Origin of the sequence: Brachybacterium sp. GPGPB12 (assembly GCF_038396325.1) — a bacterium.
Taxonomy (GTDB): domain Bacteria; phylum Actinomycetota; class Actinomycetes; order Actinomycetales; family Dermabacteraceae; genus Brachybacterium; species Brachybacterium conglomeratum.
On sequence record NZ_CP149573.1, the window covers coordinates 3,138,605 to 3,195,895 of the forward strand.

40 protein-coding genes, 1 tRNA gene, 16 pseudogenes and 1 other annotated feature (2 of these 58 only partly in view) are annotated in these 57,291 nt (G+C 71.8%); of the genes and pseudogenes, 27 read left to right on the plus strand and 30 right to left on the minus strand.

The features are described 5' to 3' along the window. Positions 1 to 96: the beginning of a Ku protein gene (locus WKH84_RS18375; RefSeq protein WP_341854689.1), read on the minus strand. Its footprint begins 771 nt before the window's first position; the window shows 96 of its 867 coding nt (coding positions 1-96); it begins with the start codon at positions 94 to 96; its stop codon lies beyond the left edge, outside the window. 139 nt (positions 97 to 235) lie between these two features. Here WKH84_RS18375 and WKH84_RS18380 point away from each other — a divergent pair. Next, positions 236 to 2,739: pseudogene (locus tag WKH84_RS18380) on the plus strand (ATP-dependent DNA ligase). 494 nt (positions 2,740 to 3,233) lie between these two features. After that, positions 3,234 to 3,437, plus strand: a complete 204-nt coding sequence (locus WKH84_RS18385; protein WP_010550042.1) for a cold-shock protein — start codon at positions 3,234 to 3,236, stop codon at positions 3,435 to 3,437. Positions 3,438 to 3,701: 264 nt separating this feature from the next. Here the strand turns inward: WKH84_RS18385 and WKH84_RS18390 are convergent, their stop codons facing one another. Both WKH84_RS18390 and WKH84_RS18395 read right to left on the minus strand, forming a co-directional pair. After that, the gene (locus tag WKH84_RS18390) at positions 3,702 to 4,031 is read right to left on the minus strand and encodes a hypothetical protein (protein ID WP_341854690.1); all 330 of its coding nucleotides are present in this window, start codon (positions 4,029 to 4,031) and stop codon (positions 3,702 to 3,704) included. A gap of 159 nt (positions 4,032 to 4,190) precedes the next feature. Further along, complete coding sequence (locus WKH84_RS18395; RefSeq protein WP_341854691.1) at positions 4,191 to 5,858, minus strand: family 78 glycoside hydrolase catalytic domain; 1,668 nt, start codon at positions 5,856 to 5,858, stop codon at positions 4,191 to 4,193. A 94-nt stretch (positions 5,859 to 5,952) separates the two neighbouring features. On the opposite strand from WKH84_RS18395, the gene WKH84_RS18400 reads away from it, so the two are divergent. From WKH84_RS18400 to WKH84_RS18440, 9 genes are all read left to right on the plus strand, one after another. Further along, the gene (locus WKH84_RS18400; protein ID WP_341854692.1) at positions 5,953 to 6,663 is read left to right on the plus strand and encodes a M50 family metallopeptidase; all 711 of its coding nucleotides are present in this window, start codon (positions 5,953 to 5,955) and stop codon (positions 6,661 to 6,663) included. Positions 6,664 to 6,924: 261 nt separating this feature from the next. Then, positions 6,925 to 8,280 carry a lipase maturation factor family protein gene (locus WKH84_RS18405; protein WP_341854693.1) on the plus strand — a complete coding sequence of 452 codons (1,356 nt, stop codon included), beginning with the start codon at positions 6,925 to 6,927 and terminating at the stop codon, positions 8,278 to 8,280. A 23-nt stretch (positions 8,281 to 8,303) separates the two neighbouring features. Next, entirely contained in the window at positions 8,304 to 8,921 is a 618-nt protein-coding gene (locus tag WKH84_RS18410; RefSeq protein ID WP_341854694.1) for a biotin transporter BioY, read from the plus strand. Continuing rightward, entirely contained in the window at positions 8,885 to 9,418 is a 534-nt protein-coding gene (locus WKH84_RS18415) for a hypothetical protein (RefSeq protein ID WP_341854695.1), read from the plus strand. Before WKH84_RS18410 ends, WKH84_RS18415 begins: the two co-directional genes overlap by 37 nt. After that, positions 9,400 to 9,681, plus strand: a complete 282-nt coding sequence (locus WKH84_RS18420) for a DUF1801 domain-containing protein (protein WP_341854696.1) — start codon at positions 9,400 to 9,402, stop codon at positions 9,679 to 9,681. Before WKH84_RS18415 ends, WKH84_RS18420 begins: the two co-directional genes overlap by 19 nt. 256 nt (positions 9,682 to 9,937) lie before the next feature. Continuing rightward, positions 9,938 to 10,888 (plus strand): ion channel, encoded by a 951-nt coding sequence (locus WKH84_RS18425; protein WP_341854697.1) that lies wholly within the window; start codon positions 9,938 to 9,940, stop codon positions 10,886 to 10,888. Next, positions 10,885 to 11,673 (plus strand): NAD(P)-binding protein, encoded by a 789-nt coding sequence (locus WKH84_RS18430; protein WP_341854698.1) that lies wholly within the window; start codon positions 10,885 to 10,887, stop codon positions 11,671 to 11,673. Before WKH84_RS18425 ends, WKH84_RS18430 begins: the two co-directional genes overlap by 4 nt. Before the next feature lie 41 nt (positions 11,674 to 11,714). After that, entirely contained in the window at positions 11,715 to 12,191 is a 477-nt protein-coding gene (locus WKH84_RS18435) for a peroxiredoxin (protein ID WP_341854699.1), read from the plus strand. Between the two features lie 107 nt (positions 12,192 to 12,298). Continuing rightward, positions 12,299 to 12,387: transfer RNA gene (locus WKH84_RS18440), tRNA-Ser, on the plus strand. A gap of 13 nt (positions 12,388 to 12,400) precedes the next feature. Here WKH84_RS18440 and WKH84_RS18445 read toward each other — a convergent pair. Both WKH84_RS18445 and WKH84_RS18450 read right to left on the minus strand, forming a co-directional pair. Continuing rightward, a complete protein-coding gene (locus WKH84_RS18445) occupies positions 12,401 to 12,808 on the minus strand; it encodes an FCD domain-containing protein (RefSeq protein ID WP_341854700.1) in 408 nt (135 codons plus the stop codon). Beyond that, a complete protein-coding gene (locus tag WKH84_RS18450) occupies positions 12,805 to 13,218 on the minus strand; it encodes a GntR family transcriptional regulator (RefSeq protein WP_341854701.1) in 414 nt (137 codons plus the stop codon). The genes WKH84_RS18445 and WKH84_RS18450 overlap by 4 nt, the downstream gene beginning before the upstream one ends. Before the next feature lie 298 nt (positions 13,219 to 13,516). Here WKH84_RS18450 and WKH84_RS18455 point away from each other — a divergent pair, with 298 nt between their 5' ends. The 5 genes and pseudogenes from WKH84_RS18455 (at position 13,517) to ppc (ending at position 19,816) form a co-directional block, all read left to right on the plus strand. Continuing rightward, the gene (locus WKH84_RS18455; RefSeq protein ID WP_341854702.1) at positions 13,517 to 14,470 is read left to right on the plus strand and encodes a transporter substrate-binding domain-containing protein; all 954 of its coding nucleotides are present in this window, start codon (positions 13,517 to 13,519) and stop codon (positions 14,468 to 14,470) included. A 46-nt stretch (positions 14,471 to 14,516) separates the two neighbouring features. Then, positions 14,517 to 15,293, plus strand: coding sequence for an amino acid ABC transporter permease (locus WKH84_RS18460; RefSeq protein WP_341854703.1), 777 nt, complete (start codon positions 14,517 to 14,519; stop codon positions 15,291 to 15,293). Next, positions 15,290 to 15,949: an ectoine/hydroxyectoine ABC transporter permease subunit EhuD gene (gene ehuD, locus WKH84_RS18465; protein ID WP_133676640.1), complete on the plus strand. Its 660-nt coding sequence runs from the start codon at positions 15,290 to 15,292 to the stop codon at positions 15,947 to 15,949. Before WKH84_RS18460 ends, ehuD begins: the two co-directional genes overlap by 4 nt. 80 nt (positions 15,950 to 16,029) lie before the next feature. Beyond that, positions 16,030 to 16,740: an amino acid ABC transporter ATP-binding protein gene (locus tag WKH84_RS18470; protein WP_341854704.1), complete on the plus strand. Its 711-nt coding sequence runs from the start codon at positions 16,030 to 16,032 to the stop codon at positions 16,738 to 16,740. Positions 16,741 to 16,990: 250 nt separating this feature from the next. Next, positions 16,991 to 19,816, plus strand: a pseudogene (gene ppc, locus WKH84_RS18475) (phosphoenolpyruvate carboxylase). 176 nt (positions 19,817 to 19,992) lie between these two features. Here ppc and WKH84_RS18480 read toward each other — a convergent pair. From WKH84_RS18480 to WKH84_RS18490, 3 genes and pseudogenes are all read right to left on the minus strand, one after another. Continuing rightward, positions 19,993 to 20,238, minus strand: a pseudogene (locus tag WKH84_RS18480) (GNAT family N-acetyltransferase); the annotation flags it as partial. A gap of 351 nt (positions 20,239 to 20,589) precedes the next feature. Continuing rightward, the gene (locus WKH84_RS18485) at positions 20,590 to 21,429 is read right to left on the minus strand and encodes a phosphatase domain-containing protein (RefSeq protein ID WP_341854705.1); all 840 of its coding nucleotides are present in this window, start codon (positions 21,427 to 21,429) and stop codon (positions 20,590 to 20,592) included. Between the two features lie 271 nt (positions 21,430 to 21,700). Beyond that, on the minus strand, positions 21,701 to 22,186 hold the full coding sequence (locus WKH84_RS18490; RefSeq protein ID WP_341854706.1) for a GNAT family N-acetyltransferase: 486 nt from the start codon (positions 22,184 to 22,186) through the stop codon (positions 21,701 to 21,703). Positions 22,187 to 22,342: 156 nt separating this feature from the next. Between WKH84_RS18490 and WKH84_RS18495 the strand changes: the two genes are divergently transcribed. Beyond that, complete coding sequence (locus tag WKH84_RS18495) at positions 22,343 to 22,858, plus strand: protein tyrosine phosphatase (protein WP_341854707.1); 516 nt, start codon at positions 22,343 to 22,345, stop codon at positions 22,856 to 22,858. Between the two features lie 72 nt (positions 22,859 to 22,930). Here WKH84_RS18495 and WKH84_RS18500 read toward each other — a convergent pair whose 3' ends face one another. From WKH84_RS18500 to WKH84_RS18535, 8 genes and pseudogenes are all read right to left on the minus strand, one after another. Continuing rightward, entirely contained in the window at positions 22,931 to 23,083 is a 153-nt protein-coding gene (locus tag WKH84_RS18500) for a hypothetical protein (protein ID WP_341854708.1), read from the minus strand. A 539-nt stretch (positions 23,084 to 23,622) separates the two neighbouring features. Further along, complete coding sequence (locus WKH84_RS18505) at positions 23,623 to 24,294, minus strand: hypothetical protein (protein ID WP_341854709.1); 672 nt, start codon at positions 24,292 to 24,294, stop codon at positions 23,623 to 23,625. Positions 24,295 to 24,785: 491 nt separating this feature from the next. After that, positions 24,786 to 26,421: pseudogene (pgm, locus tag WKH84_RS18510) on the minus strand (phosphoglucomutase (alpha-D-glucose-1,6-bisphosphate-dependent)). A gap of 108 nt (positions 26,422 to 26,529) precedes the next feature. Then, a complete protein-coding gene (locus tag WKH84_RS18515; RefSeq protein WP_341854710.1) occupies positions 26,530 to 27,021 on the minus strand; it encodes a hypothetical protein in 492 nt (163 codons plus the stop codon). A 358-nt stretch (positions 27,022 to 27,379) separates the two neighbouring features. Then, positions 27,380 to 28,402, minus strand: coding sequence for an inorganic phosphate transporter (locus tag WKH84_RS18520; protein WP_341854711.1), 1,023 nt, complete (start codon positions 28,400 to 28,402; stop codon positions 27,380 to 27,382). Further along, positions 28,403 to 28,852, minus strand: a complete 450-nt coding sequence (locus tag WKH84_RS18525) for a hypothetical protein (RefSeq protein ID WP_341854712.1) — start codon at positions 28,850 to 28,852, stop codon at positions 28,403 to 28,405. It lies immediately after the preceding gene. Between the two features lie 492 nt (positions 28,853 to 29,344). Continuing rightward, positions 29,345 to 29,971, minus strand: a complete 627-nt coding sequence (locus WKH84_RS18530) for a hypothetical protein (RefSeq protein ID WP_341854713.1) — start codon at positions 29,969 to 29,971, stop codon at positions 29,345 to 29,347. Positions 29,972 to 30,051: 80 nt separating this feature from the next. Beyond that, entirely contained in the window at positions 30,052 to 30,231 is a 180-nt protein-coding gene (locus WKH84_RS18535) for a hypothetical protein (RefSeq protein WP_341857039.1), read from the minus strand. Here WKH84_RS18535 and WKH84_RS18540 point away from each other — a divergent pair. Then, complete coding sequence (locus tag WKH84_RS18540) at positions 30,230 to 30,646, plus strand: PH domain-containing protein (RefSeq protein ID WP_341856960.1); 417 nt, start codon at positions 30,230 to 30,232, stop codon at positions 30,644 to 30,646. The two genes, WKH84_RS18535 and WKH84_RS18540, sit on opposite strands and share 2 nt — an antisense overlap. 893 nt (positions 30,647 to 31,539) lie before the next feature. Next, positions 31,540 to 32,496, plus strand: a pseudogene (locus tag WKH84_RS18545) (ROK family transcriptional regulator); the annotation flags it as partial. Between the two features lie 185 nt (positions 32,497 to 32,681). Here the strand turns inward: WKH84_RS18545 and WKH84_RS18550 are convergent. The 7 genes and pseudogenes from WKH84_RS18550 to WKH84_RS18580 all read right to left on the minus strand — a co-directional run bounded on the left by WKH84_RS18550 (position 32,682) and on the right by WKH84_RS18580 (position 39,934). Further along, entirely contained in the window at positions 32,682 to 34,205 is a 1,524-nt protein-coding gene (locus WKH84_RS18550; protein ID WP_341854714.1) for a sugar ABC transporter substrate-binding protein, read from the minus strand. A 10-nt stretch (positions 34,206 to 34,215) separates the two neighbouring features. Beyond that, positions 34,216 to 35,164: pseudogene (locus tag WKH84_RS18555) on the minus strand (carbohydrate ABC transporter permease). Between the two features lie 12 nt (positions 35,165 to 35,176). Continuing rightward, positions 35,177 to 36,096, minus strand: a pseudogene (locus WKH84_RS18560) (sugar ABC transporter permease). A gap of 32 nt (positions 36,097 to 36,128) precedes the next feature. Next, positions 36,129 to 38,279 (minus strand): annotated as a pseudogene (locus WKH84_RS18565) (alpha-galactosidase). Between the two features lie 199 nt (positions 38,280 to 38,478). Beyond that, positions 38,479 to 39,081 (minus strand): cadmium resistance transporter, encoded by a 603-nt coding sequence (locus tag WKH84_RS18570; protein WP_341854715.1) that lies wholly within the window; start codon positions 39,079 to 39,081, stop codon positions 38,479 to 38,481. Between the two features lie 19 nt (positions 39,082 to 39,100). Further along, a pseudogene (locus WKH84_RS18575) lies at positions 39,101 to 39,436 on the minus strand (metalloregulator ArsR/SmtB family transcription factor); the annotation flags it as partial. Positions 39,437 to 39,715: 279 nt separating this feature from the next. Continuing rightward, the gene (locus WKH84_RS18580) at positions 39,716 to 39,934 is read right to left on the minus strand and encodes a hypothetical protein (RefSeq protein ID WP_341854716.1); all 219 of its coding nucleotides are present in this window, start codon (positions 39,932 to 39,934) and stop codon (positions 39,716 to 39,718) included. A 144-nt stretch (positions 39,935 to 40,078) separates the two neighbouring features. Between WKH84_RS18580 and WKH84_RS18585 the strand changes: the two genes are divergently transcribed. The 3 genes from WKH84_RS18585 to WKH84_RS18595 all read left to right on the plus strand — a co-directional run bounded on the left by WKH84_RS18585 (position 40,079) and on the right by WKH84_RS18595 (position 43,620). Then, the gene (locus tag WKH84_RS18585) at positions 40,079 to 41,407 is read left to right on the plus strand and encodes an IS21 family transposase (protein WP_341854717.1); all 1,329 of its coding nucleotides are present in this window, start codon (positions 40,079 to 40,081) and stop codon (positions 41,405 to 41,407) included. Continuing rightward, complete coding sequence (gene istB / locus WKH84_RS18590; RefSeq protein WP_341854561.1) at positions 41,404 to 42,216, plus strand: IS21-like element helper ATPase IstB; 813 nt, start codon at positions 41,404 to 41,406, stop codon at positions 42,214 to 42,216. The genes WKH84_RS18585 and istB overlap by 4 nt, the downstream gene beginning before the upstream one ends. A 158-nt stretch (positions 42,217 to 42,374) precedes the next feature. Then, positions 42,375 to 43,620 (plus strand): IS3 family transposase gene (locus WKH84_RS18595; RefSeq protein ID WP_341854718.1). Its coding sequence is split into 2 segments (ribosomal slippage): positions 42,375 to 42,661 and positions 42,660 to 43,620, totalling 1,248 coding nucleotides; the frame shifts between segments, so codons are not numbered across the junction. Further along, positions 42,652 to 42,780: a sequence feature (AL1L pseudoknot), on the plus strand. It overlaps the preceding gene by 129 nt. Before the next feature lie 192 nt (positions 43,621 to 43,812). Here WKH84_RS18595 and WKH84_RS18600 read toward each other — a convergent pair. Both WKH84_RS18600 and merA read right to left on the minus strand, forming a co-directional pair. Next, on the minus strand, positions 43,813 to 45,138 hold the full coding sequence (locus tag WKH84_RS18600) for an ISL3 family transposase (RefSeq protein WP_341856961.1): 1,326 nt from the start codon (positions 45,136 to 45,138) through the stop codon (positions 43,813 to 43,815). A gap of 459 nt (positions 45,139 to 45,597) precedes the next feature. Next, a pseudogene (gene merA / locus WKH84_RS18605) lies at positions 45,598 to 46,960 on the minus strand (mercury(II) reductase); the annotation flags it as partial. A 105-nt stretch (positions 46,961 to 47,065) separates the two neighbouring features. Here merA and WKH84_RS18610 point away from each other — a divergent pair. From WKH84_RS18610 to WKH84_RS18620, 3 genes and pseudogenes are all read left to right on the plus strand, one after another. Continuing rightward, entirely contained in the window at positions 47,066 to 47,455 is a 390-nt protein-coding gene (locus WKH84_RS18610; protein WP_341854719.1) for a heavy metal-responsive transcriptional regulator, read from the plus strand. 458 nt (positions 47,456 to 47,913) lie between these two features. After that, positions 47,914 to 49,374: pseudogene (locus WKH84_RS18615) on the plus strand (AbgT family transporter); the annotation flags it as partial. Between the two features lie 201 nt (positions 49,375 to 49,575). Further along, positions 49,576 to 50,788: pseudogene (locus tag WKH84_RS18620) on the plus strand (pyridoxal phosphate-dependent aminotransferase). Here WKH84_RS18620 and WKH84_RS18625 read toward each other — a convergent pair. After that, positions 50,683 to 51,213, minus strand: coding sequence for a DUF1304 family protein (locus WKH84_RS18625; RefSeq protein ID WP_341854720.1), 531 nt, complete (start codon positions 51,211 to 51,213; stop codon positions 50,683 to 50,685). The pseudogene WKH84_RS18620 and the gene WKH84_RS18625 sit on opposite strands and share 106 nt — an antisense overlap. Before the next feature lie 98 nt (positions 51,214 to 51,311). Here WKH84_RS18625 and WKH84_RS18630 point away from each other — a divergent pair, with 98 nt between their 5' ends. Both WKH84_RS18630 and WKH84_RS18635 read left to right on the plus strand, forming a co-directional pair. After that, positions 51,312 to 51,908: a TetR/AcrR family transcriptional regulator gene (locus tag WKH84_RS18630; RefSeq protein ID WP_341854721.1), complete on the plus strand. Its 597-nt coding sequence runs from the start codon at positions 51,312 to 51,314 to the stop codon at positions 51,906 to 51,908. After that, positions 51,905 to 52,328: pseudogene (locus WKH84_RS18635) on the plus strand (organic hydroperoxide resistance protein). The gene WKH84_RS18630 and the pseudogene WKH84_RS18635 overlap by 4 nt, the downstream one beginning before the upstream one ends. Positions 52,329 to 52,432: 104 nt before the next feature. On the opposite strand, the pseudogene WKH84_RS18640 reads toward WKH84_RS18635, so the two are convergent. The 4 genes and pseudogenes from WKH84_RS18640 to WKH84_RS18655 all read right to left on the minus strand — a co-directional run. Then, positions 52,433 to 53,408: pseudogene (locus tag WKH84_RS18640) on the minus strand (zinc-binding dehydrogenase); the annotation flags it as partial. Between the two features lie 224 nt (positions 53,409 to 53,632). Then, positions 53,633 to 55,076: pseudogene (locus WKH84_RS18645) on the minus strand (FAD-dependent oxidoreductase); the annotation flags it as partial. A gap of 55 nt (positions 55,077 to 55,131) precedes the next feature. After that, positions 55,132 to 55,779, minus strand: coding sequence for a formate/nitrite transporter family protein (locus WKH84_RS18650; RefSeq protein WP_341856962.1), 648 nt, complete (start codon positions 55,777 to 55,779; stop codon positions 55,132 to 55,134). Between the two features lie 52 nt (positions 55,780 to 55,831). Beyond that, positions 55,832 to 57,291: pseudogene (locus WKH84_RS18655) on the minus strand (transglutaminase N-terminal domain-containing protein) (its annotated part continues 64 nt past the right edge of the window); the annotation flags it as partial.

A 57,291-nucleotide genomic window follows, 5' to 3' on the forward strand; every position in this document is an offset into this window, starting at 1 on the left:
CTCGTAGCGGATCCGCCCGTGGTCGTCGTCGTGCACCTGGTGGAAGGAGATGTCGTGCGAACGTGTCGCCCCGTAGAGCTTCACCGGCACGTTCACGAGTCCGAAGGTGATCTCACCGCTCCATATCGCACGCATGCCCCATGACACCACGGGGCGCGGCGCGCCGCCAGGAACGATCGGTCGGCGCCGCGGCCCGGCGCGTGACGGATCCGGTGAGCGGGGGCACAGTGGGGACATGGCCACTCGAGAGCAGCAGGTGGAGATCGACGGGCGCCGGCTGAGGCTGTCGAACCTCGACAAGGTCCTCTACCCGGCCACGGGCACCACGAAGGGCGAGGTGATCGACTACTACCACCGCATCGCCCCGGTGATGGTCCCGCAGGCGACGCGTCGCCCGGCGACGCGCAAGCGCTGGGTGGACGGGGTGGGCACCGCCGAGTCGCCGGGCAAGGTGTTCTTCCGCAAGGACCTCGAGGACCACGCCCCGGACTGGATCCCCCGCGCCGACATCGAGCACAGCGACGGCGTCTCCACCTACCCGCTCGTGGACGAGGCGGCCGTCCTCGTCTGGCTCGCCCAGCTCGCCGCGCTCGAGGTCCACACGCCCCAGTGGCGCTTCGACGCGGACCTCGAGCCCGCACGTCCCGACCGGATGGTCCTGGACCTCGACCCCGGCGAGGGGACCGGGCTGGCGGAGTGCGCGCGTGTAGCGGCCTGGTGCCGTGAGATCCTCACCGACATGGGCCTCGAGAGCTTCCCGGTGACCTCCGGCTCCAAGGGCATCCACCTCTACGCGCCGCTGGACGGCGCGCGAGCTCCGAGGAGGTCGACCAGGTCGCCCACGAGCTCGCCCGAGCTCTCGAGACCGACCACCCCGAGGAGGTGATCAGCACCCAGTCCCGTTCGAAGCGCACCGGCAAGGTCCTCGTGGACTGGTCGCAGAACAACGGCAAGAAGACGACGGTCTGCCCCTACTCCCTGCGCGGACGCCTGCGGCCCACCGTCGCCGCCCCGCGCACTTGGGAGGAGATCGAGAACCCCGCGCTCGCACACCTCGAGATGGACGAGGTGCTCGAACGGGTCGAGGGAGGGATCGACCCCCTCGCGCCCCTCGGGCAGGACGAGGCGGGCGGCGCCGCGCCGGCCGGGCGAGCCCGAGACCGGCTCGAGGTGTACCGCTCGAAGCGCGACCCCGAGCGCACGCCCGAGCCCGTCCCCGCCCCCGACGTCGGCGCCGCCGCCGCGCAGGAGGCGCTCGAGGACGCGGAGCCGATGTTCGTCGTCCAGGAGCATCACGCCAGCCGTCTGCACTGGGACTTCCGCCTCCAGCACGAGGGCGTGCTGGTCTCCTGGGCGGTGCCCAAGGGGCCGCCGCTCGAGACGGGCGTCAACCGCCTGGCCGTGCAGACCGAGGACCACCCGCTCGAATACGGCACCTTCGAGGGCACCATCCCGAAGGACGAGTACGGCGGCGGCGACGTCACCCTCTGGGACACCGGCACGATCGAGATCGAGAAGTGGCGCGAGGGGCGCGAGGTGATCGTGGTCTGCCACGGACGGCCCGACGGCGGGCTCGGCGGCGTGCCCCGACGCTTCGCCCTCCTCCACACCGGCGGCATGGGCGGATCGCGCCGCTCCGAGGCGGCGCAGGAGAAGGCCGAGGCGAACTGGTTGCTGCACCTGATGAAGGACCAGCCCGAGGCCGACGGCGCAGAGGGACCCGGCCCCGCCCCCACGGTGACGTCGGAGGACGTCGAGATGGGCGAGCCGATCGCTCCGATGCTCGCCACCCTCGGGAGCCGGGAGGACATCCGCGAGCAGGACGAGTGGGCCTTCGAGATGAAGTGGGACGGGGTGCGTGTCATCGCGACCGTCGTGGGCGACCGGGTCCGTCTGACCAGCCGCGGCGGCAAGGACCTCACCGTCACGTTCCCCGAGCTGTCCGAGCTCGTCGACGCCGTGGCGCCGCACCTGCGGGAGGCGGGGGAGACCGTGCTCGACGGGGAGATCGTGGCCCTCGACGGCCGTGACCGGCCCTCCTTCTCCCGGCTCCAGCGGCGGCTCGGCCTCACCCGGGAGCGCGACGTCGAGCGGGCCCGGAAGGACGTCGAGGTCCACGTCATGCTCTTCGACCTGCTCGTGCGCGGCGGTGAATCGCTGCTGCGCACCCCCTACCAGCGACGGCGCGAGGGGCTGTTCGAGGCGGTGCACGCCACCGACCACGTCCAGCTTCCTCACGCCGACCACGGCGACGTGGACCAGGCGATCGCACTGTCGAAGGAGCTCCAGCTCGAAGGGGTGATGGCGAAGACGGAAGGCGGCGTGTACCGGCCGGGCAAGCGCACACGCGCCTGGATCAAGCTGAAGAACGCCCGTCACCAGGAGGTCGTGGTGATCGGGTGGCGCCACGGCAAGGGGGAGCGGTCCGGGACGATCGGCTCCCTCCTGGTCGCCGTGCCCGACCCGAGCGGGGATCTGCACTACGCCGGCCGTGTGGGCACCGGGTTCTCCGCCCGCGACCTCGAGGAGATCGCGGGCCGGCTCCGCTCCCGCGCCCGGAAGACCCCACCGGTCGACGACGTCCCCTCCGCGGACCGGCGCGATGCGGAATGGGTCCGCGCCGACCTGGTGGGGGAGGTGCAAGATGCCGAACGCACCGAGGACGGCCGGCCGCGCCATCCGGTGTGGCGCGGATGGCGCCCGGACAAGCGGGCCGAGCAGGTGCGGTGGGAGACATGAGGGCGGGGCCCCGGGCCGATGGCGGGGTCTCCTGGATCACACCCGGGCCCCCGCGGCCCCGCCGATGACGTAGTCTTGGCGTGCACGGCGCAGGATGCCTCCCTCGGGGGCGACCGACGACGGTCGCGCATCACCGACGAGACAGGGACTCCATCACCTCCTCCGCACTGCCCACGAACTCCTCTCCGCACCATCCCCGGTCGCTCGCAGTCCCCGCCGAGCGCTCCGCCCCCTCCCCGCTGCGAGCCGATGCCGACGCCCTCGTCGCCGCGCTCGCCGGAGGGGAACCCACGGCCTCCGGGCCCCAGAACGGCCGCATCGGCGACGTCACGTCGTCGGCCGCGGCTCAGGCGGCCCCCGTGGCCGCCCCTGCAACCCGCCACGACGACCACACCGGTCGCCGTGCTCCTGGGATGCTCCCATCCGCGACGGCGCCGCCGTCACGGATCTACGGGTCACGGACCGTGACTCACGACAACGAAGGAAATACCGCCATGGCTACTGGCATCGTCAACTGGTTCAACTCCGACAAGGGCTACGGCTTCATCGCCCCCGAGGACGGCTCCGCTGATGTGTTCGCGCACTTCTCCGCGATCGTCGGCACCGGCCGTCGTGACCTCGAGGAGAACCAGCGCGTGGAGTTCGACGTCGAGCAGGGCCCCAAGGGCCTGCAGGCGACGAACATCCGCGCTCTCTGAGCTTCCGCACCACCTCGACGCCCGTCGTCCCGGCACCTGCCGGGGCGGCGGGCGTCGTCGTTCCCGGGGAGCCGCGCGGCGCCGCGGCCGCGGCGCGGTCACCAGTGGAGCAGGTGCTCTCCGGGGCCGAGCTCCTGCGGCGCCGTCGTGCCCGGCTCCGGGGGAGGACGACCGTCGCGCGGGTGCCGTCCGGGACTGTGAGGGCGAGGGTGCGGGCCTCGCGGTCGAGGTCCAGGGCGATCTCGCCGGAGCCCGTCGCGCGGGTCATCGCGATGCGGCCGACGTGGACGTCCGGGTCCGGGGCGACGACGAACTCCTCCCAGCCCTCGGCGCCGCGGCGCGCCCGGCCACGTGCTCGTGGAGCCAGGTCACGGGCGTGCCCATGAAGTAGTGGGAGTGCGAGCGCGGTCGCTCCCACATCTCCGCGAAGGTCGAGTTGCCGGCCTCGAGCCAGGCCCGCCAGCCGGGCGCTGTCGGATTCGAGAGCACCCGCCACGCGAGCGCGCCGTGGCCGTGCGCGGAGAGCACGGGCGAGCAGGAAGCGGACCCCGAGGTGGCCGCAGTCGTGGTGGTCGCCGCGGGCGGTGAGGTCATCCACCAGGTGCGCCACGACGGCGTCCACCTGCTCGGGCGGCACGATCCCGAAGGCCAGCGGGAGGATGTTCGAGGTCTGGCGGTAGGTGGGCGTGCCCGGCGCGGCGGAGGTGCCGGGGTCGCGGTATAGGCCGCGGTCCGTGTCGAGGAAGACGGAGTTCACCGCCTGCTCGAGGGTCGCGGCGTCGGCGCGGAGGGCGTCGGGGGCGGGGAGGTCCGGCGCGAGAGGCTCGCCGGCCGATGTCGCGCGCTCGAGCGCATGGGCCAGGCGGCGCAGGGCGTGGGCCACCAGGAGCGTGCCCGACAGGCGCCTGTCCTCCGGGGCGGGGCCCGGGGCGCCGGGGAGAGGTAGTCGCCGAGCACCGAGGAGATCAGTCCGTCCTCGTCCTGTCGGCCCAGCTCATGGGCGAGATACCGGGCCGCGGCCGCAAGATGTCGAGTGACGAGGTCCGTCTCCCCGTACTCGCACACCATCTCGTCCAGCGGCACCGGCGGCAGGCACGTCCACTCCGGGGCGGGGGAGAGCTCCTCGTAGCCCCAGCCGGGGCTCGGGGAGATCACCGCGAGGGAGCCGTCGGCCCGCTGGCCGTCCACCTGGTCCTCCAGCCACTTGCGCAGCATCCGGCGCATGTCGAAGCCTGTCGTCATCGCTGCGAGCGACGTCAGCGCGTCCCCCGTCCAGCCGTTCTTCTCCTGGCTCGGGGTGTCGGTGGGGACGTGGTGGAGGTTGTTCGCGAGCGAGGCCCGCATCGCCGCGTCCATCGCCTCGACGTGCGCGTCCGAGCTGGTCAGCGTGCTCGCCGGGCGCAGGTCGGCATGGGCGAGGATGCCGGTGACCTGCACGCGCGCGAGGTCCCCGGGCGATGCCTCGATCTCGACGTAGCGGAAGCCCTTGTAGGAATGGCGGGGCGCGAAGGAGCGGGCGCACCCGGGCTCCAGGCGGAGGCGGTCCTCCTGGAAGCGGTCCGTGTGCACGTGCTCGTTGCGCGCATCGACCCGGCCGTCCTCCCGCGGCTTCTCCGCATGGCGGGCGACCAGCAGCAGCGGCGGGGCGTCGGCCGGGACCTCCTCGCGCAGCGAGAAACGGCACCAGCCGGCGATCACCCGGCCCATGTCCAGCACGGTGCGGGTGGGCGAGGAGGAGACGACCGCGGGCGTGATCTCCTCCTGCTCCCGGATCGGCTCCTGGACCTGTCGGACCATCATCGGCTCAGGGACCTCGCGGCCGTGTCCGCCCCGTCGGGCGCCGCGCCGGGAGGACGCCGCCAGCACCGGCGCCCAGTCCGAGTCGTCGTAGCCGGGGAGCGACCAGGCCTCCGGGTCCTCGTCCGGGGAGAAGGTCTCGCCCTCGTACATCGAGTCGAAGGCCACCGGGCCCGGGCGGGTGCGCCAGTCCTGGCCGGTGGCGACAGCCCGGGAGGAGCCGTCGGCCAGATGCATCCGCAGATGCGCCCAGGCTCGCACCGGACCCCGCCAGGGCGCCAGGTGCCAGCGCCACTCGTTCGGGGTGGTCATCGCATGGAAGCCGCGTCCCAGCTCGATGCCCAGCACGTTCTCGCCGCGGTGCAGCGGCGCGCCCACCTCGAGCTCCCGCACCTGGATGCGCGCGCGAGGATCGGTGAGGCCGGGGTCCAGACGTGCATCGTCCACCTCGGCGCCGTTGAGCGCGGCGCGGAAGGTGCCGAGACCCGTCACCAGCAGGCGGGCCGAGACCGGCGGAGAGACCAGCGCGAAGGACAGCCGCAGCAGCGGGTTCTGCGGGTCCTCGCCGGGGGCGGTGATCCAGGACGCGAGCGCGGGATCGATGCGGTGATCGCGGGGGGACATGCGGTGCCACCTGCTCCTGGAGTCCTCGACGACGGGTCCCGCCAGTCTTCCACGCTCCCGGCGGCCTCAGGGGCAGCGGTGCCACCATGGCCCGATGGACATCGGCGAGATCCTCGACGCGATCGGAGGGCGCCTCGCGCCCGGACCCGTCCCCGACGACGGGCCCTGGATCCTGCTCGCCCTGGCCGTCGCAGCGCTCGCCGTGGTGGTGCCGCCGCTGTGGCGGTCGCTGCGCCCCGGCGTGACGATCGTGCACGAGCTCGGCCACGCCGCTGTCGGGATCCTCATGGGCAGGCGCTTCACCGGCTTCGTCGTCTCCTCCGACATGTCCGGCCACGCCGTCACCGTCGGCCCCCGCCGCGGGATCGGCCGGATCCTCTCGACCTGGGCCGGCTATCCCGCACCCGCGGTCCTCGGCGCGCCGCTGGTTCAGATCGCGCCGCACGGCTGGGCGCGCACCGCCCTGTTCGCGGCGCTGGTCGTGCTGGTGGTCTCGCTCGTGTTCACCCGCTCCGGGCACACCGTCCTCGCCGTGCTCGCCAGCGCCGCCGGGATCGGGGCGCTGTGGTGGTGGGGCGACCCCGCCCTCACCGCCCTGCTCACCCTCGCCGCCGGGGTGTTCCTGCCGCTGGGGGCCTGGCGCCACCTCGGCTCCGTGCTCCGCCGGGGCGGCCGGCAGGACGACCCCGGCCAGCTCGCCCAGCTCACCCCGGTCCCCAGCGCGCTGTGGAACCTCAGCTTCACGCTCGTGATCGCGCTGGGCGGCTGGTGGGCGGGCGCGACACTGGTGGATCTGCTGCGCTGAGGCCCGCCGAGATCTCACTCGCCCCGGAGCGCGGCCGACGCGATGGCGCGCGCAGGCGGCGAGGGTGAGAATCGGGGAGTGCCCGGGACGCGGAGGTGAGGAGCATGGACTGGACGAGCTGGATCGGCCTGCTGGACGCCCAGGAGTCGTGGATCGCCCGCGAGATCGTGCAGCGGGGCGTCGCGGCGGTGTACGTCCTCGCCTTCCTCTCGACCTTCCACCAGTTCCCGGTGCCGCTGGGGGAGAAGGGGCTCGCTGCCGGTGCCCGCATTCCTCGCACGGGCGGGGGACCGGGCCGGGCCCACGCTCTTCCGCCACGTCCCCTACTGCGATGCGCCGCTGCGCGGGATGTGCTTGCTGGGGATGCCGCTCGGGCTCGCCGTCGTGGTCGGCCGCGCGCAAGAGGGGCCCGCATGGAGCATGCTCGCGGTGTTCGGGGCGATGTGGGTGATGTACCTGTCGATCGTTTCCGTGGGACAGATCTTCTACGGCTACGGCTGGGAGTCGATCTTGCTGGAGTGCGGGGCGCTCATGGGCCTGCTCGGCTCGCACGCGGTCCCGCCGCCGCGGCTGATGATCCTGTTCCTGCTCTGGTCGCTGATCCGCCTCGAGTTCGGGGCCGGGATGATCAAGATGCGCGGCGACCGCTCCTGGCGGGACCTCACCGCGATGGACCACCACCACGAGACCCAGCCGATGCCCGGCCCGCTCAGCCGCACCGCCCACCTCATGCCCCGCTGGTGGCACCGGGCCGAGGTGCTCGGCGACCACGCCGTGCGGCTCGGGATCATCTGGCTCGTGCTCGCCCCGCGCCCGGTCGCGTCCTTCGCCGCCTGCGCCGTGATCGCCACCCAGCTGTTCCTGGTCATGACCGGGAACTACGCCTGGTTGAACTGGCTGACGATCCTCGTGGCCTGCGCCGCGATCTCCGATGCGTTCTGGCGCTGGTCGCTCGGAGGCCCGTTCCCGGGGTGGAGCTGGTTCGGGGTGCCGCTCGGGGCCGACGGCGGCGGCGCGGGCGCGGAGGTGTCCTCGCCGCTGTGGTGGACGGCGCTGGTCGCCGCCGCGTTCGCCCTGCTCGCCGTGCTGTCCAGGAAGCCGCTCGCGAACCTGTTCTCCTCGCACCAGCTGATGAACGCGAGCTTCGACCGGTTCCACCTCGTGAACGCCTACGGTGCCTTCGGCTCGATGACCGAGCGGCGGTACGAGGTGCTCATCGAGGGGACCGAGGACGCCGCGGGGCAGGAGGCCGCGGAGGAGACCTGGCAGGCATACGAGTTCCGCGGCAAGCCCGGCGACCTGCGCCGACCTCCCCGCCAGGTCGCGCCCTATCACCTGCGACTCGACTGGCAGATGTGGTTCCTCGCGGCGCGGCCCGGCGCCGAGCCGTGGTTCGTGGCGCGCCGCTCGAGCGGCTCGCCCACGGGGACCCCGGGGTGCGCCGACTGCTCGCCCGCGACCCCCTCGACGGCCGAGCGCCGACGGCGCCGCGCGCGTGCGGTACAGCCTCTACCGCTTCGCCCGCCGCGAGGAGCGGAGCGGCGGCGCACGATGGGTCGCGACGGACCTCGGGGTGATCGCGCGGCGGTGAGTGCGTACCCTGGGACCTCGCCGTAGCTTTCCAGCCTCCGAGGAGTCCCATGTCCGCGATCGCCGTCCCGGCTCGCCGTCCCGTCCTGGCCGACGCTCTGGCCCCGCACCGCACCCCGCTGCGCGATGCCCTGCTCGTCGCCGCCGGCGCCGCGGTCGTCGCGGTCCTCGCCCAGGTCACGATCCCGCCGCCGCTCGTGCCGATCACCGGACAGACCCTCGGCGTGATCCTCGTCGGCGCGGCGCTGGGCTCCCGTCGCGGGGCGATCTCGCTGGCGACCTACATGGCCGTCGGCCTCGCCGGCGCGCCCGTCTTCGCCGAGTTCTCCGGCGGACCCGCGATGGTCCTCTCGCCGAGCTTCGGCTTCGTGCTCGGCTTCATCCCCGCCGCCTTCGTCGCCGGCTGGTTCGCCGAGCGTGCCTGGGACCGCCGCCCCGTGCTCGCCATGACCGGTTTCGTCGCCGCGAGCGTCGTGCCCTTCCTCGTCGGCGTGCCGTACCTCGCGATGATCCTCAACGCCGTCCTCGGCGCGGGCGCCGACCTCGGCGCCGTGCTCGCCGCGGGCCTGTGGCCCTTCATCCCCGGCGGCCTGGTCAAGGCGGCGCTGGCCGCGCCGCTGATCCCCGCCGCGTGGAAGGGCGTGCGCGCCCTCGACGAGCGCCGCTGATCCCCGGCGGTCCTGCCCGCCGCACCGTCCCGAGCCCCGCGGCCGACGCCTTCCCGTCGGCCGCGGGGCTCGGTCATACTCTCTGCCATGAGCGCACCGAGCACACCCATCGGCGCCGTCCCCGGCGTCGGCGCTCCCGCGCCCGCGCCCTCGCCGAGCAGGGGATCACCACCGTCGACCAGCTCGTCGGTCGGGACTGGGCGGAGCTCGCCGAGTCGCACGGGGTGGGCCCCGCCTCGGGCAGGCGGTCGCAGGCCCTGCTGCTCGAGCACGGCGAGGGGATGACGAACCCGCCTGCCCCAGCTCGGGGCCGCTCCACCGTCACCCGGGGCTCGTCCGGGAAGAGCGCGAAGGACATCAAGACGCACACCACCTCGGTGGACCCGGCCGACTACGTCGACGGCCTTGAGGGCAGGCGCCGCGAGGAGGAGCGCGGTCGCTGGAGCTCTTCGGCCGCGCCACCGGCGAGCAGGCCACGATGTGGGGTCCGAGCATGATCGGCTACGGCGAGGTGCACTATCGCTACGCCACCGGCCGCGAGGGCGACACCTTCGAGCTCGGCTTCAGTCCTCGCAAGGCCGACCTCGCCCTCTACGGCATCCAGGGCTTCCCGCGCTCCGACGAGCCGCTCGAGAAGCTCGGCAAGCACCGCCGCGGGGTGGGTCGCGTGTGGGTGAAGAAGGCGCCGGACATCGACGAGTCGGTGCTCGAGGAGCTCGTCGCCCATGCCTGGCAGAGCGGACCCGGCACCGTGTGCTGAGCCCGCAACCCTCGGGTCGGCCGACGGGGCCAGCACGATGAAGGCGATATCGTGGAACATCGCCAGGCCGAGCCGGTCGATCAGGGTGAAGGCGATCTGGTCGGCCGCGCCCCTCCGGGCGCCGGGCGGGGTGCGGGCGAGGTGAGGCTCGGCTCAGGCATCGGGAGCGGGGTCGCCCTCGGCCCGCCATGGGCCTACGATTCGAGCGGCCGCGACCGCGCGGCCGCAGGAGACCGACCGGAGAGCGGAGGCGACCATGGGCCAGACGGCGCGCGAGCGCAGGCGTGCGGAGCGGCATCCGCTCGTCGGCCGACGCTCCAAGGCGGGATTCGTGATCCTCGGCGTCGGGGCGGCGATGGTCATCGCCCATGCCTCGGGCTTCAAGTCGCTCATGCACCTCGAGGGCGACGAGCACTCCTGGGCGAGCGCGATCTACTGGACCATCACCACGATGTCCACGCTCGGCTACGGCGACATCACCTTCGACGACGACGCGGGGCGCCTGTTCTCCCTCTGGGTGCTTGCTCAGCGGCGTGGTCTACATGCTCGTTCTGTCGCCCTTCTTCGTGATCCAGTACCTGGTCACGCCGTGGCTGGACCATCGACGCGCCACCCGCACCCCGCGCAAGGTCGCCCCGGGGGTCAGCGACCACGTGCCGCTGGTCGGCTCCGACGCCGTCACCCAGGCCTTCGCCGCCCGCGCCGAGCGCTCCGGCATCCCCGCCGTGATGTCGCTGGAGGATGCCGTGAAGGCGGGGAGCCGCACGACCAGGGCCGGCAGGTCGTCGTCGGTCCTCTCGACTCCGCGTTCACCTATCGCAATGCGGGCGCGGCACGGGCGCGGCTGGTGATCTCCACCCTCTCCGATCACGCCAACACCAACGTCGCCTTCACGGTGCGCCAGGCCGCCGCCACCGTGCCCGTGGCCGTGACCGCCTCGAAGCCCGCCTCGGTGGACGTGCTCGGCCTCGCCGGCGCCGACCACGTGCTCGAGCTCGGGCAGGTCCTCGGCCGCGAGATGGCCTCCCGCGTGCTCGGCTCCACCGGCCGCGTCCACGCGATCGGCACCATCGGCGACACGATCATCGCCGAGGCCGCGGCGCGCGGCACCGAGCTGGTGGGGAAGCTCCTCGGCGAGGCCGTCGAGATGCAGCGCTCCCGGGTGCGGATCCTCGCCGTCTCGCGCAAGGGCCGGCGCGCGCGATGACCCCCGACCTGCGGATCACCGACGGGACCGTGCTGGTCCTGGCGGGCACCGCCGAGGACCTCGCCCAGTACGACCGCCGGTTCCAGTGCGGCGAGGTCTCCGAGGAGCGACCGGTCGTGATCCTGGGTGGCGGGCGCGTGGGCCGCGCCGCCTCTCGGGCGCTCAGCGACGGGGGCGTCCCGAACACGATCGTCGAGATCGAACCGGGCCGGGTCGAGAACTCCTACTCGGTGCTCGAGGGGACCGCGAGCTACGCCGTGGTCCACGGTGACGCCGCCGACCAGCGGATCCTGCGCCGCGCCGGCCTCGAGCACGCCTCCGCCGTGCTGGTGACCCCGCGCGACGACGACCTGAACGTCTACCTCACCCTGTTCTGCCGGCGCCTGCGGCCCGAGCCGCAGATCGTCTCCCGCGCCACCTACGAGCGCAACGTCGCCACCCTCTACCGGGCCGGGGCCGACGGGGTGCTCTCCTACGCCACCATCGGCGCCACCGACCTGTGGAACCACGCCGGCTTCAGCCACCGCGTGCCGCTGGCCGAGGGCAACGAGCTGTTCCTCGCCCCCTGCCCGGCCTCCCTCATGCGCCGTCCCCTCCGGGACGACGAGGTGCACCGCCGCACCGGTCGCGACATCGTCGCGGTGCTCGAGGCGGACGGCACCCTCGGCTACGACACCGAGTCGATCCCCGCTTCCTCCGAGGTGCAGCTGCTCCTGCTCGGGGACCGCCACGCCGAGCGGCGCTTCCGCGAGACCTATCTGGGCCGCCGTCTGCGCCGTCGCTAGGCTGGACGTCCTGCCCCGCCCCTGACCCGTTTCGGAGGATCATGTCGCCCGCCCCCGTGAAGCTCGCCGTCGGCGATGCCGCCCCCGCCCTCGACCTGCCCACCGCAGGCGGCGGGAGGGTCACCCTCGAGGACCTCCGCGGAGCGCCGGCACTGCTGTGGTTCTATCCCGCCGCGAACACCTCGCTGTGCACCAAACAGGCCTGCGACCTGCGCGACAACCACCGGATGTTCCTCGACGCCGGCTACCGCGTCATCGGGATCTCGCCCGATCCGGTCCCCGAGCTCGATCGCTTCGTCGCCGAGCAGGACCTGCCCTTTACCCTCGCTTCCGACGAACCCCACGAGGTGATGGCCGCCTACGGCGCCTGGGGCGAGAAGAACATGTACGGGAAGATCGTCCAGGGCACGATCCGCTCGACCTTCGCGATCGACGAGGCGGGCGTCCTCACCTTCGTGAAGTACCGCGTGGGCACCCCGAAGCACATCGCGCCGCTGCAGGAGAAGCTCGGCCTCTGAGCCGCGGGCGGGCAGGGGGAGGTGTGACGCGAACCGCTCCGCCTCGCTTTGGCGCACCCCGCTCGCTCCCGTATGCTGGCTCGGCGTGCCGCGACACCGCGGCGCCAGGAGACGTGGCAGAGCGGCCGAATGCGCTCCCCTGCTAAGGGAGTAGGCGACTACAATCGCCTCGGAGGTTCAAATCCTCTCGTCTCCGCCGAAAAGGCCCCTCACCAGCGATGATCTCGCCGGGAGGGGCCCTTCTCGTGTCCGGCCCTCACAGGGCCGGCGACTCGCCCTCCAGGGTGGTCCACTCCGGCCCGTCGGACTCCAGCAGGTCCGGGTCGCGCACCAGGTCCTGCTCCTCCTCGTCCCCGCGCTGCCCGTGCCGCGAGCGCCCGCAGCGACTCGCGCAGGAGCTTGCGCGCGGTGGAGGCGTCGCCGGCCTCGAGCGCGGCGACGAGCCGCTCATGGGTGTCGGTGAGGTCCGCGCGCACGCCGTAGCCGCGAGGATCGGAAAAGGTGCCCATGCGGGTGAGGATCACGATCGTGTTCATCGCCGTGACCAGGAACCGGTTGCGAGAGATCTCCGCGAGGCGCTGATGGAGGTCGAGGTCGGCGTTGCCCGCCTCGATCACCTCGCCCGCCGCGAGCGCGCGACGGGTCCGCTCCACGCACTCCCGCGCGGCGGGAACAGCGGCGCCGGGATCTGCTCCTCGTCGCCGTCGGCGCGCGCCGCGGCCACGTGCTCGGCGACGTTGGTCGCCGCCTGCATCTCGATGCCGAGGCGGTAGTCGATGAAGTCCGACAGGGTGCCTGCGTCCATCGTCGTCACGAACAGGCCGCGGCCCGGGATCTGCGTGAGCGACCCGTCGCGCACCAGGCGCTGGCACGCCTCGCGCAGCGAGGAGCGGGAGATGCCCATCTGCTTGGAGACCTGGACCTCGGGGATGGTGTCCCCGGGGCGGAGGTCGCCGACGAAGATGGCGTTGCGCGACTCGAGCTCGGCCTGGTCGATGATCGAAGGACGACGGATCGGTCGCATCATCGGCGACCGGACGGAGTCCTGACGAGGGGGCATGGGTCCTCCTGTGACGGTGCGCCGCCGGTGGGCGTGCGAGGACACCATCATCCGTTCCCTCCCCGCCCCGGCGCACGCGCAGAGGGAGTCATCGCTGTCACAGTCACGGGCGTCGCGGAAGGATCACGACCCCATCACGAAAGGGCCGCAGGTCGTGGACGACTGTCGACCCACCGGTACGGTGACCAAGAATCCGATATCCAGAGATCCGATTGTCCGACACGACGAGCGTGCACGGCAAGGATCTCCCGGCGAGAGGGAAACCATGCAGATGGGCCGCACGACGCACCGCAAGACGCACGACCGACGAACCTTCTTCCGCGGCACGGGCCTGGTGCTCTCCGCCGCGGCGCTGGGCGGCGGGCTCGCCGCCTGCGGCCGCACCAGCACCGGCGGCGGGGGCGAGTCCGGCAGCGACGGCGGCGGTGGTGGGGACCTGCTCAGCCGTCTGCAGGAGGCCGGCACCATCACCGTCGGCTTCGCCGGCGAGGCGCCGTACAGCTTCGAGGAGGGCGGCGAGGTCATCGGCGCGACCGTCGCCCTGCACCGCGAGATCTTCGGCGAGCTCGGCATCGACACCGTCGAGGGCAAGCTCACCGACTGGGGCTCCCTCATCCCGGGCCTGAACGCCGGCCAGTTCGACGCGGTCAGCGCCGGGATGTCGATCCTGCCCGACCGCTGCGCGCAGGCCGCCTTCAGCGAGCCCGAGTTCCAGTACACAACCGCGCTGATGGTCCCCGTGGGCAACCCCGAGGGTCTCGAGACCATGGACTCCTTCGTGGACTCGGGCCTGACCGTCGCGACGATGGCCGGGGCGGTCGAGTCCGACTACGTCGCCGCCCTCGAGCTCGACGCCATCGAGGTGGGCGGCCCGCAGGACGGCGTGGACGCGCTGAAGTCCGGCAACGCCGACGCCTTCGCCCTGACCGCCATCTCCCTGAACTACCTCGCGGACAACACCGTCGACGACGTCGAGGTCACCGAGAGCTTCGTGCAGGAGATCGACGGCGTGAAGCAGGTCGGCGCCGGCGGCACCGTGTTCCGTCAGGAGGACACCTCGCTGCTGGACGCCTACAACGAGAAGCTCGCCGAGATCGTCGCCGATCCCGAGCGGTACCTCTCCATCGTCGGCGAGTTCGGCTTCGGCGAGCAGGAGTCGCCGCCCGAAGAGATGACCGCCGAGATCCTCTGCTCGGGCGATCTCTCCTCCCTGCAGTGAGCCTCGCACCCTTCCACGACGCCCCGAAGCGTGAGGCGAGGTGCCGATGGACGGCGTGATCGGCTTCTTCCAGGACCTCGGGCCGAACCTGCAGATCCTGTTCGACCGCTCGCCGCAGATCCTGCAGGGCCTGCAGATCACGGTGCTCGCGACGATCCTCGGCGGCCTGCTCGCGCCGCTGATCTCGTTCGTGTTCGGCATCGCGCAGGTCGTGAAGTTCTCCGCGGTGCGCGTGGTCGCGCGCATCTTCGTGGAGTTCTTCCGCGGCACCTCGCTCGTGGTCCAGCTGTTCTGGCTCGCGTTCGTGCCGCCGCAGCCGCCCTATCCCTTCGGCTTCCAGCTCGAGCCGCCGCTCATCGGCGTGCTCGCGCTGGGGCTGAACTACGGGGCCTACGGCGCCGAGGTGGTGCGCGGATCGATCGGCTCGGTGCCCAAGGGGCAGTACGAGGCGATCAGCGCGCTGAGCCTCAGCCCCGCCCGTGGCATGTTCCGGATCGTGATCCCGCAGGCGTGGGCGCTCATGTCGCCCTCCCTGTCCAACCTCTGGATACAGTCGCTCAAGGGCGGCGCGATCGTCGGCACCGTCTCGCTGTACGACCTCTTCTTCCAGGTCGAGCAGGTCCGTGACCGGACGGGCACCTGGTTCGCCTATCTCTTCGCGCCGCTGGCCTACTACCTGATCGCCTGGGTCATCGTGATCATCATGAACGGCCTGGAGATCCGAGCGAAGCACAAGATCGGACGCGGCCCCGCCCTCAGCTCCTCCTGGCGCGCGCTCTTCCAGGCGCCCGGAGCGAACACCAAGGAAGGAGCCGTGGCATGAACCCGTCCACGTCCTGGTGGGACTGGAGCCACGCCGCCGCCGTCCTGCCCTCGCTCCTCCTCGAGGGCCTGAAGATCACGCTGATCGCGACGGTGCTCGGCACCCTCATCGCGCTCGTGCTCGGCCTGGCCGTCGCGATCATCCGCCGCACCGCCCCCACCGCGATCGCCACGCCCTTCACCTGGGTGGTGGAGTTCATCCGGATGACGCCGCTGGTGGTCCAGCTCGTGTTCGCGAACCTCGTGCTCTCGCAGTACATCGACTCGACCCTCGCCATCGGCATCTGGGTGCTCGGCATCCACTACACGACCTACATGGCCGAGGTGTACCGCGCCGGCATCGACTCGGTGCCGACGGGCCAGTGGGAGGCGGCCACCGCGCTGTCCCTGCCGCGACTGCGCACCTGGCGGGCGATCGTGGTGCCGCAGGCGATCCGCAACACCCTGCCGGCGCTGGGCAACTACGCGATTTCGATGTTCAAGGAGACCCCGTTCTTCGTGGTCATCTACATCCCCGAGCTGGTGCGGGTCGCGCAGAACTACGGCTCGACCTACTTCCGCTACACCGAGGCGATCACGCTCGCGGGCCTGATCTTCCTGGCCGCCAGCTATCCCACCTCCCTCCTGATCCGGAAACTGGAGAAGAAGCTTGCCTGAGAACACTGCTCGCGCCCGATCCCGGGACCGCGCCCCACATCGAGTTCCGCGACGTCCTGAAGCGGTTCGGGGACAACACCGTGCTGGAGGGCCTGGACTTCACCGTCGCCCGCGGGGAGCGGGTCACCCTCATCGGGCCCTCCGGCTCGGGCAAGACCACGATCCTGCGCCTGGTGATGACCCTCGAGGAGCTCTCCGGCGGGTACATCCACGTCGGCGGCGTGCCGCTGCAGTACGAGGAGAAGGGAGGGAAGCGGGTGCGCATCCCGGACAAGCGCCGGCGCCGCACCACCACGGACATCGGGATGGTGTTCCAGCACTTCAACCTCTTCCCGAACATGACGGTGCTGGAGAACATCGTCGAGGCGCCGATCCACGTCAAGGGCCTCTCCCGGGCCGACGCGGTCTCGAAGGCCGAGGGGCCGCTGGCGAAGGTGGGGATGGGTGAGAAGCGGGACATGAAGCCCTCGCAGCTCTCCGGCGGCCAGCAGCAGCGCGTCGCGATCGCCCGCGCCCTCGCGATGGACCCCGAGATCCTGCCGCTGGACGAGGTGACCTCGGCGCTGGACCCAGAGCTGGTGGGGGAGGTGCTCGGCGTGCTGAAGGACATCGCCGCGGAGACCGACATCTCGATGCTCATCGTCACCCACGAGATGCAGTTCGCCCGCGACGTCTCCGACCGCGTGATGATGTTCGACCAGGGCTCGATCGTGGAGGAGGGGCCGCCGGAGAAGATCTTCTCCGACCCCGCGCATCAGCGCACCCGCGACTTCCTGCACGCCGTGCTCTGAACGCAGGAGACCGACGGGACGGCACGCCCGTCGGCCGCGTCCTTCCGTGCCCCGGCCGCCCTCGTCGGACGCCGCGCATCTCGCCGCGCCGGCCTGTCGGCTCGTGTCCGCCCAGTGAGGACCGGGGCGCCCCCGGCGGGAGCGCCTGTAGTCTGTGCCCGTTCGTTCCGCGCCGACGCGGTCGCCCTGAGCGCGCCTTCGGCGCGTCGGCAGGCGGCCGTCCGTCGGCGTGCCGACCCCAGGAGGCCCTGTGCCACATTCCGACGCCATCGCCGTCCCGACCCTGACGAGCGAGTTCCCCGTCGTCGGCGACGACCCCCATATCGACGCCCCGCGCGGGCGACGGTCCGCCGTCTCTCGACGTCGCTGGGCCGTACCCTGGCCGACCAGCACGGCCAGGAGATGCTCGACCTCGTCGAGCAGGTCCGCAAGCTGACGAAGGAGGCGAAGTCCGCCGACTCCGAGGCCAGCGCCCAGGACGTCCAGGCCCGCCTCGGCTCCCTGCCCATCGAGCAGGCGACCGCGCTGACCCGCGCCTTCACCCAGTACTTCCTGCTGGCGAACGCCGCCGAGCAGGTCTACCGCGTCCGCGCCCTCGACGAGCGGCCCTCGTCCGAGTCGTGGGTGCCGCGCACCGTGCGCGCCGTCCACGAGGAGCTCGGCGCCGAGGGCCTGCAGAAGGCGGTCGACTCCCTCGACGTGCGCCTGGTGTTCACCGCGCATCCCACCGAGGCCTCGCGCCGCGCCGTGCTGACCAAGCGCGCCGCATCTCCGACCTCCTCGCCGAGGAGACCGAGGAGGACACCCCGGAGCGTCGCCGCCAGGACCGCGACCTCGCCGAGCTGATCGAGACGCTCTGGCAGACCGACGAGCCGCGCCGCTCCCGCCCCACCCCGCAGGACGAGGCCCGCAACGCCCTCTACTACCTGCGCCAGATCTTCCGCCAGACCATGCCGGAGGTCCTCGACGACCTGCGCGAGGAGCGCGCGCCCATGGCGCCGACCTGCACGACGGCCAGGTGCCGGCGCGCTTCGGCTCCTGGATCGGCGGCGACCGCGACGGCAACCCGTTCGTGACCGCCGAGGTCACCCGCGACGTGCTGAAGCCGCAGGCCGAGGCCGCGATCGACGTGTCGCTGGAGATCATCTCGGACCTGATCCTCGAGCTCTCGGTCTCCTCCGAGCTGACCGGGGACGACGAGGAGCCGCGCGCCAGCCTCGCCGAGGACCTCTCCCACGACTCCGAGGTCGACAGCACCCAGCAGTCGCTCTACGACCAGGAGCCCTACCGGCTCAAGCTCGGCGCGATGCGCTCCAAGCTCAACGCCACCCGCGAGCGGATCCGCTCCGGCGAGGCGCACGTCCACGGCGCCGACTACGGCGACACCCAGGAGCCGCAGGACGACTTCCAGGTCCTGCGCGAGGCGCCGCGCCGCCACGGAGGTCGCCGTGCCGCCGACGGGGCGCTCGCGATCGCCCAGCAGGTCCTCGCCGCCTCCGGTCTGAATCTCGCCGCCCTCGACGTGCGTGAGCACTCCGAGAAGCACCACGAGGTCGTCGCACGGCTCTTCGACCGCGTCGGCGAGCTGGACCGCCCCTACACCGAGCTCGACCGCGCCGAGCGCACCATCGTGCTCTCCCGCGAGCTCGGCGACCGTCGCCCGCTGGTCGGCTCCGCGATCACCGAGGACGAGTCGATCCTCGACGACGCGACGCGCACCACCTACGGGGTGTTCCGCGAGATCCGCGACGCGCACCGCCTGTACGGCACCTCCGTCATCGAGACCTACATCATCTCGATGACCCACGGCGCCGACGACGTGCTCGCCGCCGCGCCGCTCGCCCGCGAGGCCGGTCTGCTCGACCTCACCGGTCGCGAGGAGAAGCGCGCCGACCTCGGCTTCGTGCCGCCGCTGGAGGAGGTCTCCGAGTCGCGCCACGCCGGCGAGATCCTCGACCAGTCGCTCTCGGACCCCTCCTACCGGGAGATCGTGCGCCTGCGCGGCGACCTCCAGGAGGTCATGCTCGGCTATTCCGACGGCAACAAGGACGCCGGAGTGATCACCAGCCAGTGGGAGATCCACCAGGCCCAGCGCGCCCTGCGCGACACCGCGGCCCGGCACGGCGTCACCCTGCGCCTCTTCCACGGCCGCGGCGGCTCCGTCGGCCGCGGCGGCGGCCCGACCTACGACGCGATCCTCGCCCAGCCCTACGGGGTGCTCGAGGGCGAGATCAAGTTCACCGAGCAGGGCGAGGTCATCTCCGACAAGTACATGCTCCCCTCCCTCGCCCGGGAGAACCTGGACCTGTCGCTCGCCGCGGTGCTCGAGGGCTCGGCCCTGCACACCGCCCCGCGCTCGACCGCCGAGCGCCTGGAGCGCTTCGGTGAGGTGATGCAGTCGGTCTCCGACGCGGCGTTCTCCCGCTACCGCACCCTGGTGGACGACGAGAACCTGCCCGAGTACTTCGTCTCCTCCACCCCCGTGGAGCGGCTCGGCGACCTGAACATCGGCTCGCGCCCCTCCAAGCGCACCACCTCGGACAAGGGCCTGGACGGCCTGCGGGCGATCCCGTGGGTGTTCGGCTGGACCCAGTCGCGCCAGATCGTGCCCGGCTGGTTCGGCGCCGGCTCCGGCCTGAAGGCCGCCCGCGAGGCCGGCCTCGAGCCGGACCTGCACGAGATGTACCGCTCCTGGCACTTCTTCCGCACCGTCATCAGCAATGTCGAGATGACGCTGGCGAAGACGGACATGCAGATCGCGGCGCACTACGTGCACTCGCTGGTGCCGGAGAACCTCTGGTACCTCTTCGACCGCATCCGCGAGGAGTACGAGCTCGCGGTCTCGGAGATCGAGCGGCTCACCGGGGTGCTGAACCTGCTGGACAACCAGCCGATCCTCAAGCGGACCCTCGCCGTGCGCGACCGCTACCTGGATCCCATCTCCTACATGCAGGTCGCGATGCTGCAGCGGGTCCGCGCGGCGAAGGAGCGGGGCGAGGAGCTCTCGCCCGAGCCGCAGCGCGCGCCGCTGACCACCATCAACGGCGTCGCCGCGGGGCTGAAGAACACCGGCTGAGCCGGCGAAGACGTCACCCCCGGGCCGCGTCCTCGCGGCGGCCGACGGGGCCGGGAAGGGCAGACGCCCTGCCCGGCCCCGTCGTCATGTCGGTGTGCTGTGTGCGGTGCGCAGGCCACCGCACCAGCCGGGTGCTCGCGATCGGTGCTTCGTGCTCCGGGGGTCGGGCGCCGGGCTCACGCGGAGGGGTAGGCGACCCAGTCGTCGACCGGCGGCGGGCGCTCCATGATGTCCATCCCGAGCCCCTCGACCTTCAGCGGCGCCGCATCGCCCGCGAAGGGCACGGCCTGCCCGGTGCCGGTGAAGCCGTGCCGTTCGTACCAGCTGTGCGACTCGGGGCGGGACTGGAGCACCTGGATCATCAGCACGTCCACCCCGTCGGCCGCGAGGGAGGCCGCCTGCGCCTCGAGCAGACGCCCGCCGAGCCCCGCGCCCTGCGCGGCGGGGTCGACCGCGAAGAGCCCGAGCTCGGCCCGGACCGCTCCGTGCTCGTCGGGCGCCTCGCGGCGGGTGTAGCAAGCATCCGAGCACGCGCTCGGCGGAGCTCCCGCGCTCGAGGCCCGTTCCTCCGTCGTCCACGCCGTTCCCGTCCCCGGTCGCGACCAGCGGCGTCACCGCGGGGTCGGCGAGCATCGCGCGGACCTCCGCGGCGTCGGTGCGGTGGCCGTCCACGAGGTGCGCCTCGGTGGTCCAGCCGCTCTGGCCGCGGTACGCGGCCTGGACCAGCTGCACGATCCGGGGGACGTCCGACTCGGCGGCGGGTCGCAGGGAGATCACCGGGACATCCTTCCGTGTCGCTGCAGGGCGGCGAGCAGACCGTGGCCGTTCGGGGCGGCGAGGGCGAGCGGTCCCTCGGCGCCGGGGCTGGAGCCGACCAGCGGGCGCAGGGTGCCGTGGGCGAGGAGTCGCTCGGGCTCGGTGAGCTGGCGGATCAGGATCGACTCGACGAGCTCCGGGTGCCGCTCGGCGAAAGCGGCGTAGAGCGAGGGGTCGTGCTGGCCGTCGTCGCCGACGAGGATCCAGCGGACGTCCGGGTACGCGGCGGCGAGGCGCTCGAGCGAGCGCGTCTTGTGCTCGGGGCCGGAGCGGAAGAAGCCGGTGTGGGTGGGGCCCCAGTCCGTCAGCAGCAGCGGCCCGTCCGGATACCCGTTGCGGTAGAGGAAGCGCTTGAGCACGGGGAACACGTTCCACGCGCCCGTGGACAGGTAGAACACCGGCATGTGCGGGTGCTCCCGCGCCAGGCGCTGGTACAGCATCGGCATCCCGGGGACGACCTGGCGGGAGGACTGGTGGACCACGAAGGCGTTCCAGAAGGCCAGCAGGGGACGGGGCGACCACGTGACCATCACGGTGTCGTCGATGTCGCTGACCATGCCCACGCGCGCCTCGGGCGGGACGATCGTGACGTCGGCCGTGACCTCGTTGCCGGGGACCGTCCACAGCACCGCCTGGTGCACGCCGGGGCTCAGGGACACCTCGAGGGTCGCATCGACGATGCCGGAGCGGTCCGCCCGCACCGTGAACTCCTCGCCGCCGAGGCGGATGTGGACGGTGCGGTGCGGCGCGACCTGGCTGGTGAAGTTCCGCCAGCCGCGCACCGCGACGGTCCGCATGTCGTGGACGGGCTGGTCGTGGAAGTCCGCGGAGGTGCGGGGGAGGCGTACAGGACCTTCGCCAAGATTCGTGCCTGCGTCGCCGAGCCGTATCCGTGGAAGGGCCGCAGGCGCAGGTCCCAGTGCAGACGGCGCAGGGTCTCGCCGACGAGGCGGTTCTTCACGTCCTCTGCGCGCGCCGCCCAGTGGGGACGGTCGGAGCCCGCCCCGGCGGCGTCGTGACGCAGCGCGGAGCGGGCGGAGGAGAGGGGCGCGGGGATGCGCACGGGCCTCAGAGGCCGCGGGTCATCTTCAGCCAGGCGCCATCGGGATCGTCCTCGACGATCTGCCAGCGCTCGCCGCTGTCGGAGAAGCCGAGGCTCTCGTAGAGGGCCCGGGCGCCGGTGTTCTCGGGGCCGACGTAGAGGGTGACAGTGTCGGCGCCGTCCTCGCGGGCCCACTCGAACACGGCCTCCGCGAGGCGGCCGGCGATACCGGAGTGGCGCGATCCCGGGGTGACCCACATGGCCTGCGGCTCCCGCTCGTTGGCGGGGGAGTCATCCTCCTGGCGGACGGCGACGACCGCGACGGGCTGATCACCTTCGACCGCGAGGAACCAGGCGGCGTCCGAGACGCGGCGCTCCCAGACGGAGTCCTCGTAGGTGGACTCCTTCTCCCAGCTCTGCCCGAAGGCGCTGGGGTCCGTGCTGAGCGAACGGAGTCGGATCTCCCGCACGAGCGACCAGTCCTCGTCGTGGGCGCGGATGATTTCGGCCATCGGTGTCCTCCTGAGCCGTGGTGGCGTGGTCACGGGCGTGATGCCCTGGCGATCATGCTCTCGTGCTGACCCGAGAACCGCATGCACTCCACCTCACAGTGTACGGCGATCGGCGGTTCCACGCTCCCACCGCCTGGAGGTTGACACAATGGGGGGATGAAGCCGCTCCGACTCCTCACCGTGTGCACCGGCAACGTCTGCCGCTCCCCGGCCGCCGCGGTGGTGCCGCGCCGCGCCCTCGAGCTCCAGGGCCTCGACACCGAGGTCGAGGTCGGCTCGGCCGGGACCAGCTGGGAGGTCGAGGGGATGCCGATGGACGACCGGATCGAGCTCTCGCTGGAGCGCGCCGGCTATCCGCGTCCCTTCGAGCACACCGCCCGCACCATCCACCTCACCGAGCTGATGGCCTGGGATCTCGTGCTGGCGATGACGCCCGAGCACGCCCAGACCATGCGTCGCATGGCCGATCAGGCCCCCGAGGGGGCGACGCCGCCGTCGATCACGATGTGGCGCGCCTTCGAACCGGGTGCGGAGGGGCTCGCGGAGACCGAGCTCGCCCTCGAGGACCCCTGGTACGAGGGGCAGGCGGCCTTCGACCGCACCGTGAAGGACATGGAGCGCGCCGTGCCGGGGATCCTGCGGCGCGTGCGCGAGTCGCTCGCCCAGCGCTGAGCGGTGGAGCCCGCCCGCCAGCGGTAGCACCTGCTCAGCGGCGGCGCGCCTGTCCGGCCGTGGGCCGACGGGTCAGCGGCGGTGGTTGCTGCGGCGCGAGTGCCAGGTCGCGCCGACGAAGCCGGCAGTGGTGAGGAAGCCGATCGCGAGCGCGGCGATCAGGACCTGACGCATCTGACCGAAGGCCGTGCTCGAGTCGTCGGAGATCGCGTTGAACAGGCGCACCACGGGGCCGCCGTCGCCGGAGGACGTGGGTCGCGCGGCCTGCGGCGCCGGAGTGCTGGGCTCCTCGGTGCCGACGCCGGCGACCTCGGTCTCCTCGGTGGTGCTCGACTCGGCGGTCGTCTCGGGCTCCTCGACCGGGGTCTCGGAGAGGAGTCTCCGGGGCCGGCTCGGGGGCCGGCTCCGCGGTGGGCTCGGGCTCCTCGCTCGGCGGGGGAGCCGGGAGCGGGCGCGCGCGCCGCTTCGGCTCGGGGGCCGGTCGCGCGGGCGTCGACGGCTCGGACAACTCCGGGGTGGCCGAGGGGCTCGCGGTCGGAGTGGCTCCCTGGTCCGGCACGGGGGTGGTCTTCTCGTCGTCGGTCGTCTCGCCGCCGCCTCCGCCGGTCGAGGTGTCATCGCCCTCGTCCGTGGTGTCCTCGTCGGTCGGAGTCTCCGTGGGGTCCTCGGACTCCTCGCCTGTGGAATCGCCCGAGCCCTCGCCGTCGGGCGGGGGGTGGGGCATTTGCAGGGGCAGTCGGGGTCCTTGCCCTCGGGATCGGTGGTCAGTTTCGAGTCGCCGGACCGCTGGTGTGCGTCGTCGCGCTCTGCTGCGCGATCAGGCGGGGGATCGGGGCGTCGTTCGCGGAGCGGATGTCGCCTTCCTCGTCTGTACCGCGCTCCCCGGTGTCGCCCTCGGCGTCGCCGTCGCAGGTGGCGGAGTCGTCCTCGGTGGCGGTCTCCGTCTCGGTGGCTGTTCCGTCTCCGCCGTCGGTGGCTGTGGACGTCCCAGGCTCCGTCGTCGTGGGCTTCGCGCCCTCCGAGGTGGCCTCGGGAGACGTAGAGATCGTGGGGTCGTCGACCGACTCGCTCGTCGGGTCCTCCGTCGGCTCCTTGGGGACCTCTTCGGTGTTCGAGGGGTCGTCCGTCTCGGTCTCCGGATCGTCCTCGACGGGAGTCGTCGGGTCCGCAGGCTCCTCGGAGCCCACGGAGGGCTCGTCGTCCTCGGGGGAGGCGACGTCCTCGGGAGTGTCCGAGGGGGCGGTGAGGGTGGTGGTGGCCCCGGGCGTGATCGTCCCGTCCACGGTGCCCGTCGCGGGGTCGTCGTCCGCGGGGGCGGCGTCCGTGCTCTCGGCGGCATCGCCGGGCCCGTCGGCGAGAGCGCTGGTGGTGGCGAAGGGGAGAGCGGTCAGAGCCAGGGTGGCAGAGGCCGCGCAGACGCATGTCCGCAGTCGCATGTCCTGCCCCCTCTCCGTCATTCTCGCCGCGCGCGAGCGCTGCGGTCGGTGTGCTTACCGGCGGGTCCGACGAAGCACACTACCCTACTGATCCTTTACCTACCCACCCCATGGTTCACGCGCTCTTTGGGCCACGCAAGGAGAGTGTGGACGGCGCCACCGCCGGGTGACATGCCTCAAATTGGGGAGCGCTTGACCATTCCTTTGCCGCGCGGAGGTCGCGGTCGTTGCTGAAACGTTACGGACCTGCAGGTCAGCGCCGGGTGCGCGAAACCCTCGACGCGCGTCGACGGACGGCGCGAGGGTGTCGCGCCGTCCGTCGACAGCATCGGGTGGAGCAGGGGGCGGGGCCGAGGAGCGGAATGTGGAGGAACGGTCGGCCAGGAGCGGTGCGGTCGCAGCGACCGCACCGGGGCAGGGGAGCGGACAGTCGCTCCCGCGGCGCCGCGCGGATCGTCGGCTCCGCCCCTGCGCTCGGTCCGCCCCTGCGCTCAGTCCGCGAGCGCCCCGTCCACGAGGTCCTTCGCGGCCTGCGCACCTCGGCGAGGTGCTCCTCGCCCTTGAAGGACTCCGCGTAGATCTTGTAGATGTCCTCGGTGCCCGAGGGGCGCGCCGCGAACCAGGCGGACTCGGTGGAGACCTTCAGCCCCCCGATCGCGCCGCCGGAGGGGGCCTCCGTGATCGCCGAGACGATCGGCTCGCCCGCGAGCTCCGTCGCGGTCACCTGCGCGGGGCTGAGCGCCTTGAGCTTCGCCTTGGCCTCGCGGTCCGCCGGGGCGTCGGTGCGGGAGTAGGCGCTGCCGCCGAACCTCTCCACGAGCTCCGCGTGCAGGGTGCTGGGGGAGCGCCCGGTCACCGCGAGGATCTCCGAGGCCAGCGGCGCGAGGATGATGCCGTCCTTGTCGGTGGTCCACACCGAGCCGTCGCGGCGCAGGAACGAGGCGCCCGCGCTCTCCTCGCCGCCGAAGCCGACCGAGGAGTCGATCAGGCCCGGCACGAACCACTTGAAGCCCACCGGCACCTCGAACAGCTCCCGGCCGAGGTCCGCCACGACGCGGTCGATAAGGCTCGAGGAGACCACCGTCTTGCCCACCTTCGCACCCGCCGGCCAGTCCGGGCGGTGCGCGAACAGGTAGGTGATGGCCGTAGCCAGGTAGTGGTTGGGGTTCATCAGGCCGCCGTCCGGGGTGACGATCCCGTGGCGGTCCGAATCCGCGTCGTTGCCGGTGGCGATGTCGTACTCGTCGCGCTTCTCCAGCAGCGACGCCATCGCCCACGGGCTCGAGCAGTCCATGCGGATCTTCCCGTCGCGGTCCAGGGTCATGAAGGACCACTGCGGGTCGACCGCGGGATTGACGACGGTGAGGTCGAGGTCGTGCATCTCGCCGATCTCCGCCCAGTAGTCCACCGCCGCGCCGCCCAGCGGGTCCGCGCCGATGCGCACGCCCGCCCGGCGGATCGCCTCGAGGTCGACCACGCTCGGAAGGTCCTGCACGTAGGTGCGCAGGTAGTCGTAGCGAGCGGCGTCCTGCAGAGCCTTCTGTCGTCCGTGCCGGCGCACGCCCTTGAGCCCGTCGCGCAGCGCTCGTTCGCGCGGTCGGCGATCCACGAGGTCGCCTCGGTGTCCGCGGGACCGCCGTGGGGCGGGTTGTACTTGAAACCGCCGTCGCGCGGCGGGTTGTGGCTCGGGGTGACGACGATGCCGTCGGCCCGGCCGGGATCGTTCGCCGCCCGGCCCCGGTTGTGGACCAGGATCGCGTGCGAGACCGCCGGGGTGGGGGTGTAGCCGTCGAGCGCGTCGACCTGGGCGGAGACGTCGTTGCCCGCGAGGACCTCGAGCGCCGTGTCGAAGGCGGGGCGCGAGAGGGCGTGGGTGTCCCGGCCGATGAACAGCGGGCCGCGGATGCCCTGCGCCGCCCGGTACTCGGCGATCGCCTGCGTGGTCGCGGCGATGTGGTCCTCGTTGAACGCGACGTCCAGCGAGGAGCCGCGGTGCCCGGAGGTGCCGAAGGAGACCGCCTGGTCGGGATCCGCGGGATCCGGGTGGAGGTCGTAGTAGGAGTCGAGGAGCGCGTCGACGTCGACGAGGTCCTCCTGCTGTGCCTTCTGGCCTGCACGGGGGTGCATGATCACCACTCCATCCTCGGTAGCTGGGGCTGATCGCCACTCTAGGTCCTTCGAGGGCACCGCAGCGCAGGAGCGCCCGGAGTGAGACGGCGGCGGGCCGGCAGGACCTCAGGCGCGGCGGGAGCGGACCAGCAAGACGATCCCCACGATCGTCAGCACCAGGCCCACCAGACCCGCGACCACGCCGATGATCGGACCGATCACCAGCGGGGCCATCATCCCGAACAGGCTGTAGGGACCCAGATGGGCAGGGGCGTCGGTGCCCGTGCAGGAGATCGTGGCGGTGGTGTCCTGGAGGGAGGCGACCCCGAGCACCTGCACGTACTCCTCGCCGTTGCCGAAGGTGGTCGCGGTCGAGCTCGGCACCGTGGTGACCGCCCCGGGATCGGAGCCCTCCGCGGTGCACTCGGCCGTGGCGGCGTCCGCCGCGGGCACGTAGACGATGACCATCTCGTTGGCGGACAGCTCGAGCGTCGCCGTGCTCGCCTCCATCGGCGTCGGCCCCTCGGACGCATCGCCGACGAGCGAGCCGAGCGACCACACGATCCCGACGATCGTGGCGGCCGGGGCGATGACCAGCAGGAGCACCAGGCCGATCACGAGCGGCGCGACGCCGCGCCGGCGCCCGGACCGACCGGGACCGGAGGCCGAGGGGCCGCCGGGGGCGAGGCGGCGAGGGCGCCGGGCGGCGCGGTCCCGTCTGCGGGCCGTCGGCGAAGGAGGCCCCGTACGAGGCCTGGCCGTACCCCTGGTGCGGGGCCTGGCCGTAGGGGTCGTGGGACGGGGCGCCCTCGCGGGTCCGCGCCCGGGGCGGGCGTCGTCGGCCCCGGCGACCCGAAGCTCGGACGCTTCCTCGGGGCGGGCGTGGTGGACTCACCGTCGGACATCGGCTCCCTCTCGGATCGGTTCCGCTCAGGATAGTGGTCCCGCCTGCACGCGGGCCGGGCGGCCACTCCGCTCAGAGGCCGGGCGGCTCGAGCACGACCCCGAGCAGGGCGGCCCCGACGACCGCGCAGGCCAGCGGGGTCACCAGCCAGATCAGGAGGATCTCCCGCGCGACCGACCAGCGCACGGTGCGCCGGCCCCGGGCGACGCCGGCACCGATCACGCTCGAGGCCAGCGCCTGGCTGGTGGAGACCGGGGACTCGAGCCCGAACACGCCCAGCGACATCGTCAGCGCCGCGGAGGACTCCGCCGCCAGGCCCTGCGCCGCCGTGAGGTCCGTGAGCCGGCGGCCCAGGGTGCGGATGATCCGGTGACCGCCCATCAGGGTGCCGGCGCCGACGGCGACCGCGACCGTGCTCATGAGCACCATGGTCGTGGTCCCGGAGAGGTCCGCCCCGGCGGCGCCCAGCGCGATCACGACCACCGCGAGCGGGAGGCGGGCGTCGTTCAGGCCGTGACCCGCCGCGACCGTGCTCGCCGAGAAGGTCTGCGCGAACCGGATGTGGCCGGGGCCGAGCGGCTCGGACCGGGCCAGGCGCAGGATCAGTCGCATCAGCAGGTACGCGACCGTCGCCGAGATGACGGGGCCCACCACGGAGACCGCGAGCATCAGTCCCAGGCGGTCCCAGGCGGCCGAGGTGCCGATCACGAGGGAGACGCCGAAGGAGGTGCCGAAGAACGCGTGCCAGGTCGAGGCCGGCGACCCCATCCACCAGGTCAGCAGGTCCCAGAGGAAGGTCCCGAGCATGAGCACCAGCGGCGCCGCGCCCAGCGTGTCGGGGCGGGCGGCGAGTCGCTCGACGATCGGGCCGAGACCCAGCAGGCGCACCGCCCACGGCACGGTCATCACCAGCGGCGCCATCCCCAGCAGTGCGCCGAGGGTGTTGAGGATCGCCGCCGCCCACAGCGCCGAGGAGGCCTTCAGCGCACGGGTCGTGATGGTGGTCGAGATGGCGTTGGAGGCGTCGTGGAAGCCGTTCATGTAGGCCACGATCAGCGCCAGGGCCACCACCAGCGCGAGCAGCAGCGGCGTCACTCAGGCGTCCTTGATCCGCAGCAGGTCCGCGATCCGCGCCGCCCGTTCCTGCGGCGCGATCGTATGGCGGATCGACTCGGAGACGTCGTGCAGGGGGAGCGGCTCCTGGGTGGAGCCGCCGCGCTTGTACAGCGCGCCGAGGGCCTGCCGCACGAGGCGCTCGCCCTGACGCTTGAGCTTGCGGATCTGGACGTAGTAGTCGCCGAGGTCCTGGGTGTCGTTGAGCTTCCAGGATGCGGCGACGGTGAGCTCCGCGGCGCGCTCGATCCCCTTGGCCGCATCCAGCAGCGGGGTGGGGCGCGTCCCCACCTGGGAGACGACCAGCGGCTCGCCGGTGTGCTCCATCGCGTCGACCACGTCGGCGAGCGTGAGCGAGAAGTCGTAGAGCGCGGCTCCGCCTCGTAGGGGGTGATCAGCGAGTGCGCGAGACGCTGGGCGATGCGGCGGCACAGCTCCTCGGCGACCGTGGACTGCTCGTGCGGCGTCGGCGCGATGCGGGTGCGCTCGCGATAGCCGTTCCCCAGCGGCTTCGAATGGGTGTCGGCGACCTGGACGAGCAGCGACTCCGCGAGCTCGGAGAGGAGATCGCTGAGGGGGCGCTCCGTGCGCGTGGGGAACAGTCGGGAGAAGAACTGCACCACCTCGCGTCGCCTCCTCGCTCCGTGGGCGCCTGAACGCCTCGCGGTCCGTGCGGTCGGACGCGGGCTCCTGCTCGTGATGCTGAGGCGCCGGACCGGGATGCGCCTGTCGGCGCGAAGGCCGCTCGAAGCGGCATATGTTGGAGCCCGGGGCAACCGCGGCCCGGCGCGCATCCATCGTAGAGCACGGGCCCCGAGACGGTGCAAGCACCGCCCCCGGGGAGTATGGCGAGGACCTCAGTCCGAGCAGAACGCAGCGCCCGACGGGCATCGGCCGACGGGGTGGCGGCCGTGCGTCGGGGCGTCAGTCGAGGCGACCCTCCTCCGCGTGCCGGCCCGCCTCCGTGAGCTCCTCGCCGGTGCGCAGCGGCCGCTCCGCCTGCCGGGTCCGCTCCTCCCCGGGATCCTCGTCCGCCAGGTGCGCGGTGCCGTGGGCGAGCAGCGTCGCGACCGCCCCTGCGCGCCGCAGGGCGAGGCCGAGATCGCCGGTGAACGCGCCGCGCAGGATGTCGTCCATCGTCTCCTGCACCTGGGCCACCTCCGGCGGCTCCGCGAAGCCCGTGAGATAGCGCGCCCGGGGACGGTGCGGGAGCCGGCCCGGTAGCGTCGGGCGACCTCGCCGCCGCCGCGGCCGCACCCAGGTGTGCGGCACGTACAGCCGCCACAGCGCCCCGGGCAAGGTCGAGGCGGGCGCGGCCGACCACAGGGCCGCCAGCTCCGTCAGCCCGTCGTCGGCCGCGAGCGCGACCACGCGGCGCACCACCTCCGGGTCGGAGCTGTGGAACACGCCGTCCAGCGGCGCCCGGGCCGAGTCGTGCGCGAGATCCATCGAGGTCGCGGGATCGGGCTCCCCGGGGATCGACGCGGCGACCGAGGGATACATCGCGGCGGGACGGCGGAAGCGAGGGGCGGAGGAGTCGTGCGATGACATGCCCCGCACCCTACGCTGGGTGCCATGACCATCCCACGCCGGCTCGGCCCCGAGACCGGGCCGCGCACCGCACTGCCCGATTACTCCCGCAGCAGCGCGACCGTCGAGCGGATGGTCACCGCGCTCGATCCGGCGCGCACGGGCCGCGACCGGGGACGGGTGCGGGCGGCGCTGCCCGCGCACGCCACGAGGGACACCGCCGCGCGCGCCGTCGTCGCGGCCGCGCCGCTGGGCACGGCACTGGTGAGCGTGCTGGGCATGGTGTCGCTGCTGGGCACGGTGCCGGACGGCCGCTCCCCGGGGCTAGGACTGCTGGTGGTCGTCGGGGCGCTGGGCGCGCTCGCGCCGCTGCTGGGGTCGCTGGGGGTCCGCTTCGGGATCGTGGCGCTGGGCACGGCGCGAGCCCGGGTCGAGATCTCCGCGGACGGGTCGCGGGTGGTCGGCCCGGTGCGGCACCGGGACGTGGCCTGGGAGCGGATCGCGGCGATCGAGTCCCGCGTGGTGCATCCGGTGCACTGGCTCACCGCCGCGGCGCGCCTCGAGGACGGCACCAGGATCGTGATGCCCGCCTTCGACCGTCCCGTGTGGACCTTCACTCGGCCCTCCGGGCAGGACATACGGGCACTGCGCACGGAGTCGCACCGGCGCCGACAGGCGGGCCCCGGGCGGCGCTGAGAGGCCAGGGGCCGACGCGCGCACGGCGCCCGCGAGCCGGTCCGGGACCGGCCGGCGGACGCCGCCGTCGACGTCGTGGCCCGCGTTCAGGCGGCGGGCGCCGCGCTCGTGCCGTCCTCCCACAGCGCGCGCACGACCTCGGGCAGCCTGCGCGGCCGTGACCTCGGAGACCGTCAGCACGCCCTGATCGTCCAGCGGCAGGTGGCCGAGGCGCCAGGAGCCGTCGGCCTCGACGTGCACCATCAGCGGCACCTGATCGGCGGGGGAGGAGATCTCGGTGCGGCGCAGCGAGACGGTGCGCTCGGCGCCGTCCTCGAGGAAGGCCAGGACGATGTCGGCGACCGAGGCGGGCACGTGCGCGGCGTCGGGCAGGGCCGAGACCACGAAGGAGTCCAGCTCGTCCTGGGTGAGCATGAGGATCGCGTCGTTCGCCTTGATGATGAAGGCCATCCGCATCGCCTCGCCCTCGGCCAGCGCGATCCCGAGCCAGCGGTCCGCCGCCGTCAGGGCGCCGGCGATGACCTGGCCCTCCTCGCCCAGCGACCACTGGCCGTCCGCGGACCGCTCCACCTTCCCGCGGGCGCGCGCCCCGAGGTGACCGCGGCCGTGACGAACTCGCGCGCCTGCTCCGGGGCGGCGCGCGGCCGATCTGCTCGCGCGTGATCCGCGCGCTCTCGGTGTCGCGCAGGCCGAGCATGAAGTCGATCTCGTAGGCGGTGTAGATCGTGACCTCGGAACGGTCGGTGCCGGCGCTCGCGGACTCGCTCATCGGTGTTCCCCCTCGGGCGTCGTGGAGCCGGCCGCCTCCTGCGGCGGCCGGGCGTCGCTGTCGGCGAAAGCATCGCAGATCGGGCCGGGAGGGTGCGACCCGCTCCCGCCGCTAGACTAGCGGGATGCACGGGGAGCGGCGCGAGCACGCGGGGCACGTCGCGGGGCACGTCACGGCGGTCCCCGACCTCGGCGGCACCAGCGCCCGGGCCGTGTACCGGGATCTGCCGCGCTTCGGCCCGCGCTCCCGTCGCGATCTCACCGAGCGCCTGGGCCTGTCCGCGCCGACGGTCACGCGCGCGACCCGCGATCTGCTCGAGGCCGGTCACCTCCACCCCCTGGACACCGTGGCGCTCGCGAAGGGCCGTCCCCAGCGACCGCTGGACATCGAGGAGAACCACGGTCCCCGGTTCATCGGGGTCAAGGTCACGGCCGACGAGGTCCACGCCGTGGTCACCACCGCGCGCGGCAACGCTCTCGAGGAGCTGGTGATGCCGGCGCCGGACACCTCCGCCGAGACGGTCGCGGAGGCGGTGGTCGACCCCGTTCTCGCCCTCGCCGGCGCGCATCCGCACGTGGCCGGGGTGGGCGTCAGCATCGGCGGCCGCGTCGCCGACCGGCGCCGTGTGGACTCCTCCTGGATCCTCGGCTGGGAGAACCCCGTCGACCTCGCCGACCGGCTCGAGGCGCGCCTCGCCCTGCCGGTCACCGTCGACAACGACATCGCCGCCATGATCCACGGCCTGAACTGGTTCGGGATCGGCCGCGCCTATCGCACCTTCGCGGTTCTCACGATCGGGGTCGGCGTCGCGATCGGCACCGTCGTCGAGGGGCGGTCGCTGCAGGGACGCTCCCATCTCGCGGGGCTCACCGGCCGACTGCCCGTCGCCGCACGGGAGGACGGCGCCCCCGAGCCCTTCTGGCGCTCGGCGCGGACCGCCGCGGTGGTCGAGGCGGCGCGGGAGGCCGGGGTGCTGGGGGAGGGCGAGGGCGTCGAACGCCTGCGGGCCCGGCTCGCGGCCGGCGACCCCGCCGCCCGCGCCCTCAGCGCGGACCTCGCCCGCACACTGGCGCGCGCCGCCGCCGCCGTGGTCGCCGTCGTCGACCCCGAGGCGATCGTGCTCGGCGGGGAGACGATCGACCTGGTGCTCGCGGCCGACGGGGAGTTCGAGCGGACCCTGCGCGCCTCGCTCCCCATCGCGCGAGCAGGACCTCGTCCTGCGAGAGCTCGGCGGGGACTTCGACCAGTGGGCGCGCGGCGCCGCGGTCATCGCGATCCAGGAGTTCGTCGGCGGCGAGGTCTGAGCGACCCCGCCGCCGACGCCCCGGCTCCCGTGCATCGGAGCCCGGACATGGACGTCACGTGGACGCGACCGTCACTCGAACAGCGCGTTGACCCGCTCGTTGTAGGCCGCGAAGTCCGCGCCGTCGATCCGCCGCATCCAGCACTGGTCGAAGGCCGGTCGCATGATCGACATGATCGCGGCGGAGTTCTCCACCAGCGGGTACCGGCCGGTCTCGCCCTCGGCCACCCGGTCCGTGAACGGGGTGACGTCCAGGCCCCGCTCCGCATAGGCCGCGATCGCGGTCTCCGTCCCCACGTCGGTCGCGGGGAAGAACGGGGCGCGCTCGCCGATGATCCGCGCGCCTCGTCGGAGGCGAGGAAGGCGATCAGCCGCGCCGCCTCCTCCTTGTTCTCCGACTGGGCGGCGATCGAGTCGCCCAGGCCGTTGAACATCGACATCGGGGTGCCGATCGGGCCCGTCGGCGGCGGGGCGATCCCGAGGTCGACGCCCTCGAGGTTCGCCCAGGTCGTGATCATCCACGAGCCGGCCAGGCCCAGCGCCGCCTTCCCGGACTGCACCTGGGTCTGGACGGGGCTGGAGTCGCCGAACATGCCGAAGGGCGGGAAGAAGCCCTTGTCCACGAGCCCGAAGTACCAGTCGATCGTCGCCGCGAAGCGGTCGTCGTCGTAGTGGAAGGTCGTGCCCCAGGTGTCGGCGTCGGTGAAGGTCCAGCCGGTCGAGAAGGCGAAGGCGGACCAGGTGGACTGGCCGACGTAGTCGATCCCGGCGTCGGCGCCCATGCCGTAGCGCGCCACGCGCGACGGGTCGAAGCCCTCCTCGTCGCCGCGCACGCCGTTCTCGTCGATCGTGAGCCGGGCGAGCAGGCGCTCGAAGGAGCCGCCGTCCTCGGGGTTCCAGTCCAGGCCCGCGAGGTCGTCCTCGGTCAGCCCCTCCTCCTCGAGCATCCCCTTGTCGTACATCACCGCGATGGTGTCGTAGTCCTTCGGGACGCCGTAGCGCTTCCCGTCCTGCCCGGTCCACAGCTCCTGCAGGCCGTCCTGGAAGCGGTCGGCGGTGACATCGGCCAGCGGTGCGAGATCGTCCAGCGGCGCGATCACGCCGAGGCTGACGAACTCCGGGAAGCGCGCCAGATGGTCGGCGAAGGCGTCGGGGCCGGCACCCGCGACGAAGCCCGCGGTGAGCTTCGTCCAGTAGTCGTCCCAGCCGAGCTGGGTGATCCGCACGAAGACGTCGGGGTTCTGGGCCGTGAACGCATCGATCGCGGCGGAGTAGGCGGGCGACTGGTTCGCGTCCCACAGCCAGTAGTCGATCTCGGTGGCGCCGGGCGGGGCGGCGCTCGTCCCGCAGGAGCTGAGCGCGACGGTGCCCGCGGCGCCCGCGGCCAGCGCCGCCGTGCCCGTGAGGAGCCGGCGACGGCTCAGCCCGCGCGGAGGGGCGCCGGCGGGGGAGTCGGAGGGCGGGAGGGGAAGGCGGTTCTGTGTCATCTCGGGCACCTCACTTGATCCCGCTGAAGCCGATGGAGTTCACGATCTTCTTCGCGAACAGGGCGAAGAGGATCAGCATGGGCGCGGCCGCGACGAGGGTCGCCGCCATCAGCCCGGACCAGTCCGGGCCCGTGCCCGGGGCCTGGGCGCGGAAGACGCCGAGCGCGACGGTGAGCACGCGGGACTGATCGGTGTAGGAGACCATCAGCGACCAGAAGTACTCGTTCCAGGCCGTCATGTAGGTCAGCGGCGCCAGCGTCGCCAGCGGCGCCGAGGAGATCGGCAGGATGAGCGTGAAGAACACCCTCGCCTTGCTCGCCCCGTCGATCAGCGCGGCCTCCTCGACCTCGCGCGAGATGTTGTTGAAGAACTGGCGCAGGAAGAAGATCGCGAAGCTCGAGATGAACAGGGTGGGGAGCATGATCCCCAGCGGCGTGTCCACCAGCCCCAGGTTCTTGATCAGGATGAAGTTGGGCGGCGAGGGTGAAGATCTGCGGGATCATCAGCGAGCCCAGGAAGATCAGGAACACGGTGTCCCGGCCGCGCCAGCGCAGGCGCGAGAAGGCGTAGGCGGCCATCGCGCAGGAGAAGGTCTGGATCACGGTGATCGTGGTCGCGACGATCACCGAGTTCAGCAGGTAGCGCCAGAAGTTGATCGAGGCGCCGGAGCCGCCCTGGGAGATCGCGGTCTCGACGTCCTGCAGGCCGAAGACGCGCTCGAAGCCGCCCGTGTTCAGGCCCACGGGCAGGAGGCTGGCCGGGTCGGTGGCCAGGGCGTTGTTGCTGGACAGCGCCGTGCGCAGCATCCAGTAGAAGGGGAACAGGGTGATCAGCAGGAAGATCACCATCACGGCCCAGGCCGCGATCCTCCCCCAGGGGATGCCGCGGCGGTGCCGGGGAGCGGGACGGTCGGCGTCGGTGCGCGGCGCGCTCTCGGGCCGTCGCGTGGTCGTGGTCATCGCACTGTCCTCTCAGTCCAGGTCCGACTGGCCGGCACGGCTCATCCAGTACTGCGCGAAGGTGATCACCATGAGGATCACCAGCGGCGCCACGGACAGCGCCGAGGCGTAGCCGAACTCGTACTGGGCGAAGGCGTTCTCGTAGATGTACATCTGCGAGCACCTTGGAGGCGTCGGCGGGACCGCCCTGGGTGGTGACCGAGATGGTGTCGAACACCTGGAAGGAGCCGATGATCGTCATGATCAGCACCAGCGCCAGGATCGGGCGCAGCAGCGGCAGGGTGATGCGGCGGAACATCGCGATCTCCCCGGCGCCCTCGGTGCGCGCGGCCTCGTAGAGGTGAGCGGGGATCGACTGCAGGCCCGCGAAGAGCAGCAGCGCCGTGTAGCCCATGTGCCGCCACACGTTCACCAGCGCGACCGTCGGGATCACCCAGGTCTCGCTCGCCCAGAAGGCGATCGGGTCGAAGCCGATCCACTGCAGGAGGATGTTGAAGATGCCCAGCTGGGTGTCCAGGATCCAGAGGAACACGATCGCGGCGACCACGTTCGAGACCAGATAGGGCGCCAGCACCAGCGAGCGCAAGACGGTGGACTGGGTCAGGCGCGCATGAGCACCGCGATGACCAGCGCGACCAAGGTCTGCACGCCGATGTTGATGACGACGTACAGCACCGTCACCTTCAGCGAGTTCCAGAAGACGGGGTCGGCCAGGAGCCGGCGATAGTTCTCGAACCCGACCCAGGTGGGCGGGGTGAGGGTCGTGTACTCCGTGAAGGAGTAGTACAGGCCGGTCCGGTCAGCGGCGGCCAGACGAGGAACACCAGCAGGCCGACCGAGGCGGGCGCGATGAACAGCGGCGCGAGCTTCGTGTCGTCCTTCCGGCGGCGCCTCGTCGGGGCCGACCGCGTCGACGTCGTCGCGGTGGACATGGGTGCCTTCTTCCGTGGTGGTGGGGGACGGGTCAGCGGGACGCGCCGGCGGCGCTCTCGCGGGTCAGGGACAGCAGCAGGCCCTGCTCGGGATCGAGCAGGGGAGCGGCGAGGCCGGCGACGGCCAGCGCCGCGCCGGGCGACACCGCCCCGTCCGCCTCGAGCACGCGGGCGAGCCAGGGCGGGGACGTGAGATGCGAGGGCGGGCCGCTGGGCGAGCAGGGCGCGCACCCGGTAGGCGGCGGCGGGATCCAGCCCCGGCGGCACCAGACGCGGGTGCTGGGCGGCATCGGCACGGCCGACGGCGCTCAGCGAGAACAGCGCCTCGCCCTGATCGGGGGAGACCACGCCCTGCGCCCACAGGGGGCTCTCGCCGCGGTCGGCGCGCACGAGATCGCCCGTGAACAGCGGCTCGCGGCGCTCCTTGTAGAGCGTGATCCAGGCGGTGAGCTCGGCGAGCTCCTCCTCGCTCGCGGCGGCGAGGTCCCACTCGATGCCGAGGTGGCCCATCAGCGCCGAGTGGGCGCGGAAGCCGAGGGTGTGCAGGCGCCCGGTGGTGTGGGAGCGGCCGGAGGCGATGTGGTCGCCCATGAGCTCCAGCGGGATCAGCTGCGAGGTCCAGCGGTGCATCTGCTGGCGTTCGAGCGGGTCGATGCAGTCCGAGACCCACACCCGGTCGGTGTGCTCGAGCACGCCGAGGTCCACGCGCGCCCCGCCCGAGGCGCAGGCCTCGATCTCCAGGCCCGGGTGGGCCGCGCGCGCCTCGTCCATGAGGCGGTAGGCGGCGCGGGTCTGGTCGTGCACGGCGGCCCGGCCCGTGGCGCGTGTCGCGGACTCCAGCAGGTCCCGGTTCTGGTCCCACTTGATGCGACCGATCTCGTGGGCGCCGAGCAGGGCGAGCATCTGGTCGCGCACGTGCGCGTACGCCTCGGGGATCGACAGGTTCAGCACCTGCTGGTTCCGCGAGCGCAGCGGCATCCGCTCGGGCGAGGGGGCCATGATCCACTCGGGATGGGCGCGGGCGACGTCGGAGTCCTCGTTGACCATCTCCGGCTCGAACCAGATCCCGAACTCCATGCCGTGCGCCCGCACGTGGTCGATCAGGGGGCCGAGGCCGTCCGGCCACGCCTCGGGAGAGACGACCCAGTCGCCGAGGCCGGAGGTGTCGTCCCGGCGGGAGCCGAACCACCCGTCGTCCAGGACGAAGCGCTCGACCCCGAGCGCGGCGGCGCGGTCGGCGAGGTCGGTGAGCCGCTCCAGGTCGTGGTCGAAGTAGACCGCCTCCCACACGTTCAGGGTGACGGGGCGGCGGGCGTCGACGTGATGGGGGCGCGAGCGGAGGTGGCGGTGGAAGCGGGCGGCGACCTGGTCGAGGCCGTCGCCGTAGGACGCGTACAGCCACGGGCTCTCGTACGTCCCGCCCTGCTCGAGGGCGACCTCGCCGGGCGCAGCGGCTCGCCGCCGCCGAGCAGGCGCTGGTCGGAGCTCGTGCGCTCGGCGAGGTGGCGGTGGTTGCCGGAGAAGGCGGTGTGCACCGCCCACACCTCGCCCTCGCGGAAGCCGAATCCGGGCCGTCCGGCGTGGAGCAGATGGGCGGAGTCCGCTCCGGTGCGGCCGCGTCGGTTCTCCCGCAGATGGGTGCCGACGGTGAAGGCGCGGCGGCGCGGGGTGCGCTCCTTCGTCCAGCGACCCGCGAAGTCCAGCGGCTCGTCGGCCGTGGCGGGGACGGGGAGGGAGAGGGAGAGCTCGTCGAGGCGGTAGGGGCCGGTGCCGGTGTTCGTCAGGCGGGCGCGCAGACGCAGCAGGCCCGTGGGCAGCGGCTCGCGCTCGAGCAGGACCCCGAGGCCCTCCGCCGGGTCCTCGAGGTCGATCTCGACGTGCGCCGCGCCGGTCTCGGCGTGGGTGCCCGTCAGCGGCGTCCCGTCTATCCGCAGGCCGCGGGTGATCAGGCGCGGGGTCCAGCCGGAGCCGTCCGGGCGGGAGCCGGCCAGCCCCGGGCGTCCCAGCCAGCCGTCGGAGACCTGGGGGAGGAGGCCGACGCGCACCGGGACGTCCACGAGGTTCTGCGGGACCGGCGGGACCGTCGCCTCGCACAGTGCATCCAGGCCCTCGGGCCCGAGCGTCCCGAGGGCACGGCCCCAGTGCGCGATCGCGGGGACGCGCCCGTCGGTGACGTCCAGCAAGACGGAGACCCCGCTCGCGGCGAGGTGGGCGCGGTGGGTGACCCCGGGGTGTGGCTTCGTTCGCTTGGTGGCGGGGTTTTTGCAGCGCTCCGTGGCGGTCTTGTTGCCGCGATCACGCAGGACTGGTCGCAGGTAGGTGTCGCGGTCTGAACCGAGAGGGGTGCGCCCGGTCGGGGCCGTTTGGATCGCTGCCGCTACGTCAGAGTCCGAAGGCTCCGCCGCTGACGAGGATCACGATGCCGAGGCCGATGAGAACGATGGGGAAGAGGATGTGCTCCCAGCGTTCGAGCACTTCGGCGATCGGGGGGCGGGTGGCGACGAACTTTGCCAGGGCCACCAGGACCGCGACGAGCGCGAGGAAGACGATGCAGTAGGCGACTACTGCGAGAGGTTCCACGGTGAGGAAGACAGGGGTGTAGACGCCGATGTTGTCGCCGCCGTTGGCAAGGGTGACGCCTGCGACTGTCCACACGCCGACCTTCTTGCCGGCAACCTTGGCCTCGTCGTCATCGTCGTCATCGTCTCCGCGCCAGGCCTGCCATGCGGCCCAGAGGCCGAGGCCCAGAGGGATGAGACCGAAGTACGGGATGGTCGCCGAGGGCAGGAATGCTCCGGCGCCGATGGTCACCAGGACCGCGGCACCGAGGATGCCGGCGAATCCGAGGTACTGGCCGGCCAGAATGCGGGCGGTAGTGCCGCGCTGGCCTGCCCCTCGCGCGAAGAAGAGGGAGAGCACGATGATGTCGTCGATGTTGGTCGCTGCGAACAGGCCCATCGCCTGCAAGACCGAGGTGAGGATCATGCGCCCTCCCCAGCGCGTCGCATCCGGGAAGCGAGCAGGCGGGATCGATGCACGGGGCGTCTTCGTCCACTGCCAGGGTGGCATCGACCAGTGCCGTCAGCGCCTGCGCCAGGTGCGAATCGGCGATCTCATATCGTGTCCGACGACCCTCGGGCTCGGAGACGACGATCCCGCAATCGCGCAGGCATGCCAGGTGGTTGGACACGTTCGGGCGTGTCAGGTCCAGATCTCGGGCCAGTTCCGCCGGGTAAGCGGGATGGTCGAGCAGGGTCAAGATGATCCGGGATCGAGTGGGGTCGGCCAGTGCACGACCCAGGCGGTTCATCACGTCGAGACGCGAAGCAATAGTCAGCATGGACTGAACTATACAGCGCGCACTGAACACTCGGTCACAGGCGTCAGCCCAGATCGCATGCCCGTAAGGGGAACCCTCACCGGACACCACCGCTACTGATCGAGAGGAACGATGTAAATTTCACTGAAAAATGGCGGGATTCTGCCAACGCTTCGTTGCGGGGGTCCTGCTGGCGTTCCTTACGAGGCTGGGCCGCAACGCGAGTGGCCCCTAACTACGCATCATCCCCGTTTGCTTAGGGCGGTACGTCGGGCAGGTCGTAAGGCAAGACTTTCATTGTCATTGGGATGTGACCTGAGTCGTTGAGGTCGCTTCCCGCCACGGCAGGAAGAGTCCGGAGAGCGCCAGTCCGATCACTCCGACCAGCAGTCCGCCCCGCACTCCGATCCCCGTGGCAACGAGGCCGCCTGTCAGGGCGAACAGTGGGGCGAGTCCACGGGAGGCGAGAGTGAACGCCGTGGTCACCCGGGTCATGTAGGCGTCGTCGGTCGCCTCCATGCGGTAGTGATGACGCTCGCTGAAATTCCCCAGTTGTGCTCACTGAAATTCCCCAGTCTGGGTCGCTCCGTCGCATGAGGCGGGCCTCCCTGGATGCTGGTGGTCTCTGACCACTCACCAGCCTTCCAGGGAGGCCCGACGCTCATGCTCTCAGAGAGGAGCGGCGTGGACATCCACGCTCTGCACCGGCAGGGAATCACGATCAGCGAGATCGCCCGACGCACCGGCCATGACCGCAAGACCATCCGTTCCTACCTCCGCGGTGATCGCGAGCCCGGGGTCCGCAAACCTGCCGCCCCGGACGTGTTCGAGCCGTTCACCGACTACGTCACCGCCAGGCTGATCGAGGACCCGCACTTGTGGGCGGTGACGCCGCTGGACGAGCCGCGGCCGCTGGGGTTCGCGGGCTCCTACCAGTCGCTGACCCGTCAGATCCGTGACCGGTCGTTGCGGCCGGCCTGCCAGGCCTGCGCTCACGTCACGAAGCGTCCCAACGCGGTGATCGAGCACCCACCCGGGGAAGAAACCCAGTTCGACTGGCTCGAGACGCCCGACGCACCCGAGCAGTGGGGCTACCCCCGGAAGGGCGCGTATGTGCTGGTGGGGTCACTCGCCCATTCCGGCGTCTGGCGGGCCGCTATCGCACCTTCGATGGACCTGCCCCACCTGTTGGCCGCGATGACGACCGTCGTGGGCCTGCTGGGCGGGCTGACGCGGGTGTGGCGGTTCGATCGGATGCGGACCGTGCTGGATCCCGCCACCGGAGACCTGACCGCGATGTTCTCCGCGTTCGCGAAGCATCACGGGGTCCGGGCCGTCGTCTGCCGGCCCCGCTCGGGAAACCGTAAGGGCGTGGTCGAGAAGAACAACCACACCGCCGCCCAGCGCTGGTGGCGGACTCTGCCCGATGAGATCACCGCGGAGCAGGCCCAAACCTCGCTTGAGAGGTTCGCGGCCCGGCAGGACGGCAGGCGCCGCGAGAGCCCGACCGGGACCACCACCGCAGCGGCGATGCGTGCTCAAGAGCGGCTCCGGCCACTGCCGCCGATGGCGTTCCCGGTGGTGGTGACCGAGCAACGGGGCGTCTCTCGGCAAGCCCTGATCCACTGGCGCGGCAACCGCTACTCCGTCCCTCCCGAACTCGCGATGGCCACGGTGAATGTTCATCAGCACCTCGGCGCGGACCATATCGAGATCACCACCACCTCCGGCGCCGCGGTGGCCCGCCATCGCTTGGCCGAGTCGGGCCTGGGCATCACCCAGCGCACCGATCAGCACGTCACCGCGCTGGAGACCATCGCACTGGCCTCGGCCCCGCCGGGACGGCCTCATCGCCGCAAGGAACGCATCCCACCCGGTGCTCGCGGCGCTGGCCGCGCCCAGGTCTTGAATGGGCCACCGGCCCCGAATGCCACCGTGATCGACCTGGCCGCCTATGAGCAGGCCGCGAAGAACAGGAACACCCTGACATGACCACCACCTCACCCACCCCGACTCCTGCGAGCGTCTATCAACAGCTCAAGGGCCACCTGGACGAGCTGAAGCTCGCCGACGCCGCCGACGCCCTCCCCGGCATCCTGGACCAAGCCCAGACCGAGAACTGGACCCTCACCCACGCCCTGGAACGCCTGCTGGCGATCGAGGTCAGTGCCACCGAGAAGCGTCGCCTCGCGGGCCGGTTCCGGTTCGCGAACCTGCCCACCGGAGCCACGCTGAGCAACTTCGACCACGACGCCGCCTCCGGCATCGACCCCAACCTCCTGAACGAGCTGGGATCCTGCCGGTTCCTGGAGACCGCGACGAACGTCTTGCTCATCGGCCCGCCCGGAGTGGGCAAGACCCACATCGCCACCGGCCTCGGCCACGCCGCGATCAACGCTGGCTACCGGGTCTACTTCACCTCCGCCGCAGACCTCGCCGCCCGCCGCCACCGCGCCGCGATCGAGGGCAAATGGTCCACGATGATGCGGTTCTTCGCCGGCCCCACCCTGCTGATCATCGACGAGCTCGGCTACCTCCCACTGCCTGCCGAAGCGGCCTCGGCCCTGTTCCAGGTCATCAACCAGCGCTACCTGAAGACCTCGATCGTGATCACCACGAACCGGCCCGTCGGTGCCTGGGGCGAGATCCTCGGCGACACCACCGTCGCCGCCGCGATGCTCGATCGGCTTCTCCATCGCTCCGTCGTCGTCACCCTCGACGGCGCCTCCTACAGGCTCCGTCACCACGCCACCGCCGCCGAAGAAATCCGCCGCGCCACCACCGGCACGAACCTCCGCTAACCTAGCCCCGCGACCCGGGGAACTTCACCGAGCAACTCCGGGGAAAACCGATGAGCGCCATCAGTAGGCGGTGTAGACCGGACGGAACACTCCGGCGATGAGCAGGTGTATCGCCCCGGGTCTGGTGGAGGCTCTGATTCCACGGGAGGATGAGGAGCATGGCGGCACCGAGGAAGTACCCGGACGAGCTTCGGGAGAGAGCCACGAGGATGGCTGTTCAGGCGCGACGGGATCCATCGACGAGGTCGGGCACGTTCCGTCGTGTGGGCGAGCGACTCGGGATCAATCCCGAGACTCTGAGGAATTGGGTCGTGCAGGCCGAGGTTGACGAGGGGCACCGTCCCGGGACCACGACCAGCGAGTCCCAACGCCTGGTCGAGCTGGAGAAGGAAGTGCGTGAGTCGCGCCGGGCGAACTCGATCCTGAGGTCGGCGTCGGCTTTTTCGCGGCGGAGCTCGACCGTCCACAGCGTTGATCGTGGAGTACATAGACCAGCACAAGCATGAGTTCGGCGTCGAGCCGATCTGTCGGACGCTGACCGCAGCGGGCACGCAGATCGCGCCGAGCACGTACTACGCGTTCAAGACCCGCCCACCCTCGAGACGGGCAGTGCGCGACGAGGAACTGCTGGTCCAGATCCACCGCGTCCATGCGGCGAACTTCGGCGTCTACGGGGCGAAGAAGGTCCATGCCCAGTTGCTGCGGGAGGGTATCTCGGTGGCGCGTTGCACGGTCGAGCGGCTCATGCGCGTCGCGGGGTTGCGAGGGATCAGCCGGGCCAAGGGCCCACGCACCACGATCTCCGGTCGCGGCCCCGACAATCGACCTGACCTGGTCGAACGTGACTTCACGGCGACTGCTCCGAACCAGTTGTGGGTCGCGGATATCACCTACTGCCGCACCTTCGCCGGCTGGGTGTATGCCGCGTTCGTCATCGACGTGTTCTCCCGCCGCGTGGTCGGCTGGCGGCTGTCGAAGTCGCTGCGGACGGACCTTGCGTTGGACGCGCTCGAGATGGGCATCTGGACCCGCGATCACGCAGGCCAGGCCGTCACCGGGCTCACGCATCACAGCGATAAGGGCGTTCAATACGTCGCCATCCGCTACACCGAGCGTCTTGCTGAGGCCGGCGCGGTCGCCTCGGTCGGCTCCACCGGCGACTCGTATGACAACGCCCTGGCCGAGGCCTTCAACTCGCTGTTCAAGGCAGAACTGGTCCGTAACCTCGGGCCCTGGAAGAACATCGACGACCTCGAGATTGCGACCGCGGAATACATCGACTGGTTCAATCACCGGCGTCTGCACGGCGAGATCGGCATGATTCCGCCCGTCGAGCTCGAGGACGTCTACCATCACAACAACCCCGCACCGGCACCCGCCGACGCGGCACTTGCGAGCCTCTAACAAACCCGGGGCGATACAAGGAGCGTCGCTCCCGGTGTCGACTCGTACAGGTCAACCGCCTGCTGGCGAAACTCTTCGGAGTAGTTCTTCCTGGCCATGGTTCATGATCTCGCTTCCCCAGCAGATGCTGGAATCAGCGTGTCCACGAACAAGGGTCAGGCCCCCACCACCACCGGCGAGTTTTCTGGCTCTTCAGAGTTGAGTGTGGGGTGAGGCGTCGAGTCCGCCGGTGATGAGGAGCATTCGGAGGCGATAGTGCTCGAAGTTCCGGAAGCCGCGGGCGATGCGGCGGCCGAGTTCGATGATCCCGTTGATGGCCTCTGTGCCGCCGTTGCTCGCGCCATCGGTGTCGAAGTAGGCCAGGAACGCTGTCCGCCAGCGGCGTAGGGTCTTGCCCAGCCTCGCGATCTCGGGGATCGGACAGCTGGGCGGCGTGTCGATGAGCCGCTGGGCGAGTCGACGTCCCTGCGCGGGCGTGGGCTGGTGGAACACGTCTCGGAGGTCCTGGGCGCACTGGTAGGCGACCTCGACCGCGACGTGATCGGGATGGGCCGCGAATGCGCTGGCCAGGCGGGTCTGCTGGCGCGGCGTGAGGCGTTCCCGTCCGGCGCGGAGAACATGGCGGATCCCGTAGAGGGGGTCGCCCTTGCGGCCTCGGTGGCCGAGGGTCTCCTGCTGGATCCGGCGGCGGACGTCATCGACTGCGGCCCCGGCGAGCTTCACGATGTGGAACGCATCCAGCACGCAGGTGGCGTCCTCGAGTTGGTCATCGATCGCGTTCTTGTAGCCCTGGAACGGGTCCAGCGTGGCGATCTCGACCCGCTTGCGGAACTCGTCGCCGCGCTCGTCGAGCCAGTCTCGGTAGGCCTTGCCGGATCGGCCTGGGACGAGGTCGAGAAGTCTGGCGGTGGGGTGGGTGCCGCGAGTCAGATCGACCATCCCGGTGAGCTCCTTCGGTCCGCGCCGGCGCGGGTCCCGGTGGTGCCAGATGTGTTCGTCCACGCCCAAGACCTGCACGCCCTCGAACCGGGACGGGTCGTTCGCGGCCTTGATCAGGACTGGTCGGACCTGGGACCAGAGCGTGTTCCAGGTCGTGCCGAGCTGGCGGGCCAGGCCCTGGATCGTCGCTCCCTCGCGCCGGAGTTGTCCGATCGCCCAGCGGATCGCGCGCGTGCTCAGCAGGCCCCGCGGTGCACAGACCTCCGGGTTCTGCTCGGCGAAGGTCGTCACCGCGCAAACACGCTCGAGGCAGATCCAGCGGCGCTTGCGCCACCGAATCCGCACCGGTCGGCCAGCCCATGGCGCGTCGATCATCTCGACCACCACTCGGCCGTGACCAGTGGCGATGACACCGCAGCCAGGGCATCCGGCCACTGGATCGCAGGACTCAACCTCAAGCAACAGTCCGGCCCGGGCCTTCGAGACGGCCACCAGATGAAGGCCAGGGAAGTCCAGGAGAACGTCGCATCGGTCGCAGCGATCAAGCGCGTCAGGGCATACGCAACTATGGTTGGGCATCGTCGAGGTCCTTGGTGCGAGCAGAGGTAAGAGTCCGCTCATCTTCGGGGACCTCGACGTCTATCCTCAGCTACCCCGTATCACCGGCGCGCCCACACTCAACTCTGAAGAGCCAGTTTTCTCAACGCCACCCTGAACCGGCCCAACCACACAGCGAGGATTCAGCCTCCGTGCCGCCACAGCTACCGGCGAGATGAGGTCGGCGCGGCGTGCTCCGGTCACTGCCAGGACGATGGCGGCGATAGTGAGCACGGCGGCGGTGCCGGTGAAAACACCGCGCCGAGACCGGCTACACCGAAGGCCAGCAGCAAGGGTGCCCGATGCAGAACAGGCGCACTGCTGCACCAGTACCGAGGACCAGGCGTCCCCGGCGCTCCGGCCCGGGCCTCGGATTGGGCCAGTGGATACGAGGGATCTCAGGCGCGAGCAGGACGTCGGCATCTGGTTGCGGAAGAGGCCGGCGACGATGCGCAGACTCTCCGCCATGGTCAGGTACGGCGCCCAGGTGTCGGCCAGATCATCAACGGTCATGCCGGCCTTGATGGCGTAGGTGGCCGCCAGCATGATCTCCCCGGCGCCGTCGGCCAGAGCGTGCACGCCCAGCACCTTGCCGGTCGTGGCGTCAACTACGAGCTTCACCGCGCCCCTGGTGTCGTGCTGGACCAACGCCCGAGGGACGTCGGATAGGCCCAGGACCCGGCAGTCGCACACGTACCCGCGGGCGAGGGCCTCGTCCTCTGTCAGCCCTGCCGAGGCCAGCTGGGGCCTGGTGAACACGACCGCAGGCAGACCGGTGTAGTCCACGCGTGCGGGCGTGGCCCGACCGTCGTCGGCAAGTGCGTTGAGCGCGGCGGCCCGACCGCCGGCGGCGGCTACGTAGACGTACTGAGGAGCCCCCGAGACGTCACCGGCGGCGTAGATGCGCGGGTTGGAGGTGCGCTGGGACTCGTCGACCACGACGAAGCCCCGCTCGTCCACGTCCACCGCGGCGGCGGCCAGGTCCAGGCCGTCGGTGCGCGCGAAGCGCCCGGTGGCCACCAACAGCCGTGCTCCGCGGACCTGCGCGCCGGAGGCGGTGCTCACCACGACGTCCTGTCCATGAGGACCGATGCCGGTGGCCACCGCGGTCGCGTGCTCCTCGACCACCGTGATGCCATCGTCGGCGAAAACCTCCCGAAGCCCCTGGGCCAGCTCCGGCTCGGCGTGGGGCGCCAGACGCCCGACCACCGACACCCGGGCACCGAGGTGGGCGAACAGCTGGGCCTGCTCCATCCCGACATAGCCGCCACCGATGACGACCAGGGACTTGGGCGGCTCGGTGAGCTCCATCGCCGTGGTCGAGGTCAGCCAGTCCACGGACTCAAGGCCGGCCACGTCCGGGACGGCGGGGGTGGAGCCGGTGGCGATCAGGTAGGCCCGGGCCCGCAAGCACCGCGCCGTCGACGGCCATGGTGTCCTTGTTCAGGAAGGCGGCCTGGCCCGAGCGGACCTCGAAGCCGTAGGCGGCGGCTACGTCGGCGTACTTCGCCTCGCGCAGGCTCTCGATCAGGCCATCCTTCTGCGCCACTAGGGCGCCCAGATCCACCGGTCCGGCTGACGTCGGGACGCCTGCGAAGGGGTTGGTCAGCGCGGCGTGCCGCGCTCCGGCGGCCGCCAGCGGCGTCTTGGACGGCACACAGCCGATGTTCACGCACGTGCCGCCGAGGACGCCGCGTTCGATCAACACCACACTCTTGCCGGCCTGGCTGGCCGCGATCGCCGCCGACATGGCCGCGCCTCCTGACCCGATCACGGCCAAATCGACGTCGTAGTCCTCACCCATATCGCACATCTCCTTTGCGTTGCACGTCTCCAGTGACCAGAATGGACCTTCCAGTGCAGGGAAAGGTCAAGATGAACGTGGAAGCCGTTCGAGCAAGGAGGCGCCGTGCGGATCGGTGAGCTGGCCGAGGCCAGCGGCACCACAACCAAGACGCCGCGCTTCTACGAAGAAGCCGGGTCGCTGCCCGCACCGGACCGAACCGCCAACGGCTACCGCGACTACGCCGCTGAAGCCCTGGCGCGCCTGGGCTTCATCCGCCGCGACCGCACCGCTGGGTTCACTCTGGCCCAAATCCGCGAGGTCCTCGACATCCGCGACGCCGGGGTCGCACCCTGCCGGCACGTGCAAGATCTGCTCGAGACCCGCCTGGACGACCTGGACCGCCAAATCGCCGACCTACAGGCACTGCGACACACCGTCGCCCAACTCAGCGACAGCGCCGCCACGGTCGACCCGACCAACTGCGACGCCACGACCATCTGCCGCTACCTGTGATCCGCACGGTCCCGAACCTGGCTGGCGCAGTGCCCACCGCTTGGTGCCGAACAGCGTCCCGGGGACCGATCGACCCGGCCCCGCTGGCCATCGCTCGTCAGTGAGACCGCCACGAAGCGACCGAAGAACCCCGCCAATTAGCGGACGGAGTCACAGACCCCGGGGCGGGGTGCGGTCACCTCGCGGTCGGGTGCGGCGGGTCGCGGGGACATCGACGACCTCCGGTCTGCGGCTCTCAGGGGTGTCGCGGACGGTCGCCGAGCGGCGGCGCGACAGCGCGACGGATTAACTATAACCATGAAAGTAATGCTCGTCGAGAGCTCGGCCCCCGCCCGGGCCGACGGGGCCGGGCGCCCCCGCAGGGGCCGGTCGCGCCCGTCTATCGTGGAGAGCCGTGCGCGCCCCCGCGCGCTCCGTCCGCTCCGTCGGACGCCGTCCTCGATCTCCGCGGGAGCACGATGTCCTCCACGACCACGACCAACGGGCCGCGCCGTCTGGACCGGGTGCTCGACCTGGTCGAACGGGCGGGCAACCGGCTCCCGCACCCGCTGGTGCTCTTCGCGGGTCTCTTCCTGATCACGGCCCTGCTCACCACGCTCCTCGCCGCCACCGGCGCCGAGGTGCAGGTGCCCGGTGAGGAGGAGCCGCGACCGGTGCGCTCCTTCTTCAGCGGCGAGGGGCTGACCTGGTTCACCACCACGCTGGGGGAGAACTACATCGGCTTCCCGCCGCTGGTGAACGTACTGCCGATCGTGCTCGCCGTCGGCATCGCCGAGGGGTCCGGGTCGCTCAGCGCCGCGATCCGGCGCCTGTTCGGCTCCGCCCCGCGCTGGCTGCTGCCGTACGTGGTCGCCCTCGTCGGCGTCAACGGCAACCTCATGTCCGACACCTCCTTCGTGGTGATCCCGCCGCTGGCCGCCCTGGTCTTCGCCGCCGCGGGCCGGCATCCGCTGGCCGGGATGATCGGAGGCTTCGCCGCCGTCGGCGCCTCCTTCTCCACCACGATGATCCCCTCGCCGATCGACGCGAACTTCTCCGGCATCACCGCCTCGGTGATGGAGTCCCTGCCCGCCTCGCTCGGCGCCGCCCCGGTCACCGTGGTCTCGAACTACTGGATCAACCTCGCCTCCTCCCTTGTGGTGGTGGTGGCCTGCGGATTCCTCATCGACCGGGTGCTCGAGCCGCGGCTGGAGCGCGCCGGCGTGCCCCGCACCCTCGCCCCCGAGGACGAGGGCGCCACCGCGGGCTCCGAGGCGAGCGCCGACGGCTCGATCAGCCCGCAGGAGCGGCGCGGACTGCGGTGGGCCGCGCTCTCGCTGCTCGCGGTCGTCTCGCTGATCGCGGCGCTCGCGACCGTGCCCGGCTCCCCGTGGCAGAAGGACGGCGGGGGCCTGCTGCCCGACTCGCCCTTCATGGGATCGATCGTGTTCTTCCTGGTGGTCGCCTTCTCCGTCACCGGCATCGTCTACGGCGCGATCGCCGGCACCGTCCGCTCCGGGGGCGACGTCGCCGGCCTCATGGGCCAGGGCCTGCGCTCGATGACCGGCTTCCTCGTGGTCGCCTTCGCCCTCGCCCAGTTCCTGGCCCTGTTCTCCTGGAGCGGGATCGGCACCTATCTCGCGGTGCACGGCGCCGCCCTGCTGGAGCACGCCGACCTCGGCGGCCTCCCCGTGGTGCTCGGCTTCGTGGTGCTGTGCGCGCTGACGAACCTGCTGATCACCTCCGGCACCTCGATGTGGGGGCTGATGGCGGTGGTGTTCGTGCCGATGCTCGCCCTCAGCGGGCTGGAGCCCGCCTTCGTGCAGGCCGCCTTCCGCATCGGCGACTCCTCCACCCAGATCATCACGCCGCTGAGCCCCTATCTCATCGTCTCGCTGGGGATGGTGCGCCGCTACGAGCCCGGGGCCGGCCTCGGCACCCTCGTCGCGCGCCTCGCGCCCTTCACGCTCGTGTTCCTCACGGCCTGGACCGCGGTCTTCGCTGGTGTTCTGGGGGCTCGACCTCCCCGTCGGCCCCGGCAACGGCATCCGCCTGGGCTGAGCGGCGGTGCGAGACGGCTCGGCGTCGCCGCGCCTGCGGCGATACCCTGTCGCCCACCCCGAGTAGGCCAGGAGCCCCGCATGATCTTCACCCAGTCCTCCAAGCGCGCGACGTCTGCTACGAGATCCGCGGGCCGGTCCCCGCAGAGGCCGCCCGCATGGAGGCCGAGGGCCACAAGATCCTCAAGCTCAACATCGGCAACCCCGCGCCCTTCGGCTTCGAGGCGCCCGACGAGATCCTCGTGGACATGATCCGGAATCTGCCCACCGCGCAGGGCTACTCGGACTCCAAGGGCATCCTCCCCGCGCGTCGCGCGGTCGCGCAGTACTACCAGACCCGCGGCATGCCCGGCGTGGGGCTGGACGACATCTACCTCGGCAACGGCGTCTCCGAGCTGATCCAGATGACCTGTCAGGCCCTCGTGGACGACGGCGACGAGGTGCTCGTCCCAGCCCCGGACTACCCGCTGTGGACCGCGTCGATCGCGCTCGCGGGCGGACGCGCCGTCCACTACCGCTGCGACGAGGAGCGGCAGTGGTGGCCCGACGTCTCCGACATCGCCGACAAGGTCACCCCGCGCACCAAGGCGATCGTGGTCATCAACCCCAACAACCCCACCGGCGCGGTCTACCCCGAGCACGTGCCGCGGGAGATCGTCGAGGTCGCCCGCAAGCACGGGCTGATGATCCTGGCCGACGAGATCTACGACAAGATCCTCTACGACGACGCGGTCCACACCCACATCGCGAAGCTCGCCCCGGACCTGCTGACCATCACCTTCAATGGGCTGTCCAAGGCGTACCGGGTGGCGGGCTTCCGCGCCGGCTGGATGGCGCTGTACGGGCCGAAGGAGCATGCGGCCAGCTTCATCGAGGGCCTCGACGTGCTCTCGAACATGCGCCTGTGCCCGAACGTCCCCGCTCAGCACGTGGTCGCCACGGCGCTGGGCGGCTACCAGAGCGTGAACGAGCCGCTTCTTCGCCCGGCGGCCGCCTGCGCGAGCAGCGGGACGTCGCCTACGAGGGCCTCAGCGCGATCGACGGCGTGAGCGTCGTGAAGGCCTCGGGTGCGCTGTACATGTTCCCGCGCATCGATCGCGAGATGTACCGCCTCGAGGACGACGAGCAGTTCGCCTACGACCTGCTGCGCTCGAAGAAGCCGCTGGTCAACCACGGCACCGGCTTCAACTACCCCGAGCCCGACCACCTGCGTCTGGTGACCCTCCCGCAGGCCGACGTGCTCGCCGACGCCGTGGACCGCATCGCCGACCACCTCGCCTCGATCCGCCGCTGAGGGCGCCCGGGCGCACCGCGGACGGGGAGGGTCAGAGCGAGCAGGCCGATCACCGTCGCGAGCACGGCCAGCGGCGGGAGCGCGCCCTGCTTCACGGCGGCGGCGCGGTGCGCGGGGGAGCTCAGCAGCGCAGCACGGTCGCGGCGGCGAGCATCGACCCGGTCCCGGCCAGCAAGCAGGGTCGCCCCCACGGTCATCGTCCCCACGAGGACGAGCACCGCGCCGAGCGCCGCGAGCACGGCGAGGAACAGGTTGTAGAAGCCCTGGTTGAACGCCAGGTCGCGGGTCGCGGCGACCTCCTGCGGACTCTGCTCGCCGAACACCTTCTGCGCCTGCGCCCCGCCCCAGGCGAGGGACTCCAGGCGGAAGATGACCACGTGGAGAGCGGCCGCGGCGAGGGCCAGGATCGAGCCGAGGGTGAGCATCGCGACCTCCGAGGCCTCTTGGAATGATCATTCCACTATAGTGGGTCGCGCCCGGTGCCGACAGCCCGGGCGAGGAACGACGACGAGCAGGAGGGGTCATGGGACGACGGTCCGCCTTCGCGCGGGAGGACGCCGTGCGCTCCGCCCGCGACGTGTTCTGGAGCGAAGGGTACGAGTCCGCCTCCATGGCGAGCCTGCAGCGGGCCACCGGACTGAACGCCAGCAAGCATCTACCACGCCTTCGGCTCCAAGCGCGGTCTGTTCGACGCCGCGATCGAGGACTACCTCGAGTGCGTCGTCCGCCCCGGGCTCGCCCGCCGCGGGCGCCCGAGGTCGCCCCCGATGCTCTCGAGCGCTACTTCCTCGCGGCCCGCGCGCTGTTCGCGTACCCGTCCGGCCGCACCCTCCCCGACGGATGCCTGCTGGTGAACACCGCCTGCTCCGGGCTCGCCCGGGACGACGGGATCGCCGAGGCCGTGCGCGCCTATCGCGCCGAGTCGCTCGCCGCCTTCACCCGCGGCGCGCAGGCCCGACGCCCCGACCAGTCGCCGCAGGAGCGCGCGCGGCTCGTCGAGACCTGCGTCGCGCCGCTGATCAGCGCACTGGTCATGACCCGGGTGGACCGGGATGCGGCCACCGCCGCGCTCGACTCCGCCCTCACCGCAATCCAGCACCAGGAGCAAGCACACCCATGAAGCCCCTCTACACCACCGAAGCCCTGGCCACCGGCGGCGGCCGCGACGGCCACGTCGATGTCGCCGAGTCGGATCTCGCCTTCGACCTCGCCGTCCCGACCGCCATGGGCGGCACCGGCGCCGGCGCCAACCCCGAGCGACTCTTCGCCGCCGGGTACTCCGCCTGCTTCCACTCCGCCCTGCAGGCCGTCGCCCGGCGACGAGAAGGTCGCGATCGACGGCTCGAGCGTCGGCGCCCGCGTCACCATCGGCTCCGAGGAGTCCGGCGGCTTCTCGCTCGCCGTCGAGCTCGAGGTGGTCATCCCGGAGCTCGACCACGACACCGCCCAGGCGCTGGCCGACGCCGCGCACCAGGTGTGCCCGTACTCGAACGCCACCCGGGGCAACATCCCGGTGGTCGTCACCGTCACCGACGACTGATCGCTCCGCGTCCTGCGTCCTGCCTTCAGGCGTCGGGCAGGTGCGAGGAGCCCCGGCGGGATCGCTCCCGCCGGGGCTCCTCGTCCTGCGGCATCTTCGCTCACGGGCGCAGCGAGCACCTTGCCCTGTCGGCCGTCGGTCAGCGTGGCCGCCACGGCGGCGGCGACCTCGTCCAGCGGGAAGGTGGCCGCGACCGGCAGGGTGACCTCGCCGGAGAGGAGGCCGGAGAAGATCTCGCCGATGAGCCGGCGACGCACCTCCGGTGCCATCTCCGCCGAGACCCGGGCGCCCCAGAAGCCCTCGACCTTCAGATCGCGGAAGATGATCGGGCCCGAGGGGAGCGCCATGGTCGAGCCGCCCATCGCCCCGAAGACCACCAGGCGACCGCCGTCCCCGAGCAGCGAGAGCACCTGGCCGGCCGCCTCGCCGCCCACGGAGTCCAGCCCCGCCGCGACGTGCGCCTCGCCGATCAGGGCGCGAGCCTGCTCCTGCCAGTCCTCCCGGTCGGTGGCGACGACGTCGCCGATGCCCTGCGCGGCGAGCTCCTCGACGCCGCTCGCTGCGCCGCACCAGGCTGATGACGCGGATGCCGCGCGGCCGTGCGAACTGCGCGATGAGGCGGCCGACGGCCCCGGTCGCGGCGTTCTGGACGAGCACTTCGCCGGGCGCGAGGTCGAGGTGCTCGAGCAGGGAGACGGCGCTGAAGGGCATGGCCACGAGCTGGGCGGCGGACTCGTCCGGCGGCTCGGCGGGCACCGGGATCAGCGAGGAGGCGGGGGCGGTGAACAGCTCCGCCCAGGCTCCGGTGATCCCGGTCGCCGCGACGCGGTCGCCGACGGCGAGGCCCTCGACGCCCTCGCCGAGCGCCTCCACCACCGCGACGGCCTCGGCTGCCGGCGCCCGAGGGCGCGCGGGGCGGACGCCGTAGGAGCCGCGGATCGTCCACAGGTCGTGGTGGTGGATCGGGCTCAGCGACATCCTCAGCGGCGCCTCGCCGGCGGCCGGAACGGGGGTGTCGGCCTCAGCGGTGCGCAGGACGTCGGCGGGATCGCCGAAGCGGTCGTAGGTGACGGTGAGCATGGGGGTCGCCTCTCGATTGTGGAACAGTCATTCCACTATAGCGGCGGGGCGCCTCCCTGCGCCGTGCGCGGGCCGTGCTGTTCGGGGTCTCACAGTCGCGGCCGCGACGGCGCCGGGTGATGCAGAAGGGCCGGGGGCCGGGACCGGTGCTCCGGTCCGACCCCCGGCCCTGCGGCGGGGTGCCTGCTGCTCGTGCGCGGCTCAGGCGTGCGTGGGCGCGGTGCGCCCTCGCGGGAGACGCGCACCATCTCCTCGCGCTCGACGACCTTGATGCGGGCACGGGGCTCGCCGTCGGCGTCCACCGCGGCGGCGCCGAGGCTCCTCTCGTGCTCGTCCAGCGCCATCCAGCCGTCCCAGGTCGTGTACTGCACGCCCCGGTCCTCGAGCAGGCGCAGGATCGCGTCGTCGTCCCGCTCGGGGGCGGGGGAGAGGCGACCGGCCTCGATGTCCTCGAGCAGGCAGGTGATGGTCTCGATCGCGTCGGACTTCGTCGCGCCGATCAAGCCGACGGGGCCGCGCTTGATCCAGCCGTTGGTGTAGGCGCCGGGGATGACGGAGCCGTCGGCCTCTGTGACGCGGCCGGCCTGGTTGAGGATGACGCCGCGACGGGCGTCGTAGGGCACGCCCGGCGACTCGGAGCCGTGGTAGCCCACGGCCCGGTAGACGGCGCCGAGGTCGTAGTCGACCATCTCGCCGGTGCCCACGAGCTCGCCGGCCTCGTCCAGGCGGGTCCGCTCGAAGCGCATGCCGGTGACCTTGCCGTCCTCGCCGAGCACCTCGACGGGGCGGTGCCAGAAGTGCATGTGGAGGCGGCGCTGGACCGGCCCGCCCTCGCGGTCCGTCGGCTCCTCGCCGGCGGCCTCGCGGCGCTCGCTGCTCCTCGAGCCAGCCGACGAAGGTCTGCACGACCTGGTCGGTGCGCTTGTCGGCCTTGATGGCCTCCCACTGCGCCTCGGTGATCTGCTCGAGATCGCGGGGATCCATCACGACCTGCAGGCCCTTGGGATGGGCGAGCTCGCGCGCCTCGAGCGGCGAGAACTTCGTCTGCGCGGGGCCGCGGCGGCCGAACACGTGCACGTCCGTCGTGCGCGCGGCCTGCAGGCCCTCGTGCACGTTCGCCGGGATCTCGGTGCGCAGCGGCTCGTCGGCGCTCTTGGAGAGCACGCGGGCGACGTCGAGGGCGACGTTGCCGTTGCCGATCACGGCCACGGACTCCGCGTCGAGCTCCCAGGTGCGGGGGTAGTCGGGATTCCCGTCGTACCAGGCCACGAAGTCGGCCGCGCCGTGGGAGCCCTCGAGCTCGATGCCGGGGATCCGGAGGTCTGCGTCCTTGAGCGCGCCGGTCGCGTAGATCACCGCGTCGTAGTGGGTGCGGAGGTCCTCGGCGGTGAGGTCGGTGCCGAACTCGACGTCGCCGAGGAAGCGGATGTCACCGCGGCCGAGGATCCGGTGCAGGGCGGTGATGATGCCCTTGATGCGCGGATGGTCCGGGGCGACGCCGTAGCGGATCAGGCCGAACGGGGCGGGGAAGCGGTCGAACAGGTCGATGCTGACCTCGAGCTCGCCGCTCTTGACCGGGGCGGAGCGCAGCAGGGTCTCTGCGGCGTACACACCGGCGGGGCCGGAGCCGATGACGGCCAGGCGGAAGGGTCGCTGGGAGGAGGACATCACACCTCGGTCTCGTGGCGCCGTGGCGCCGGGTCGCAATGATTTCCGCACCACTCTATATGCGGAATTCGTCATCACCCCGGTCACTGTGAGCCGCTCGACGCCACGACCGGCGGCTCCTGCGATCGCGAGGGAGCCGCCGGGCGGGTCTCAGCTCTTCGCGAGGTCCTCGGCGCCGCGGCGGTGGATCGACCAGAAGTACGCACCGACCAGCACCGCACCGCCGACGATGTTGCCCAGCGACGACGGGGATGAGGTTGTCCCAGATCACGGCGCCGACCGTGATCGAGGAGTAGTCCCCGAGCGACTTCCCGGCCTCGGTCAGCGCCTCGCCCTCCCAGAAGCCGGCGCCGGCGCCGTACTTGACCAGCAGGCCCATGGGGAGCATGAACATGTTCGCGACCGAGTGCTCGAAGCCGGTGGCGACGAACAGCGCGACGGGACCGGCGACGGCGAGGATCTTGTCGGCGACGGTCTTGCCGGCCGTCGCCGCCCACACGGCCAGGCACACGGCGAAGTTCGCGAGCACGCCGAGGAAGAAGGCCTGGTGCCAGTCGTGGGAGACCTTCGCCTGGGTGGTATCCAGCACCACCATCCCCCAGGCGGAGCCGTTGGTGGCGTGGGTGCCGGCGAGGAGGATCAGCGGCGCGACCGTGACCGAGCCGATCAGGTTGCCGCCCGCGGAGACGCCCCAGTGACGCAAAGATCTGCCCGGTCGTGATCCGGCGGGACAGGCGCGGCATGGAGGTCATCGTGGTGCCGGTGAACAGGTCGGAGCCGCTGATCACCACGAGGCCCAGGCCGACGGAGAAGACGACGCCGCCGATCAGCTTCGCGATCCCGACGGGCCACTCGCCCATGCCCTGCTGCGAGGTCACCATGAACACGAAGCCGAGCGCGATGAAGGCGCCGCCGCTGAGGGACGCGAGGAACATCTTCCCCAGCGGCGCCGTCGCCTTCGCGAACATCGCGTCCTCGAGCGCCTTGGTGAGGGGCTTCGGAGCGGTCGCGGCGGTGGACGGTGCGGGCGCCGGCGCGGCGGCCGCGCGGGGTTCGGGAGCTGGGCTGGTCATCGGAGGAGGTCCTTCGTTGGAGACGGGGTGGGGAGGGCCGTCCCCGCGCTGCGAGGGGAAGGAGGTCCGGTGGTCGGCCGCCGTGCCGCGCGGTGCGGCACGAGGGGAGCCGGGCGGGTTCCCCTGCGGTGACCAGGAGCCAGGGTACGCCCGGTCCGGCGCGGCGGAGGGGACCTTCGTCAGTCGGCGGACTCGGTCCCCGCCGTCTCGGGCACGACGCCGACGGCGACCCTCAGGGTGCTCGCTGGCCCCGGGCGGGCCGACCACGATGCCCTTCAGCGGCGGCACGTCCGCGTAGTCCCGGCCCCAGGCCGTGGTGACGAAGCGCTGGTCCACGAAGGTGCGGTTGGTGGGATCGATGTCGACCCATCCCGTGCCGGGCACGAGCACGCTCAGCCAGGCGTGCGAGGCGGCCGAGCCGATCATCTGCCCGGCCGGCTCGGTGCCCAGCGCCCCGCCGGCCGACGGGGCGGTGCGCAGGTAGCCGGAGACGTACCGGGCGGCGAGCCCCGCCTCCCGCACCGCGGCGACGCCCACATGGGAGAAGTCCTGGCAGACGCCGTGCCGAGCCCCCAGCACCTCCTCGAGGGTGGAGGTGACGGTGGTGGCCGCGGAGTCGTAGGTGAACTCGGTGTGGATCAGCGCCGTCAGCTCCGCGAGGCACTCGCCGACGGCGCGTCCCGGCCGGAACACCTCGGCGCTGATCTCCCGCGCGGCGGTCCCGCCCGGGACCCGCGGGGAGGGGTGGACGAAGTCCAGGCTCGCCCCGGGCATCGGCGCGCCCCAGTGCTCGGGGGTGCACTGCTCCCAGGGACGGGACATCGGCTCGAGCCCGTAACGGCGCTCGGCGACGGAGACCCGGGCGTGGGAGTGCACGTCGAGTCGCTCGTGCGGGGCGTCGACCAGGAGATAGGTCGAGGAGTTCCCGTAGAAGTCGGTGTGCGCGGTGAGGCGGGCGGGCGCCGGATCGACGACCACCTCGTGCGAGAGCACGCGCTGGTGCGGGGTGGCGCGCGGCTCGACGTGGGCGCGGCCGTAGTTGCGGGTGACCGGCTTCGCGTAGCGGTAGGAGGTGAGGTGGTGGACCCGGTAGTGCACCGGGTCCAGGGCGGGGGCGTCCTCCTGGCGCAGCGGGATCAGCG

Bases quoted from the DNA above. Each gene is read 5' to 3' on its own strand.
- WKH84_RS18385 (WP_010550042.1), top strand. From the start codon at position 3,234: ATGGCTACTGGCATCGTCAACTGGTTCAACTCCGACAAGGGCTACGGC.
- WKH84_RS18390 (WP_341854690.1), bottom strand. From the start codon at position 4,031: ATGACCTCACCGCCCGCGGCGACCACCACGACTGCGGCCACCTCGGGG.
- WKH84_RS18395 (WP_341854691.1), bottom strand. From the start codon at position 5,858: ATGTCCCCCCGCGATCACCGCATCGATCCCGCGCTCGCGTCCTGGATC.
- WKH84_RS18400 (WP_341854692.1), top strand. From the start codon at position 5,953: ATGGACATCGGCGAGATCCTCGACGCGATCGGAGGGCGCCTCGCGCCC.
- WKH84_RS18410 (WP_341854694.1), top strand. From the start codon at position 8,304: ATGTCCGCGATCGCCGTCCCGGCTCGCCGTCCCGTCCTGGCCGACGCT.
- WKH84_RS18420 (WP_341854696.1), top strand. From the start codon at position 9,400: ATGTGGGGTCCGAGCATGATCGGCTACGGCGAGGTGCACTATCGCTAC.
- WKH84_RS18425 (WP_341854697.1), top strand. From the start codon at position 9,938: ATGGGCCAGACGGCGCGCGAGCGCAGGCGTGCGGAGCGGCATCCGCTC.
- WKH84_RS18430 (WP_341854698.1), top strand. From the start codon at position 10,885: ATGACCCCCGACCTGCGGATCACCGACGGGACCGTGCTGGTCCTGGCG.
- WKH84_RS18435 (WP_341854699.1), top strand. From the start codon at position 11,715: ATGTCGCCCGCCCCCGTGAAGCTCGCCGTCGGCGATGCCGCCCCCGCC.
- WKH84_RS18450 (WP_341854701.1), bottom strand. From the start codon at position 13,218: ATGATGCGACCGATCCGTCGTCCTTCGATCATCGACCAGGCCGAGCTC.
- WKH84_RS18455 (WP_341854702.1), top strand. From the start codon at position 13,517: ATGCAGATGGGCCGCACGACGCACCGCAAGACGCACGACCGACGAACC.
- WKH84_RS18460 (WP_341854703.1), top strand. From the start codon at position 14,517: ATGGACGGCGTGATCGGCTTCTTCCAGGACCTCGGGCCGAACCTGCAG.
- ehuD (WP_133676640.1), top strand. From the start codon at position 15,290: ATGAACCCGTCCACGTCCTGGTGGGACTGGAGCCACGCCGCCGCCGTC.
- WKH84_RS18485 (WP_341854705.1), bottom strand. From the start codon at position 21,429: ATGCGGACCGTCGCGGTGCGCGGCTGGCGGAACTTCACCAGCCAGGTC.
- WKH84_RS18490 (WP_341854706.1), bottom strand. From the start codon at position 22,186: ATGGCCGAAATCATCCGCGCCCACGACGAGGACTGGTCGCTCGTGCGG.
- WKH84_RS18495 (WP_341854707.1), top strand. From the start codon at position 22,343: ATGAAGCCGCTCCGACTCCTCACCGTGTGCACCGGCAACGTCTGCCGC.
- WKH84_RS18505 (WP_341854709.1), bottom strand. From the start codon at position 24,294: ATGCGACTGCGGACATGCGTCTGCGCGGCCTCTGCCACCCTGGCTCTG.
- WKH84_RS18530 (WP_341854713.1), bottom strand. From the start codon at position 29,971: ATGTCATCGCACGACTCCTCCGCCCCTCGCTTCCGCCGTCCCGCCGCG.
- WKH84_RS18540 (WP_341856960.1), top strand. From the start codon at position 30,230: ATGGTGTCGCTGCTGGGCACGGTGCCGGACGGCCGCTCCCCGGGGCTA.
- WKH84_RS18535 (WP_341857039.1), bottom strand. From the start codon at position 30,231: ATGCCCAGCACGCTCACCAGTGCCGTGCCCAGCGGCGCGGCCGCGACG.
- WKH84_RS18550 (WP_341854714.1), bottom strand. From the start codon at position 34,205: ATGACACAGAACCGCCTTCCCCTCCCGCCCTCCGACTCCCCCGCCGGC.
- WKH84_RS18570 (WP_341854715.1), bottom strand. From the start codon at position 39,081: ATGATCCTCACCTCGGTCTTGCAGGCGATGGGCCTGTTCGCAGCGACC.
- WKH84_RS18580 (WP_341854716.1), bottom strand. From the start codon at position 39,934: ATGGAGGCGACCGACGACGCCTACATGACCCGGGTGACCACGGCGTTC.
- WKH84_RS18585 (WP_341854717.1), top strand. From the start codon at position 40,079: ATGCTCTCAGAGAGGAGCGGCGTGGACATCCACGCTCTGCACCGGCAG.
- istB (WP_341854561.1), top strand. From the start codon at position 41,404: ATGACCACCACCTCACCCACCCCGACTCCTGCGAGCGTCTATCAACAG.
- WKH84_RS18600 (WP_341856961.1), bottom strand. From the start codon at position 45,138: ATGCCCAACCATAGTTGCGTATGCCCTGACGCGCTTGATCGCTGCGAC.
- WKH84_RS18625 (WP_341854720.1), bottom strand. From the start codon at position 51,213: ATGCTCACCCTCGGCTCGATCCTGGCCCTCGCCGCGGCCGCTCTCCAC.
- WKH84_RS18630 (WP_341854721.1), top strand. From the start codon at position 51,312: ATGGGACGACGGTCCGCCTTCGCGCGGGAGGACGCCGTGCGCTCCGCC.